We start from the raw sequence: 57,671 nt of genomic DNA on the forward strand, positions 1-57,671 counted from the left end.
GGGGTCGCGGTAGTATCCGCCGAAAAACGGGCGGATATGGCTCCGGTAGGCTTCTGAGCTGGGAATTTGTCGGCTTGGTGGAGGTCGTTCTTGGCTACTCAGGTGTTCTCGGATGAAGAGCTGGATCGGCTTCGGGGGTTCCCGGAGATCGGCAGGGACGAGCTGTACCGGTTCTTCACCCTGACTCCGGCGGATGTGGCGTTCGTGGATCCCGGCCGCGGGCGTGGCCCGGCCGACCGGCTCGGCCTGGCAGTAGCGCTATGCACATTGCCGTGGCTGGGGTTCGTTCCGGACAGGGTGGCTTCCGCGCCGCCGGTTGCGGTGGCGCGGCTGGCTGAGCAGCTCGGTGTCGACCCGGACGAATTGCGGCTCTATGGGCGGCGGGCGAAGACCCGGACCGAGCATTTGCGGTTGGTGGCAAAGTATCTTGGCTGGCGGTTGCCGACGACGATGGAGCTCAAGGAACTGGACGAGTTCTTGCTGGCTCGGGCGTTGGAGCATGACTCGCCCACGTTGTTGTTCCGGCTGGCGTGCGAGTACCTGATCTCGGCCCGGGTGCTCCGGCCCGGGCCGGTGGCCGTGGTCGAGCGGGTCGGGCATGCTCGCGCGGAGGCGCAGCGGGAGACGTTCGACCGGCTGGCGCGCGAGTTTACGGACGCCCGGTGCGCCGCGTTGGACGCGCTACTGGTCACCGACCCTGCGATCGGCATGACCCGGTTGCGCTGGCTCTCGACAGGCCCTGTCGAGGCGTCCCCGGCAGCGGTGAAAGCTGAGGTCGCCAAGCTGGAATTCTTGCGCGACTTGGGCGCAGACACCTTGGACTTGTCGGTGCTGCCCGCCGAGCGGCGCCGGTTCCTGGCCACGGTCGGGCGCCGGCTGACCGCGCAGGCGTTGGAGCGACGCGATCCGCAGCGCCGCTACCCGATCCTGCTTACGGTGCTGGCACAGTCAGCGACCGATGTACTCGATGAGGTCGTGCAACTGTTTGACCAGGCGATCTCGGCCAGAGAGAGCAAGGCCGGGCGCACGATGCGCGACGCGCTTGCCGAACGGGGCAAGGCCGGGGAAGACCGGCAGGCGCTGCTGGATGACCTTCTGGCCATCATCACCGACCCGGCGGTGCCCGACGAGCATGTCGGAGGGTTGATTCGTGGTGACCGGATCGGATGGGCACGCCTGCGGTCCGCGGTGGCGCAGGCTGGCCCGCGGTTGCCGCGTGATCACGGGCACCTCGCGGCCTTGGACGGCTCCTACGGGTACCTGCGGCAATTCACCCCGCAGGTCCTCGCCGCGGTGACGTTCGCCGGCGGCACCGCCGCTGCCGGGCTGCTGGACGCTGTGGAGATCCTGCGCGGTCTCAACGCCACCGGTGCCCGCCGCGTCCCGGCCGGTGCGCCGACCGGGTTCGTGCCGGCGCGGTGGCGCGGCTATCTGGAGACAGCGGCGACGTCCGGCAACACCAGCGCCTACCGGCACTACTGGGAGTTGTGCACCCTGTTGGCCCTGCGGGACGGGCTGCGCACCGGGGATGTGTTCGTGCCGGGCTCACGTCGCTATTCCGACCCGGCCGCCTACCTGCTCACCCCGGAGAAGTGGGGATTGCAGCGCGCAGAGTTCTGCCAGCTGGTCGGTAAGCCCGCGGACCCCGACCGTGTGCTGGCCGCCGCGGAGGACGAACTGGGCGAGGCGCTCGGGGAGCTCGAGGCGGTCCTGGCCGCCGGCGACGGACCCGTGCGCCTGGACCAGGACGGTGATCTGGTGATCTCACCGCTGTCAGCCGAGGACGTGCCGGCCGAGGCGTCGGCGTTGAAGGCGGAGCTGACCGAGATGCTGCCGTTCGCGCCGATCGTGTCGTTGCTGATCGAGTTGGACAAGCGCACGGGCTACCTGGACTGCTTCACCCATGCAGGGGGCAAGCAGGCACGCAGTCCGGAACTGAAGCGGAACCTGATCGCGGTGCTGATCAGCCACTCCACCAACCTTGGACTGACCCGGATGGCTGATGCGTGTGGGATCTCCTACGACGTGTTGGCTTGGACTGCAGAGTGGTACGTGCGGGAGGAGACGCTGCGTGCGGCGAACCTGGCGCTCATTGACTACCATCAACGGCTGCCGCTGGCTCCGGTGTTCGGCACGGGCACCTTGTCCTCCTCGGACGGCCAGCGCTTCCCGACCCGCGGCAAGTCCATCACGGCCAGGGCCCTGAGCAGGTATTTCGCGGACGAAGGGCTCTCGACCTACACGCACGTGACCGACCAGCACACCACCTACGGCACGAAAGTCATCGTTGCCACGAAACGCGAAGCCCATTACGTCCTCGACGAAATTCTGGGGAACGCGACCGACATTCCCATCACCGAGCACGCGACGGACACGCATGGGGTGACGCTGGTCAACTTCGCCCTGTTCGACCTGCTTGGACTCCAGCTCTCGCCGCGCATTAGGGACCTGGGCAAGATCACCCTGAACCGCACGGGGTCCCGCGCGCAGGTCGAGGCCGACTACCCAAACGCCGGGCCGCTACTGACACGGAAGCTGAACAGCGGCCTGATCGCCGAGCACTACGACGACCTGCTCCGGCTGGCCGGATCGCTGAAATTCGGGCACGCCACCGCGTCCCTGCTGGTCGGAAAACTCTCCGCCTCGGGCAGGCAGAACGCACTCGCGGCGGCCCTGAAGGAGTACGGGGCCCTGCGCCGCACCATCTACGCCGCCCGCTACCTGGCCAACCCCGCCTACCGGCGCAAGATCTCCCGGCAGTTGAACAAAGGAGAGTCCCTGCACGCACTCAAACGGGACCTGCTCTACGCACACGAGGGCGCCGTCCGCACCCGGCATCTGGAGCAACAGACCGAGCAGGCGTGGTGTCTGACCCTGGTTACCAACGCCGTGGTCGCGTGGACCACGGAGTACTACGGACTGGCCGTCGAATCGATGCGCACCACCGGGCGGCGCATCGACGACGAAGTGCTGGCCCACATCTCCCCGGCGCACAGCGAGAACATCAACTTCTTCGGATCCATCGACGTCGACATCGAAGGTGAGCTGGCGCAACTCGGACCCACCGGTTACCGGCCTTTGCGGGTGCGCGACACGCTGTTCTGAAACAAGCTCTGAATTCTGTTTTCCCGGCCAGTAAGCCACTTACTGCACCAGTGACGGCAACTGTGGCGACGGCGAAGACCCACTGGCCGGACACTCCTCGTTCCAGCTCGCCGGTCCCCGGGGCGGCGCTACGGAATCCGTTTCCGACAATGGGTTTTGCGGGTTTCTGCGTCGAAGACAAGTTTTGTTGGGCGACTTTACGTTTTTGTCATGAATGAAAAGCTTGCATCTGTTTGGCTAACTACCTAGCCTCAACCCATCATTGGTCTCGAGGTTCCGGGCTTTCGTTGATGAAACGCCTCGCGCCTGTTTCGTAGAAAGTCTTGTGGGGATGACTATTGTCCGGAGCCGGCGCGAGCCTGCCTTTTTCCAGCCGGTTTCGAGCTTGTCAAGATGTTTGTGTAAGAGGCCGGTGGTTTGTTTAGGCCAGGTATGGTGCTAGTCGTTCGGGGTAGGTCAGGGCGAGCACGCCGAGGGCTTCGTTCCAGCCTTGGCTTTGGGATCCTTCGATGAGGATGTGGATGGATTTGTGCCGGCTGTCGCGGGTCTTGCCGTGGAGCTTTGCGCGTTCGCTGGCGCGTTTGTCCTCGATGTTGCAGATGGCCAGCCAGAGTAGTTTGACGGCAGCGGTGTCGTTGGGGAAATGCCCGCGGTTCTTGATGATTTTGCGCAGCTGGTAGTTCAGGGACTCGATCGCGTTGGTGGTGTAGATGATCCGGCGCAGCGGTGGCGGGAAGGCCAGGAACGGGATGAACTTTTCCCAGCTGTTGCGCCAGGTGTTGACCGTGGCCCGGTATTTGAGGCCCAGCGGCGAGGCGGCGAACTCCTCCATCGCGGTCTCGGCCGCTTCCGCGGAGGATGCGGTGTAGATCGGTTTGAGGGCTGCTGCGACCGTTTTGCGGTCCTGGTAGCCGATGAAGCGCAGCGAGGCCCGGATCAGGTGCACCACGCAGGTTTGCACGGTTGCCAGGGGCCAGGTCGCTCCCACCGCTTCGGGGAAGCCTGTCAGGCCGTCGCAGCAGACGATGAGCACGTCTTTGACTCCGCGGTTGGCCAGTTCGGCGCAGACGCCGGCCCAGAATTTCGCTCCTTCGGTGGCCTCGACCCAGATGCCGAGCACGTGCTTGATGCCTTCCATGTCAACGCCCACGGCGATGTGCGCGGCCTTGTTGCGCACTTGCGCCCCGTCGCGGATTTTGACCACGATCGCGTCCAGATAGAGGATCGGATAGATCGGGTCAAGGGGTCGGCGCTGCCAGAGCAGTACTTCATCGAGCACGTCGTCGGTGATTTTGGAGATCGTCTCGTGCGAGAGTTCGGTCCCGATCGTGGACTCCAGATGGTGCTGGATGTCGCGGATGGTCATGCCCCCGGCGTAGAGGCTGACGATCATCTCATCCAGGCCTCCGGTGCGGCGGGAACCCTTGGGCACCAGCTGCGGGGTGAACGTTCCGTTCCGGTCCCGCGGGACGGCCAGCTCGACATCTCCGACCTGGCTGGCCAGCGTCTTGGGATAGGAGCCATTGCGTGAATTCGGCAGCACCCGGGAAGCCGAATCCCCTTTCTCGTAGCCCAGGTGCCCGGAAAGCTCGGCCTTGAGCCCTCGTTCCAGAACGGCCTTGATCATCTGGTTCAGGAAACCGTTCTTGCCATCGATTTGCAGTTCACCGGAGTCGATCTGCTCCATCAGCTCCTCGAACGCGCCCGACTCCCGTAGCTGTTCCATGCCGCCCGCAGCGGCGACCTTGGCGGCGAGCTCGGCGCTGAGCTCTTCATTGGCATCAGTCATGGTCACAGTGTTCTCCAATCAACCGGGGACCGGAACTCCTACACAAACCATCTGACACCCAGCCGGTTTCCGCCGTTTTCCTGACCTTCAGGATCCTTATTGCCGCACTGGTCGCTGCCGCTGTTTCCCTCTACGGGCTCAGCGCCCCCGCCTTCGCCGCACCGTCCTCGGCCGCTCCGGCCGCAGCACCCACCAAGGTAGTGGCGGCACCGGCATCGGTGCCGATGACCGATCCCGGTCCGACCCAGGCCGGCGTGTTCGTGCCGATGCAGGGACGCCTGGTCGACACCCGGGACGGCACGGGCGGGGTGACCGGGCCCCTGCCGGTGAACACCTGGACGGCGATCCAGGTCACCGGCAGGGTCGGGATCCCCAACACGGGCGTCGGATCGGTCGTGGTGTCGCTGACCGTCGTGTCGGCTCCGGCGGACAGCTGGTCGCAGCTGGCTTCCAACACCGAACGGCCGGACACGCAGACCACCAACCTGTTCGCCGGCACCGGCGACACCGTCTCGAACACCTCGATCGTTCCGGTCGGCACGGACGGGATGATCGCCCTGCGCTCCTCGGTGTCCCAGCAGTACGTCATCGAAGTCCAGGGTTACTTCACCTCGGGGTCCACGCCGGCGCCGGGCGGGTATGTGCCGATCCCCACGGCACGTCTGGTGGACACGCGCAACGGCACGGGCATCGCGGCCGGGACCTGGGCCACCGGGGACGTGAAGACCGTGACCTTGAAGAACATTGCGGGGATCCCGGACACCGCCGGGGCGGTGTTCGCCAATGTCATCCTGATCAGCACCGACCCGGAAACCGGCAACCCGGCCCTGTACCCCTTCCCGGCAGGTGGCACCGACCCGGGGACACCACTGCACTACCGGGGCAAGCAGACCACCGGGGTAGGGGCGACCCTTGACCTGAACGCGGCCGGACAGGTCAGCTTCCGCCTGGCGTGGAACACGTATCCGGTCAATGTCGTCATCGACGTGGAAGGTTACTTCGACGGGCAGGTCAGCGACAGTTCCTACCATTCCCTGGCCACCCGTCTGCTGGACACCCGCACGAGCGCGAGGATCCCGGCCGGCGGGACCCTTTCGGTGACCGTGGCCGGGGTCAACGGTTTGCCCGCCGCCTCGACGGATCTGGCCGGGGTGGTCATGAATGTCACCCCGATCAACTACAGCAACACACCCTCCGGGTACCTGCGGGTCTGGCCCTCGGACGAGCCGGAACCTGCCCAAAGCATGGTCAACTACACCGTCGGGCCGGACATCATCTCCAATGTCATCGTGGTCAGACCCGGCACGGTGGACGGGAAAATCAACGTCAAAAACCTCGGCTCGGACCCGGTGGATGCGGTGATCGACGCCCAGGGCTGGTTCACCAACGCCCATCTGTTGCCGCCCGCGACCGGGAGCAACGGCGCCGCGTCCGGGTCCCGCGGATCCGCTTCGATGGTGACCCACCAGCTCAGCGACGGCAGCAGCCTGGCGTGGAACCCCACGACGGGCAACGCCAGCCTCACCGGCCGGCTTTTGAACATCCGCGGGATCGGCCAGGACCTGAACCTGGCTTGGCGGTACAACAGCCTCAACGACGCCCGCCCCACCCTGAGCCTGGGCCGGATCGAAGCCGCGCTGCGCGTGGACGGCGGGACCGGCAAGGTCACCTACACCGCTCCCGATGGCGGCTGGTACACCTTCACCCCCTCCGGCAGCACCTGGACCATCCCGGCGGGCCTGAATGCATCCCTGACACACCCCACGGCCAACGAATACCGGCTCAGGTTCAACGACACCGGCATCACCGACGTCTATGACGACGACGGCGCCAACTACGCCCTGACCCGGTCCTTTGACGCGAACACCACCAACCCGAACACCATCACCTACACCCACACCGGCGGGCTGCTGACCTCCAGCACCGACACCCAGGGCAGGACCATCACCTACGCCTACACCGATGCCCGCAACCTCAACCAGCCCTCCACCATCACCGACACCTCCCTGAACCGGACCATCACCCTCGAATACGCCGGAGCCCATGGCCAGCTAAGCAAAATCACCGACGCCACCGGCGCGGTCACCACCTTCGCCTACAACACGGCAGGGAAACTGACCTCCCTCACCGACGGGCGCTCCGGGATCACGAGCCTGGAATACGACACCAGCACCCGAGTCTCGAAAATCACCTACGGCACAGGCTCGGCAGCGCAAAGCATCTTCACCCCCGCCTACCCCTCCGGCACCACCTCGACACTGACCGACCCCAACGGCAAAACCGCCACCTACACCTACAACACGGCCAAGCAGGTCACCGCCGTCACCGACCCGAACGGCAACGCCGTCACCGGAACCTTCGATGGCCACGACAACCGCCTCACCACCGTCGACGCGGCCGGCAACTCCACCACCTCGACCTACAACGCCAACAACTCCCTGACCAAAATCACCTCCCCACTCGGCGGAGCCACCGGAACCGGCGGGGACGTGTCCTTCACCTACCCCTCCGCGACCGGAGACCCGCTGCTGAACTACCGGCCAAGCACAGCCAGCAACAGCGAAGGCAACGCCACCACCATCAGCTACGACGCCAACACCGCGGCCCCCAGTATTGCCGCCACCCCGTCCAACCTCGGCGGGTCCCCGCAGAACTTCTACCAAGGCGATGCCCTTGGCACGAACTGCGGGGCGAAACCGGGATCCGTGTGCCGGTCCATGGACGGCAACGGCAACAGCACCAGCTACGGATACGACACCACAGGCAACCCCGTCACCGTCACCAGGCCTTCGCCGCTGGGCGTCATCGCCAGAACCTTTGACGCAGCCGGGAGGATCGCCACCATGACCGACGGCAACAACCAGACCGCCACCTACAGCTACGACGGAAACGACCGGCTCACCCAGATCCGCTACGGCGCCATCTGCGTCACAGCCACCTGCGTGAGCTACACCTACGACGCGAACGGGAACCTCACCAGCCGTGTCGACGCCGCCGGCACCACCACCTACACCTGGGACGCCCAGAACCGGCCTMCCGCCAAGACCATCGGCGGGACCACCACCACTCTCACCTACGACGGCGCCTCGAACGTTCTCACCTACACCGACCCGACCGGCACCGTCACCTACGCATACGATCCCGCGAACCGGCTGATCAGCCTGGCCGAGCCCGGCGGATCCTGTCCCGCAACCCCGGCCTTCCCGAACACCACCAAGTGCACCGGCTTCGGCTACGACAAACAAAACCGCCGCACCAGCACGACCTACCCGACCGGGGTGAAAAACAGCACCAGCTACGACAAGGCCGGACGCCTCACCAACATCACCGCCACCACCAGCACCGGCACCGTCCTGGCCAAACGGGATTACACTTACACCACCAGGCCCGACGGCAAGGACGGTTCACTGCGCGCCAGCGTCACCACCGAAACCGGCGCCACCACCACCTACGGCTACGACGCCATGAACCGCCTCACCTCCGCCGTCACCGGCGCCACCACCGAAACCTGGAGCTACGACAAGAACGGCAACCGGACCATCGACACCAAAACCGGCACCCCCACCGTCTACTCCGCGTTCAACGCCGCCGACCAGCTCTGCTGGACCGGCCCCGCCACGGGAAGCTGCCCCGCACCACCTGCCGGCGCCGCGGTCTATGCGTACGACGCCAACGGCAACACCACCACCGCAGGGACCGCGACCAGCACGTACAACGTCTTTGACCAGTTCACCGCCAACACCAACTCCGGCACGACCACCAACTTCACCTACGCCGGACCACGCAACGACGAACGCACCGCCGCAGGAGCCACCAGCCTCCTCAACGGGACACTCGGGATCACCCAACAAACCACCAGCGGCGCAACCACGTCGTTCATCCGCGACCCGCAAGGAAACCTGATCAGCATGCGGGACAGCACCGGGGCAAGCTTCTACTACACCACCGACGCGCTCGGCTCCACCATCCTGCTCACAGACAACACCCAGGCCTCCGCGGCCGGCTATTCGTACGACTCTTGGGGAAACACCACGAGCACAGGCGCGCCGGCAGCCAACAACCCCTGGCAATACGCCGGAGGCTATTACGACCCATCAACCCAACGCATCAAATTCGACGCCCGCTACTACAACCCCTTTCGCGGTCGCTTCACCCAAACCGATCCTTCATGGCAAGAAACCAACATTTACGCCTATGGTGGGTCCAATCCGGTCAACTCCACGGATCCGATGGGCTTGCTCGCCGCCGGCTGTTACTACACCGATTACGGAGTTCAATGTCAGGATTCGTATCAGGGCAATTTCTCATCCGTTAACTCATGGGTCGCGAACAACCCGAGCAATACTATCGCTTGCCGGGGCAGTGCGATGTCATGGTTTCTGTACCCATTGGGCTTCGCGTCGAGAGTATTCAGCGTCGTTAACGGCTTGTTCGGATTCGTGAGTAGCGGTGCTTGCCGCAGCGGGTTTTGACGAGACTTCCCAATGAACGAAGTGCTACGAATGGAAAGGGCAGCCCATAATGGGTCCCACTGAAGCTGCATCCAGCATTAGCGGCAACCGCACGCTGCGCGTTACCTTTGCCATAACAATGGTGGTCTTGGCGTTAGCGGGAATCGCCACCAACTTGGTGTCCGCACGGACTGATCCGCTGGGCGACTATGTAGTGGTCATGGTGCTATTCCCCGGGATCATCACGTGTGTGAACGCGTGGCAACTCGTGCGACCTCGCAGCGAAGAACGCCCGTATGCTCTGACAAGACGACCGTGGCGGTATCTCGTCTTTGTAGTTGCCGCTCTTGCCGCGAGCGTCTACGCAGTCTACTTTCTCATCTCGCGCTCGTCCGCAACAATGCTAGGAATATTCCTGTCTGCTCTCGGGTTTTGGACGTTCCTGGTTCTCTTCGATCGTCCCGACAAACCTGGCGAGTCAGCTCCAGGAGAGTCCTAAACCACCTAAACGAGTAGCCACCTTCACGCCGCATGTTTCCCGGCAAACGACACAGTCGCAACTCGTTTGACGCACATCTGCGGCATGACGGGGCGAGGCGGTTCAGTCTTGGCTGGTCGCATGCTGGGTCGTGCCACGGCGACTATCGAACCGATCGATTGCCGCCGTCTTGTTGAGTTGACCCATGCAGTGGCGGTTCGCCCTCCCGGGCGGCACCTAGTTCTTCCTCTTGATCTTGCAGCTTGTCCGGGCAGTTCTTGGATCTCGTTCTGCTCCTCGAGGGCGGCGTGGTTGCGGGGTGCACCCAGTCCGGTTCGGGAGTAAGCCTGCTCGCCGAGGAGCTCCGACAACCGCTTTTCCATGTCGGCGATGTGGTGGGCGGCGGACGGTGGCCCGCCAAAGTATGGTCAACTACACCGGCTCCTAGACTGTCATTAGGTGACAAGTAGCGGATCAGATGTCTAAAGAGGCGCGTTTCTGCTCCATTGATCCGGCATTTTACTCCAAGCAAAAGCATCGCGGCCCGGCGAAGCGGACCGCGGACAGCTTCCATAAACGCCCGATTTTGAGAAAGCGGGGAATGGTCGGCCCGGCTGACCGGCGAAGGCCGGAAGTCTTCTCAGAACCCGTTCTCACTCAAAGAATGCGTGACTGACTTCTGAGAAATGTTTATGAGAGAATTTCGGGATGTCGAGCGAAACCGAACCCGCCGCCGCCTCCGACGCCGATGAGGTCGAGCAACACTCGTGCCCCCGCTGCGAAGTCCAGCCCGGATCGCCGTGCCGGTCCCGCTCCGGAGCCGTCGCCTCGACCTACCACACCGGCCGGTTCACCAAAGTCCCCAGACTGGCCAAGGAACTGCGCGTGCCGACCCCGGCCGACCGCGGACCCGGCCAGCCGTGGCGGCCGGGCACCCCACCGCCGGCACCAATCCCCGCAGACACCCAGAGCGCGGACATCCGCGTCGGCTACGCCCGCTGCTCCCACCTGACCCAGGAACTCCAGTCCCAGCTGGATGCGCTGGCCGCCCACGGCATCCCGCGCGAAAAGATCTTCGCCGAGAAAATCTCCACCCGCGTGAGGGTCCGCCCGAAGTTCGAAGCCGCGCTGGAAGCAGCCCGCCAGATCAAGGCCCACGCCCCGCACTGCCGGGTCATCTTCACGGTCTACGAGATGAAACGCCTCGGGCGCGATTCCGCCGAACTGACCGCCCTGGCTGACCACCTCACCGCCCACGGCATCGCCCTGGAAATGCTCGCCGGGCCGCTCACCGGGATCTACGACCCGACCGGCACCGGGAGAGTCCTGTTCGCATTCTTCGCCGCGATGGCCGAAACAGAACGCGAGAACATCCGCGAAGCCACCCTCGAAGGCCTCAACGCAGCCGCCCGCAAGGGGAACCACGGCGGACGCCCACCGGTCATCACCGACGACATGCTGCACACCGTGCTGCGCCGCCGCGAGAAGGGCGAGTCCGTCCAGGATATCCGCCCCGACCTGATCATCCCCACCGGCAAACGCAAAGGCCGCAACCCCAGCCTGGCCAGCATCTACCGGGCGCTCACCGAACACGAAAAACGCCAGGCCTACCCCGACGCCGTCGACCAGGCCCACGCCGACTTCGCCACGCTACAGCCGAACAACCGACACGACTGAACTGCCGGGTTACCGCAACCAGCCATATCCGCCCGATTTTCGGCGGATGCTACGGGAACCCCTGTGCCCATGTGGGCGAGAGGCTAGCTAAGATTCCCCCGCCGGAGGGCCGATCCCGTCGCGGACAATAATCTATCAACACTGCGGGCGGCCGCTCTCGGCCGTCCGCCGTGTGGCCCAGCGCATGGCTGAGGACTGTCACATGGCTAGTCCTGGCCAGCGGCCCCCGACTGCCATTCGTAGGCCTGCCTTATTAATCCCATGGCGTAGTGGAAGTCCGCCGGGTCCTTGTATCGGTAGCGGATGTTTCCGGTTCCCCAGTGTCCACGGTCGCTGATGTCCTCGCAGAGGCCGGAAGGGTCTTCGACTTCCGCCATGGGCATCTTGGCTTGAATCGTTAATTCACGATCCAGAGGAATGATGTCGACGAATGATTCGAGTGAGCTGAAGCTGACGTAGTGCTTCTTGAAGTCCTCGGTGACGGATTCATCGAGCGCGAGGATCTCCTTACGCAGGTCGGCGTACATTTGGCTGCGGGGACCACTCAGCAGCCCGGGAAAGTCGTCGATGGAGTATTCAGCCCTGACTCGGGGGACCTCATACTGGGCGGCGGTTTCCTCATCTAATTGGGGGCGCGGCCAAATGAGAAGGGCTGTCTTTGTTAGCTCTTCGCCTCTGGTTTTTATGGCGTCTGCGTCCCAGACGGCAACGGATTTAACGGACTGATTGAGTCGGAGCGGGCTGTCCCTGAATCCGCCTTTGATGGTCAGTTTGTCCTGAAACGATCTGTCGCTGTATTCGGAGTTGTAGCCTGTGAGCGTCAGGTTGCCGAGGGTATGCAGCCACAGAGCATGCGTATCTTCCCAGTTATCTCCAAGCTCGGCTCGCCACTCCTGGGAGAGGTTCGGGTTCTGCGGCATGACATGTTCGATGGTGAAGTTCGAGACGGATGCCGGTTCTTTAGTGTCGAAATTCTCCAGACGTCGAAGCAAGTAGCTTCGACGTCGGAAGTGGTAAGCATCTCCATGGACCAAGGCGTCTTCGAACTCGTCGTTGGTAGGGAACCTTTTGTAGGTTTTAAGGCTCACCAAGTGAGCCGTCAGGCTTTCCAAGTAGCGGGATTTGTCAATGAATTTACTCACAGTTGCGAATGTCTTGTTGAGCGAGTTAGTGGGGACGTTGCAGACTGCGCGCCTGAAGACATAGGACTCGATCAGCCTCACGCCACGGACAAGGTCGGACAGGGTCAGGATCCCCGTAGCGTAGTCGTCGTACATCTCTAGGAAAAGCGGGTACGCCGTGTCGGATTTGAGCTCGTTGACGTCCCTGAAAGCGGCATTCAGGGCCGGATTCTCGTCCTGGTTCAGTGCAATGCTGCGATAGTAGTGGGAATAATTCTTCAGATCTACGAGGAGTAACTCCAGATTCTCCTCGCCTGTCGCTGCGACATCGGGACCTGCCAGCTGCCGGGTGTATTCCTTGAAGGCGGAATATATATCTGACTCTTTGGGGATGCTCCCGGTTTTGACCGTGAGATAGTGCCGCACGAACGGATCGAAGTGGTCAACGTAAGCAGCCTGTCCGAACTCGATCTCCATGGGTCGCCAGTAGGTGTTGTAAAGACGCGTCTGACTCCTGGCGGGAAGTCCCATGAGTACGTAGTTCCTGATGAGGTCTGCCTGGCTTAGTTCCTTGCCGGTGGAGTTCATCGACTCAAAGATTAGCTGCGGGTTTTCTTGGTCTCGACTAAGTGCGATGTCCACGACCATGAGTTTGGCCAGCCCCTTGCATACTGAGGCAAGGTCCCCGCCTTTAGCATTGAAACCGGCCACGGCCTGGGTGAACCATTCGTAATTTTCACGGATCCGAACCGAATGGTCACGGGGCACGTCGATTCCGTCGACAATCGAAATGAGGGTGTCTTTATCTGTCTGCGTGAGAAGGAGCTTATATCGACGGGTGTCATCTTCGTCGGTGTTAATCAGATATCTGTTGGTGATCTTATTTGGGGAGAACCCGTCAAGGGGCTCCCGGTCTTCAAGTGATCGGGTTGTCAGGGCCACAGCCAAAGCCTTGAGTATCAAGATGACTGATGTGAGGCGTTGCTGACCGTCGATGACGAGCAACGGTTCCTGCTTGGTCAGATTCGACTGTCCTTTGCTGATGTGTACGACCGAGCCTACGAAGTGGACGTTTGTCGCATCGTTCTGTCCCGCCCGGATGACGTCGTCCCAAAGGGTCCGGCACTCATCTAACGTCCACGAATAGGTTCGTTGGTAGATGGGGATTTCGAACTGGTGCGCCTTCCACAAAAGGTCCAGGAGTGGGGCTTCGGATGCTTTCATTCAGGATCTCCATTGACTGTGGCTGCGTTGCGGCCAAATATACTCCTGACCCGAAGTGGCCCAGGGGCTGGCTAGAGGTTATCTACCCCATCCTGGGTGTGCGCCCGACCCGGTTGTTCTGCCGCGCGGCGGCCCGAGCGCTGCCGTTTGCCAGTGTCGAACATGGCGCGGATCTGCGCGAGAGCGGTGACCTTGGCGGGGGAGTCGCCGGAGTCCAGCCGGGCCGCGCGCTCGGCCTGGCGCTCCATCATCCGCCGGCGCTCCGCCTCCTGCTCGCGACGGAGAGCGGCAATGCGGGCGGCTTCTTGCTGGTCGCGGGAGCGGAGTGTTTCGCCTGTTTCGGTGCGCCAGGCGCTGAGGCGGTGTCTGAGCCAGCCGCGCATCCGCCAGGGGTCTTTGGTGTCGGGTGCGCCGCTGTGCGGCCACTGGGTGCCGTCAGGCCGCCAGTCGAGTGCGTGAATGACGTCCGCGACGGTCCAGCCGGCCAGGAAGAAATCTCGGCATGAGCTGGCGACGTCCTTGGGCGTCATGGAACGCAGGGGAAAGCTCCGGTAGCGGATCTCGGACGCGGCGGCCACACGCTGGTCTCGGCGTTTTGGCGTCCGGTGAGCTGGCCACAGCAGTTCTGGGCGCCATGGCATCTGGGCGGGAGGTGCGCCGCTTGCGGCGCCTGCGGGAATGAGTCGTGGCGGAGCCACGTCGTTTTGGGAGTTTTTTCCTTGCGCGCGTGTATGGGTTAATTTTCTTTCTTTAAGGTGAGAACCGCCTAGGGCGGGAGGGGTGCCAACTTTGTTCACAAGCGCCAGCGGCGACGGCGCGCAGAGAACGTAGACGGCGGCTTCGTTGATGCGTTCGCCGTCAGGGCCAACGGCAGCGTACTTGGCCTGCCGGCCGGACGCTACGCGGCCGATAATGCCCCAGGCGGCTAGGAGGCGAAGGACGCGCGCCACGGTTGTTCTGGAGGTTCCTGTGGCCTCGATGAGGGCTTCCCAGCCTGGGCGGGAAGTCATGCTCTCGTAGTCGGCGCGCTCGATCAGGGCGCGCAGCACGGCCACAATGGTGGCCTGGCCATTGCGGTTGCGCACGGCGAAGTTCTCGTGCCGAAGCAGGGCTGCCATGGTCTGGCGTCCGTGTGCGGCCCTCACGCTGCCTTTGGGGACGGCTGACAAAACTACATCCGAGGACGTCTCTCGGGCGCGGTTGACACGACGCAGCCGCGGATGGGTCCGCGATTCACTGTCGTTTAAAGCGCGCGCATGTACACTAGAGCCCATGCAGTACCTTTCTGAAAAGAGGGTGTGACTGTGGGAGCCCTACGCCGGGAAACTTGCCGGAGACGCGGTGTAGAGCTTGAACAACTTGATACGAAGGCCCGCCGTTAGGCGGGCCTTCTTCGTTTAAGAGGCGATACGCCCGATAGGCAGTTCCCCCTGGCCGGTAACGGTCGCGATATCAATGGAGGCGAGCTTTTCAGCAACGGCATGAGCAATGAACTCACTAGCTGACTGCCCTTGGTGATCTGCGACAGCGAACAATTTTTCTGCGTCTGCAACGGGGAGCCGGGTAGTCAGAACGTGACGGTCCCCTTTGGAAGGTCGCCCTCCGCGTGCGCGTTTCTGAAATGCCATAGCCCTCACGTTAGTTTCTGAAACGCCGAGGGTTCGGCATACGGCGCGGTGTGTCGTTTCTGGCCACATCTAAAATCCTTTGGCGACGGCGGCCGCTGCGGCGAGCCAGGCGCGTCGGGTGGCTGGCTGGAGGGCGTCATAGCGGATTGGGCCGTTGACCAGGGCGGGGTCGTAGGGGATGCGGACGACGGCGCGCACGTGCGGGGCGAAGCCGTCAGCGATCCTGCGGGCCTCGTCCTTCGCTCGCTTGAGCGAGTCTCCGCTCATGCTGCGTTTGGCGTCGGTGGATTCGGAGACGATCACGACGGCGTTGCGGGCCAGCTCGGCGTCGTGTCCGCCTCGGGATTCGAGCGTCTGGAGGGTCAGGCGTGCGGCCTCGGCGCGGTCTTCAATGGCGGTCACGGGGACCACGAGCTGGTTGGTGTGGGTGATCATCTGGCGCCAGTTCGCGGAGCGGGCGGTGTTACCGGAATCCATGACGATCAGCCGGTAGTAGCGGGTGAGCACTTGGTGGGCAATGTCCACTTCCTCGGCGGTGACTTCGTGGTCGCCCTCGTCGTTCTCGTCCGAGCGCAGGACGTCGAACTTATCCGAGGTCTGGTGGTGGACGAACCGGGCGATCTCGGCGGCGTTCGTGCTGGGGGAGAGTAGCGTCTGGGATGAGTCGATGAGGTCAAGGACGCTGTTGTCATGGCTGCCCTGTTCGGTGCGCCAGCCCAGGGTTCCCTGGCTCTCGTTGTTGTCCCAGGCGACGGTTGCGGCGCCGCTGTAGCGGGCCAGGATTGCGCTGAGCATGACGACCGTGGGCGTCTTGTTCGCCCCGCCCTTGCGGTTGACGACGGCCACGGTGCGCGGCCCGGGCCAGTGTTGACTCACCGTGCGGATATCCTCGCGCTCAGCCAGTTCTTCGGGGGAGGGTTCCATGCGGAAGCCCAGTCTGGTGAGAGCGCCGCGCCAGCCGCGCGTCGCCGGCTCCAGCACGGGCGCGCTGACCAGGAACGAAGTCTCCTTGAGGCTGCGGCGAGTGACAGGCTCCGGGGCGGCGTCCCCGGGTTCTTGGACGCGGGACACGGCAGCTCCGAATGTGACCGGCGCTGCCGGAGCCTGGACGGGCGCTGGGTCAGACACAGCCGGCTCTGGGTTCTTCTGGCGCCGGGGGCTGGGTTTGGCCTGGGAGGCTTCGCTGACGAGGCCCTCGGGGGAGACCACGATGAGGCCCTGGCCGTCCGGGTCAGTAGTGCTCACCTTGACGGGCCGGCCGAGCTGGGCGGCGGTGTCGGTGATGAGGCGCAGCGCCTCGCGGAGGACGGCGGCCTCGTCGTCGGCCTGGATCGCGTGGGAGGTGCCGTTGATCGTAACCTCACCGGTTCCGTTGGCGCGCAGAACGGCGTCGATCTTGGGGAAGTCGAGTGCTTGGGTTTCCATCATCTGTCCTTACTTGGTGCCGTTCGGGGGTGTGAAGCGGTTGACCTGCCAGGGCTTGTCGGCCGCGCTGCGGAGGAGCTGCACGTCGTAGTCGCCGGCATCGGTCGGGAAAACTACATGACAGCCGAAGCCGTTGCTTTCATCGATCTTCAACTGGCCTGGGCCGGTGATCTTCTTGACCGGGATGTTGGCCGGGTCAACGTACTGATAGTCGGCAACGGCTTGGGCGGTTAGGAGCTGGCCCAGCTCCTGGATCCATACCTTTTCCGGGATCGTGGGCCTTGCATAGAGCGTCATGGCTTTGGTTGCGGTGTCCAGTGCTGCCTTCTTGCTCGGCTCGTCCCAGGCGATGCCCAGGGTGGGAGGGGCGGTGCCGCCGGGGGCCTGGGACTTGCCGCCTGCGCTGAGCGAGGGCGGTGCAGATACTGCCGGGGAAGTGGATACCTGCTGGTTTTCCGGGCCTCCTCCTGTGTTTGCCATGGGCGCGCAGGCCGTGCACACGAGTACGGCGGCAAGGGCTGTCAGGGTGCGTTTCATGATTCCTCCGGTTACTGGCTGCCAGGCAGGTACAGGAAGGCACTGGGCGTGCCGTTCTGGACCGTGCGCGTGTAGTAGCTGTGGTCGTCCGGGGCCGGGTTGCCGTTGTAGCCCTCTTCCAGATAACTGCCGTCGCCGTTGACGGCCTTGACGATTCCGACGTGGCCGTAGGTGCCGTCTGCGCCGCCCGTGCCGGGGGCGTACCAGACGACTGCGCCGACGCGCGGTGTCTTACCGGTGGGCCAGCCCTTGGCGTCCCAGCCGTCCTTCCAGGTCAGGGCCGAGCCCAGCAGAGCGCCGTCGGGCCGGAAGGTGCCGTTGAGGACCTTGTAGGGGGCGCTGGTGCTGCCCAGTTGCTGGTTGACGCGCCAGAGGGCGAAGTCGACGCATTCGCGGTTGTACATGCCCAGGGGAGAGGGCTGGTAGATCGGGGCCGTGCGCCACGGCAGGTCATCGCCCTTGCCGGATTCCCCGGGGATGCCGCAGGAGCTTGTCCCCCCGGCGTCGGTGCTCTTGACGTCGCCCAGCGCGGCCACGACGTCGACGGCCGCCGGCCAGTAGTCCTGGTAGTGGTAGGGGTCGGCGTTCCGCTGGACCCTGTGCGCGGCCATGGTGGGTTCGAGCTGTTCCCAGCCGCTGACCTTCTCCAAGGCCTTGAAGAAGGTCGTGGCGGAGATGGTGGGGTTCATGCGGTCCGGGTAGGCCCCCCACGCGCCGTTGTCGCGCTGCTGGAACAGGCCCCGGGAATCGGGGCCTGGGCCATCGCCGTGGTCCAGGACGCGCAGGCCGGACTCTCCCATGGCGGTCATCACGCCGATGGTCTGGCCTCTGGCGGACAGGCCCAGGGCCTTGCCGGCATTGATGACCAGGGCGGCGTTCTTTAACTGCTCGCCCGCGTAGCCGGCCACGGGCACCTTGGGCAGCTTGCTCTCGTCGACGCTGACGCTGCTGCCGGCCGGTGCGCAGATGTCGGCGGCGGCTTGGGAGCCGCCGCCGAACAAGATGATCGAGAGCACCAAAACGACAGGGGCCGTCAGTGCCCCCGCCACCAGCAACGGTGCGCCCTTAGCGGGCTGCAAAATGTGTCCCCCTCACATTTGTCGGGCTTAGCCCGGCTCGTCGGTCAGCTCAGGCTCTTCGTGTGGTTCGGGCGTGTGCCCTGCACGAAGCGAGTTCCGGTTCTCCCAGACCCAATCGGCGACTTCATCCCGTGAGATCAGCCACGTCTTGTCCAGCTGGTAGGCGGGGATAATGCCGGCCTGGAGCCATTTGTAGGTCGTCTGCTTTGACTGGTTCAGCGCCTCGGAGAGCTGTGTGACTGTCAATCGCTCGGGAAATCCGCTAAACAGGGCCTCGACGTATCTTCGGTCCATCAGCGCGTCTCCCCACCACATGTGAAGATAATACAGCATGATTGCGTATTATTGCGTATGATCGAATACATTCGGTGTCCTTCGGTGACGGTGGCTATGGATACGATCATTGCGGACATGACAGGGGGATGTTAAATGTCGATCTCAAGAAACAGGTGGGTAAGCTTCGCCGCCCCGCTCGTTGCCGAACCAACCGCACTGGCCGATGAGCCGCAATCAACCGCTCCCACCGGAGCAACCAGGCCACAGCTCAGCGTTCCGCAGCCGGACCACGCCGACCGGCTTCCTCGATGGAACGTCTCGGGAATCACCCCGGACTACTGGTGGCTCGGCGTCCACGGCGGCGCGGGCGAAACCTCGCTCGCACGCCTGGACAAACGCACCAGGGCAGCCGAGCATCACTGGCCGCTGACCGCCCATGGTTCCACCGTCGTCCTCGTGGCCCGTTCCAACGTGGCGGGCCTGCGAGCTGCGCAGCTGGCCGCCACCGAATGGGCCTCGGGCACCGTGCCCGGGATCCGGGTCGCAGGCCTGGTAGTCCTGGCCGACGCTCCCGGCCGGCTCCCGAAAGAGATCCGCGAGTTCGCCAAAGTCGTCGGCGGGGGAGTGCCTCATTTGTGGCACGCCCCCTGGATCGAGGCGTGGCGCTTCGGCCACGACGTGCCACCCGAAGAGCTTCCCAAGGAAGCCCTCACCGTGCTTGATCAGGTGCGCATCGCAGCAACCCCAACACCTAACTCGACCAAGTAGAAAGAGGAAAACCAATGCTGTTCTCCAAGGCCATGGAATGGTCCAGCTTCGTCATCACCGAGATCCCGAACCCGGGAACCGGCACAGCTCCTCCGGGCTCCGAAGGTCTTCTGACGATCCTCAAGTGGGTTGCCTGGCTCGTGTTCGGCCTAGCCGTCGCAGGCATCCTGATCACGGCAGGAACGATGATGATCAACAACCGTCGCGGCGAGGGCGGCGAGCACGCCGGCCGCCTCGCCTGGGTCCTGGGCGGTTGCATCCTCGCAGCCTCCGCAGGCGGCATCGTCGGTGCCCTGGTCTAAGGAGGGGGCGAGCCATGACAGAACCGACCGTGAACGAAGACCAGAATCCGCTGACCAAACCTAAGTTCATCATCTCGGCCGTTGTCGTGGCGATCATCGTCGCGCTTGGCATCATCCTCGCCCTCGTGCCAAAAGGCAGCGGAACCGCGGCACCGGAACCAAGCACCGCCACAGCGGGCACCGCCAGTCCCCAGCCCAGCGAGACAGCTGCTGCAAGTGTGTGTGGCCTCCCGGCCGGTGACCAGTCCAAACCGGCCACCGCGCCGGCCGACACCCAGTGGGAACTGGTCGGAAAGATCGCCGCCCCGACATCACCCAAACAGTTCGGCCCCGGAAAAACGGAACCGAACGGCCTTCGGTCGTGCTTTGCGCACTCACCAACAGGTGCGCTGTACGCAGCCGCCAACGTCACGGTTCTATCTGGTGCGGGCAAAGCTCGCCTTGTTTTCGAGCAGTTAGCCGTTCCTAGCGCAGACCGGGATGCCTTGCTAAGCCAGCCTGAACCGCAGCAAACGTCGGGACCGACGGCTCAGATCGCTGGATACCAGATCCGTTCCTATAGCGCTGACCGGACTGTGATTGTTATTGCGGCCAAGGGCAGCAACGGCGCGCTCGTCTCCATTCCCGTGCCGCTTGAGTGGTACGGCGGTGACTGGAAAGTTGTTGTCCCCGCTACGGGCAGTACCGGCGGCGAACAGATCTCGGATCTGTCCGGCTTCGTCCCGTGGTCCGGTGTCTGATGGCCTGCGAAGGATGGGATGCTTTCAGCCTTACCTGCCACGCTGGTCAAGCTTTTCAGGACGTCGCGAATGACGCAATCAAGAACATGGCCGAGGCGATTGCCGATGCCGTGGGACAGACGGTCAAGACGCTCGGAACGTTCTGGGTGAACGTTGGCACTCCGAACCTGACAGCGACGCCTGGGGGGAGCGCTCCGAGTGATCCGGTGCTGTTCCTGCAGAACAGCCTTTACTTCTGGACGGCGGCTTTAGCCGTCCTGTCCGTGCTCGTGGGCGCGGCCAAGATGATCATCGAACGCAGGGGCGCGCCGCTACGGGATCTGGGACGGTCGTTGGCGACCCTCGTTGTCGTTTCCGGTGCCGGCGTGGCCGCAGTCGGACTCCTGACTGTCGCTGCGGATCAGTTTTCTGCGTGGATCATCAACAATTCCACGAACGGGACATCGTTCAACGACAACATCACGGCCATGCTGCAGCTCTCGGCCACCAGCCCGGTCGGGGCGATCATGATCATCCTCCTGGGACTGATTGCGATTCTCGCTTCCGTTCTGCAGATCGTGCTCATGATCGTCCGTGGTGGCCTGCTCGTCGTCCTGACGGGGATCTTCCCCACGGCCGCAGCCTTCACCAACACTGAGGCCGGCAAGGGCTGGTTCCAGAAGTGCATGGCCTGGCTCATTGCATTCATCCTGTACAAGCCGGCTGCCGCCATTATCTACGCGACGGCCTTCCGGCTTACCGGGACCAAAATCTTCGGAAACGGTGGCGACGGCAAGGACTTCGGCTCTGCACTCCTGACAACGGTCACGGGACTGGCGCTGATGGTCATTGCCCTGTTCGCGATGCCTGCACTCATGCGGTTCGTGACACCGATGGTCGGGGCGGTCGTTGGCGGTGGCGGCGGACTGGCGGCAGGCGCTGTCGGCGCGCTTGCTTCGGGCGCTATCCATATGGGCAGCGCGGGCAGGGGCGGCGGCGGATCGGCCAGCACGACTCCGGGCAGCACATCGAATCAGTCTCCTGGATCTCAAGGGCCTTCGGGGACCGGGAGCCAGGGCACCGCCGGAACGTCCGGTACGGCAGGCAAGACGGCCGGCCAGGGATCCGCAGCAACCGCACCTGCCGCGACAGGGGCGGGAACCGGAGCAGCGGCCACGGCCGGAGGCGGCGGAGCCGCAGCTGGTGGTGCAGCGGCGGCGGCCGGCCCGGTTGGCGTCGGCGTCCTCGCTGCACAGAAGGGCCTTGAGGGCGGCCAGGCGGCCGCCGGGGCGGTCAAGACCATGAGTGAAGAATCAACGGGGGGTGCCTGACATGGCTGCTATCGAGAACACGTACCGGGAACCGACTTACGGCAACTGGCGGCGGCCACGTAAGGCCGGCATCGGCACTCTGGGCGGTCTCGCGACGGCAGGTCTGTTCGTCGGTCTGATCGCCACGGTGATCTGCTTCTTCGCCGGCGGCTGGCTCGCCGGCCTGGTTGCCCTGCTCGTCCTTGGGCTGGCGCTGGCCGTCGTCTCGGTGACGGACAAGCACAACAAGTCCGTGGGCGAACGGGTCTTCGCCCGGCTGGCGTTCCGCTCGGCATGGCGCAAACGCGCGAACATCTACCGTTCCGGCCCGCTGGGGCTGACCCCCTGGGGCGAGTACCAACTGCCCGGGATCGCGGCCGGCTCGAAACTCTACGAGTTCGCGGACTCCTATGGCCGGCCGTTCGCGCTGATCCACCTTCCGTCCACCGCTCACTACACGGTCGTTTTCGGCACGCAGCCTGACGGCGCGTCCCTGGTTGATCCGGAGCAGGTCGACGCCTGGGTGGCCAACTGGGGCGGCTGGCTGGCCTCCCTGGGCAATGAGCCGGCCGTCGTGGCCGCATCGGTCACGGTGGAAACCGCGCCGGACTCCGGGGCGCGTCTGCGCCGGGAAGTCGAGTCAAACATCCATGAGGATGCCCCGGCCATCGCCAAGGCCATGCTCCGGGAGGCCCTTCAGACCTACCCGCAAGGATCGGCCACAATCCGCGCCTGGGTCGCACTGACGTTCAGCGCCGCCGCCAGGGCCGGCGGCAAGCGCCGCACCGCCGAAGAGATCGCCCGGGATCTGGCCTCCCGGCTTCCCGGGCTGACGGAGCGCCTGGAATCCACCGGGGCCGGCGCGTGCGCGCCGCTGAACGCCCAGGAGCTGTGCGAAGTCGTGCGCGTCGCCTACGATCCCGCCGCCGCGCGCCTCATCGATGAAGCCCACTACCAGGGCACGCCCGTTGACCTGACCTGGGGCGAGGTCGGGCCGTCCGCGCATCAGGCCGGCTGGGATGCCTACCGCCACGATTCCGGGCACTCGGTGTCCTGGACGATGACCGGAGCGCCGCGCGGCCACGTGCTGGCATCCGTGCTCGCCCGCCTCGTGGCCCCGCACGGGGAGATCGACCGCAAACGCGTCACACTGCTGTACCGGCCCATCGAGTCCGGCCGCGCGGCCGCCATTGTGGAATCGGACCAGACCAACGCCCTTACCCGGGCCTCATCGACCAACCGGCCCACGGCGCGCGCCCTGGTGGACGCCCGCGCAGCGCAGGCCACGGCAGCGGAGGAAGCTAAAGGGGCGGGCTTGGTGAACTTCGGCATGGTCGTCACGGCCACGGTGCTTTCCTCCCGCGCCCTCGATGACGCGGTGGCCGTCGTGGAGGGCAACCTCGGCCCCTCAGCCCGCCTGCTGCTGCGGCGGGCTCACGGCTCCCAGGATTCGGCCTTCGCCGCGTCCCTGCCGCTCGGGCTGGTCCTGCCCAAGCACTTGAAGGTGCCCGAAGAGATCCGCGAGGCCATGTGATGTTCGCCAGCCTGATCAACTACACGAACAAGCACAAGCACACGCCCGCCGGCACCCGCACGCTGCCGGCCGCCGTCGTCCGCCGTCCAGGCCTCCGGGGCTGGCGCGGACGCGGCCAGGGCGAGGCCGTCTACGTCACGGCCGCCGATGAGTGGCGCGGCACATCCGTCCAGGTATGCGGCCTGTGGCCCTTCGTGGGCGGGTCCGGCACCCCGATCGTCGGTGTGCCGATCGGAGTTCACACCGACACCGGAGCGCCCTTCGGGGGAGATCCGATCAGCTGGTTCATGCACGGGATGATCAACAACCCCTCGATGTTCGTCCTCGGCCTGCCGCACTACGGCAAGTCCACACTGGTCCGGCACATCGTCCTGGGCCTCTCCGGCCGGGGGATCAATCCACTGATCCTTGGCGACTTGAAGCCCGACTACGTTGACCTCATCCGCGCCCTGGGCGGCCAGGTCATCAGCCTGGGGCCCGGCCGCGGCCACTTGAACGTCCTGGACCCGGGCGAAGCCACCGGCGCGGCCGCCCGGCTCCTCGCCTCGGCCGAAGAACACCGGGCCAAGGCGAACCTTGCCACGGACCAGGAGGCGGCCGCGCGGCTGCTCGCCGCAGCTGTGAAGGCGGAGAAGCTGGCCGAACAGCTCATGGCGGACTCGCACAACCGGCGCCTGAACATGATCACGGCATTGATCACGATCGTGCGGAACGCCAAGCCCAGCGCCCACGAGGAATCGCTGGTCGACCGCGCGCTGCACATCCTGGACGAGCACCTGGACCGGGTTCCCCTGATCGGGGATCTGATCGAGGTCATCAAGGACGCGCCCGACGAGCTGCGGGCCATTGCACTGGACCGTGGCGACATGAGCCGCTACCTGGACGCAACGGACCAGCTACGCCAGTCGCTCTACTCACTCGATGGTTCGGGACGGTTCTCGGACATGTTCTCCAAGCCCACCGATCAGCCGATGGACCTCACCAAGCCGGTCGTCTTCGACCTCTCGGGGATCTCCGACACCCAGCGGGACATTCAAGCGGCCTCGCTGCTGGCTTGCTGGTCCACTGGGTTCGCCACCGTCCAGGTGGCCCACACCCTGGCAGACGCAGGCCTGGAGCCGCGCCGCAACTACTTCGTCGTCATGGATGAACTGTGGCGGGCGCTGCGCTCCGGGGAAGGCATGGTGGACCGCGTCGACTCGCTGACGCGACTCAACCGCACCGAGGGCGTCGGCCAGGCCATGATCACCCACACCATGAGTGACCTGGAGGCCCTGCCCACCGAGTCCGAGCGGATGAAGGCCCGCGGCTTCGTGGAACGCTCGGGCATGGTCGTCTGCGGGGCACTGCCCAGCGGCGAGATGGAGAAACTGAACAAGGCCGTCACGCTCTCACGCGCCGAGCAGTCCCGTCTCATCTCCTGGGCAGATCCGGGGTCATGGACCGACGTCGGCGGCTCCCGCAAGCGCGTCCGCCCGGGCCTGGGCAAGTTCCTCTTCAAAGTCGGCGGCCGCCCGGGAGTCCCCGTCGCACTCAAACTGACGAGCGTAGAGGAATCGCTGCACGACACGAACAAACGCTGGCACGACGAAGGGGAAAGCTGATGGGTGCACCAAACAGCGGCAAGCGATCCCGGCTCGACGGCGAGACGATCCTGCTCTGGATCTTCATCGCGGCCGTGGTGCTGGGGGTCGGCTCCGTGACCGGGGCCGTTCACCTGGGGTCGCTGCTGGCCGGCGACGGCCAGAAGCTGCCGGCCAACCCGTTCGAGCTGGTGATCGGCCTGTTCACGCACAAGGTCACCTGGCCGGCGGCCGCCACGTGGGTGCTGATCGGCTTCGGCGTCGTGGTCGTGGCCCTGGCGGTCCTCATCGTACGGTCCGTGCTGCACCGCCGTTCCAAGCGTTCCCGCGTGGACGTCGCCGCCCAGCACATGGCCAAGGGCCGGGATCTGAGGGCGCTGAGCCTGCGCGGGGCAACGGCCACGGCCGAACGTCTCGGCGTAAAGGGCTCACCTGGTGTTCCTGTCGGCAAGACGGTGTTGGGCGGTCAGATGGTCTTTGGCTCCTGGGAAGACATGCACATCGACGTCTGGGGTCCCCGGACGGGCAAGACAACTTCCCGGGCAATCCCGGCGATCCTCGCCGCCCCGGGCGCTGCCCTGGTGACCTCGAACAAGCGGGACATCGTTGACGGCACGCGCGACGTCCGGGCCGCCGACGGCCCGGTGTGGGTCTTCGATCCCCAGGCGGTCGCGCTCGAGGAACCCAGCTGGTGGTGGAACCCACTCAGTTATGTCACGGACGAAGTGCGGGCGGCACGGCTGGCTGACCACTTCGCCGCCGGCTCCCGTGGCCCCGACGCCAAGACAGATGCCTACTTCGATCCTGCCGGGCAGGATCTCCTTGCCGGCCTCCTGCTCGCCGCGGCGCTGGACGGCCGGCCGATCACACAGGTCCACACCTGGCTGACCCGGCCGGCGGACGACGAGGCAGTGGACATCCTCAAGGCCCACGGCTACATCCAGACCTCCAACGCAGTCGGCGGTGTCGTCAACGCACCCGAGAAGCAACGCGGCGGCGTCTACGGCACCGCGCTGCAAATGGCGTCCTGCCTCACCAACCGCCAAGTGGCCCGGTGGGTCACTCCGCAGGGCGAGACGGACGAGCGGCCGCAGTTCGACCCGGCCGCCTTCGTCCGGTCCAAAGGCACGCTGTACAGCCTCTCCAAGGAAGGCAAGGGCACCGCCGGCCCGTTGGTGACGGCCCTGACCGTGGCCACGGTCGAAGCCGCCGAAGAGCTCGCCGTTCATTCACCCGGTGGCCGGCTGGCCACGCCCATGATCGGCGTCCTGGACGAAGCGGCCAACGTCTGCCGCTGGCGCGAGCTGCCGAACCTCTACAGCCATTACGGTTCCCGGGGAATCGTCCTGATGACCATCCTCCAGTCCTGGTCCCAGGGCGTGGAGGTTTGGGGCCGTGACGGGATGCGAAAGCTCTGGTCGGCCGCGAACATCAAGGTCTACGGCGGCGGCGTGGCCGAAGCCGAGTTCCTGAACGAGCTCGCGCAGCTGGTGGGGGAGTACCGCTACTCCAACATGACCAAAAACCGGTCCCGGCAGGGCACCTCCTACAACCACGACGATGATCGCAAAGAACGCACCTTGGACGTCTCCGACCTGGCCGCGTTCCCCCGTGGACGCGCAATCATGTTCGCCTCCGGTGCCCCTGCCGCATTGCTGGAGACGGTGCCCTGGATGAGCGGCCCGCACGCCGAGGCAGTCCGGGCCTCCATCGCAGCACATGACCCGGCCAACCGGCCGGCGACCGCCGGCAGCCGGTGGATCGCTGCGGGAGCTTCCGATGACTGAAAGCCTGGGGGAGTGGGGCGACGAACTGGCCGGCTCCGCAGCAGACGCCATGGAGCCAGTCGAGGACGAGCCTGAGCTGTTCTACCCGAACGTTGCCGAGTTCGTCAGCGGCAAGCTGGCCACCACCTACCGCCGCCAGCTCAACGTCGGCGGCGGGGTGACCTGGTGCCCGCAGTGGTGGAAGCACGCAGAGGCGATCAGCCGCCTGGAAGCGCTCTGGCGCTCCTGGGAATTCCTGCGCCTGGACGGGACCACCGGCATGAGCGTGTGGTGGCGCGACCATGCCGACCACCACATGCCCGCGCTTCTCTCAGCCGATGGGCCATTCAAGGGATGCAGCCCCGACGACGGTCATCGTTCAAAGCTGGCACCGCTGCCGTGCGAGGAACCACCGGAAGGCCTGTTCGGATGAGGGGCGCCGCCCACCCCAAACATGGGTGGGCGGCGTCGAAGACGAAGAGAAGGGCTGGTAACGCGCGGCACGCCCGCAATCCTGGCTGAGCAGGATTAGCCGCACGCGGAATGAAACACAAAAGCGAGGGCTGTGGCAGGGAGCGTTTTTAGTCAGGCTTGGACCCTAAGCTGCGGATAGTCGGCTACCTCCAAGCCCCATCTCTCAGCAAAGCAACTGTCGAGCTCCCTTTTTAGGGCAACCAGCGCCTCATCGTGCTGGCGTTTGTCACGTAGCGCTGGCTGAACCTGCGACTTTTCACGCAACTGTGCCATGGTGGCTGAGACACGATCGTGAAAGCGTCTATCTTGCTCTTTACTAAAGTCAACGTGAGGGACGGGGACTTCCTCTATGACGTCAGTTCCCCTGGAAACATAACCACCCCGGAAAGGGCTGCCTCTTTTACGGAGGTAGAACTCGATTGGTATCTGATCTAAAAGAGCGAGCACGAAGTCCAGGGAGTATCCCGAGGCAGTGGGGTATCCCGAGCCGGTGGGGTACAAGGCGGCCTCTCCGGCGGTACCGCCGGATGAGAAAACGATCCCTGTCTCGTCAAGTCCATACTTCTTACCTGTTTGGTTGACCGAGTACAGAATCTTTGGAAAGGCAGCCGCATAGCCGATGGCCTGCACCCGCCCATACGCATAGAACGGCGCCCCGGCCGTGCTTGCCATGGCCCGATCACTCATCCCGGCTTCATGCTCGATGAGGTAGGCATATGCCTTGGGGTAACTCCTTCTCATTTCTTCCACTGGGATGATCTCGAAACCCGATGGATTCTTATCAACGTCGGCTTCCTTATACGGGTATATCACCCGGGCGTCAGGCGTGACGGTGTGGTACGACCTTACGGTTCGCGAATCCTCCAAATAGGGCCGAGTGACCGCTTCTTCGATTTCCCATTCCTTACCCGCTTTGGAGAAGGCGACTTTCCCATCCTGAACGGAGCAACCAGTCAGGATGTAAGTTCGATTCTTTGATGTCTGGATGCCGTTTCTGATTTCCACTACAGATTTCAAGGGAAGCGAGGCCCGGGTGAGAGCGCTGAGTACCGTAGCCTCATAGTCATTGGCCGGTAGCACCCAGGCGCCACCGCTAGATAGCAGCGTGTTGTAGGAGATCTGCCGCTGCGACGACTGGCCGGAGGCTTGCGCAAGGATGGAAGCTGGCTCGGAGTAGAGGAAGGACTCCTTTTTACTCTTTTTGAGCGTGAGGGCGCAGACGTAGATGGTTTTTCCCTCGAATAGCTGGTTGTGACGGAAGTTGACCAGACTCGTCACCAGCGTTTCGGATGAGAGGCGCTGGCGCAGCTTCTGTCCTGCGACGTTTGTCATCCATTTGTTGGGGATCACTATGCTGATGACTCCGCCATCAGCGATGTGCTCCAGCGCGAATTCCAAGAACGCGAAGTACTTATCAAACTGTTGGTGCAGCAACTGGTAGTTGGCCTTGATGTAGTTGAACTCCGCCGAATTGAAGCTCTTCATTTCCTTCGTCTGCATGTAAGGAGGGTTGCCAATAACAAGGTCGAACTTTTTCGGAAGTGCCGTTTGTTCAAGGTCAAGAGGAACAGCCAGGTCACGCTCCGGGTCGCTGGCTTCGGTCAGTCGGCGTACCAGCGTGTTGCCATGGACGATATTCGCATCCAGATCGGGAAGTATCTTAGTTCCTCTGGGAAGTGTGGTCCTTGTCTCGCCTTCTAGTAGCCTGACCAAGAGACTGAATCGCGCAACTTCGACAGCGTTGTAGTCAACGTCTATGCCAAAGAAATTTTCTCTGAGGATCCGACACTTCTCTTCGAATGGAACTCGCCATTCGGAGGGTCCCGTCTTTATAAGGCGGGATGTATCCGCCTCAATTAGGTGTCGTGTCCAGATTGCAAGGTACTGGTCGAAGGCACTAAGAAGGAACCGGCCCGACCCCACTGCGAAGTCTAAGACTTTGGGATTCTTTGAGAGCTCGGTCTCCAGTGATCTCCAAGCCTCTTGGACAGTCGATATGACGAGCTCCTGTGGGGTGGTAACGACGTCACGCTTCGCGTACTCCAGTTTCGGGGTAAGCCGAACCGTCGTGGTGTACCCGCCGGACACAACCTCCAGTTGTTCAGATAGCGAAGACTCGTAGACCAATCCAAGGAAGTCCGCGTCTAGAACGGCAAAACTGAAGGGCGATCGCGGAGAATAGAGGCTATCGATAATTCCCGTGAGAACGCTGGTGTCCACCATCGGCACCGGTTCAGTCCGTGCGTTCGACTGGTCGAACAACCCCGAGTTATATCGACGATTTAGCCGTTTGAACAATTCCTCGATGTCAGTCGAAGAACTGGCGGCTGCCTCACGGAGCGTCGACTCGCCTTCGATTCCTCGGTCCTCGCACATGCGAACGAATATCAGGCGGTTGATGAGTCGCTGGACGACATCGTTGAGCATCGAGGCGGTCGTCTCGGGATGGTTAGCAACAATGTTTGCGCCGAGATCCCTTCGCCAAACGTTGATCTGCCTCACGAATGCCTGATCTGCGGGAACAGCTTGAGCCGGGCGGGTGGAAGCGAATTGGGCGCCCCATTGTGGATGAGTAACTTGCGGCTGACCGATTACGGTGGCGATTTCGTCGTGTTTTGCTTCATAGTCGGTGTAATGCCAGGTGAAGATCCTGCAAGTTTCGGGTAGGTCGTCCTCGAGCGACGGGGACGACGTGTCGTACACGCTGAGGTCCCGGAAGTTCGTCAAAATGACGATCGGATGGCCATCCGTGTAGCCGTACGCACGCGCTTGCCGGATCGACTCCATGTCGCTAAGGATGTTGACCGATGGCTTTTTAGCCTCAACATACAACAGTCCATTTGTTCCAGACCTCAGCGTGTAGTCCGGCTTTTTCGCATGGGAATCTTCGCGCTGTTGTGTTTCCTCCCTGAGGACTGGCCGGTATTCGGCACCGACTCCTGCGCGATTAGCTGTGTCCCATCCGAAGGCTTCGAGCAATGGGTCTATGAACTCGCTTCGTGCCTCAGCCTCTTGATATCTGCCCGATGAACTGCAGTAGTCGCGTTCGGAAGCTCTGAAGTTATCGGCAAGTTGCCTGATCGCGCTGAGGTTGGGAATCTGGCTGTTGTTGACTTGGGTCACGGTCAAGATTCTCACGTAAACGTCGGGCCCTTAGACGTCGGCGCGCGCGTTGAATAATTCCAATTTCCGTCTCGGACATACCGACGGCTCCCAGCACACGGCCGTCCTGCTGCGCGAGAATGGTTTCCATCGCAATGCCGGCGCGTAAGTCTTGATCCAGCTTGTCCAGATCTTCTCTGCACGACTCAGTCAGAGGCACGACCAATGTTCTGATTTCCGAAGGCACCAGCTCCAGCACACCGCCGCCATAGCCGCGGCCGGCCATCTCCGCGCTGAGTGCCGTCAGGCTGTTAACAAAGCAGGCCGCAAGATCGACGTCCGCTCGTTTTGAAGTGACTCTGTAGGCGGTATCAGTGGTGAATGCCGCGTGCTCGTTCAAAATGAGGCGCGGCATCTCGTGGCTTCTTTTCAGCAAGCTCATCGGCGCGGCCCAAACGGACGGAACGTTGTACCAAGGGCTTCGAATGCGGCATTTATACCTGAGATGGTAGCCCGCAGCTTCCCCTTCCCGTACGTACCGTTGCGCTCCTTCGGGCAGCTCACCGAAGGGAGTACTACCAAACTGAACGAAGTTCACGGGCAAACCGGTCGCAGCGTTGTGTACATGATTTTCCGCGGAATACGCAACTCCCGCACAGTGTGAGCTACGACCAAACATGGGGCTGACGAACGATTCCAGCCCGTATTCATCAACCACGGAATCTGAAACTAGAAAGAATTTGTTCGCCCCAGTGACGATTCCAACCTCAACGCTGGCGACGTCCGAGAACTTATGGACGGAAGCTAGGGCGATCGCCTTTTGGTAGACCTCTTCCTCCTCCAACGTAAGCAGAGCTTCCATCCACTTCCCTGGGGATGGACACCGATGGTGGAAAGAGGCACTGCGGAACATCTCCTCCGGATCCAGGTGCAGGAAAGCATTGTCGGGCTCATAGCGAATCGAAAGTAGCGCTTCCTCTGTACCCTGCTCTACCCTCTTTTCAGCCAGCAGCAGCACCGTGCCCTGCAAGGCATCGGTGAACATCAGTTCCAGAGGGTCTATAACAAGCACCTTGGAACATTCTCGGAGCAGAAACTCCCTGAGGGCTCCTGCGTGAATCACATTGAGCAATTCAGCAGGAATGATCATAGCCAGACGACCGCCCTTCGTCAGACGGTCGATTCCATCAATGACAAATGGCACCCAAGCGTTCATATGCTTGGTGAAGGGCAGCCCGTGGCGGTTGTACATCGCCTGGGCGCGCTCCTGCATCATGGGCTCAAGAAACTGATACCTGACGTACGGGGGGTTCCCGGTAACGGCTTCATACTTCACAGAAGGATCCAGCTCGACAGCAAACTGTAGATAGTCCATGGAAAAGACACGCCGCTTTTCCGTACTCTGCCCCAAGACTTCTTGCGCCCGGGCGGCTTCCTTCGGATCAAGTTCAACACCATGGATAAGAGCGGGTGGAAATGCGTTTTCCAACGCACATTCAAGGAATACGCCGTCGCCGCAGCTCGGCTCAAGGAGAGATGTGGCACCCGCGGCAAGGGCCCAACGCGTCAAGAATGCCGCGACAGGCTTGGGTGTGTAGTAGCCTCCCCGAAGCTTGTCATAGGTCTGATCACTTTTGAACTTCACGGGCCTGACCCTCCTTTTGATATGTCGCTGCACCACTTGATGAGCCATGAATTTCCGGTTCGCTCGTAAGTGGCGTAAGCACCCGCAGGAGGTCATCCCGCTCCAACATTTGAAGCAAATGGAACATGACGCCTAAACCTTTGGGTCTGTTCGTCCCCCGAAGGTATTCGACATAGGTTCGCTTCGATATCCCAAGGCGGTTGGCCATCTCCTCGTGGGTGATCCGCTTTTTTTCGGCGGCCTCGATCCGATGGTGGATCTCATGGAGAAGCGCCGGAACATCCAACTCCTTGGTGTCATAGGTCGTTCCAAGCATGTATGTAAGTTACAGGAACATGTACCGTAAACGCACAATCTGTCACCGTGTCGGAGGTGTGCTCAATTCCCGAATCGGTCGTTTGGCGAAGCTCCGCGTCTGGCTCCTAGCGGCTCATGCCCTTGTGAAGCAGCTTTGACTGGCCGTTGATTCCGTGTATCTTGCGAGTCTTCGGGCTGCGCCCTGGCGCCTTGGTCCTGGTCGGCGCTGAGTCGGGCCTGGACGGCCTCAGCGCCTCGGGACATGCCCTCGATAACAGTTGGGGTGAACCATGGATCTCGGGATTGTGTCTTCCTTCAAGTCCGTCGTATCTCCCCAATGGCCTAGACTCCACTTACGGTCGAGCGACACGAGAGTTGGGGGAGAAACATGTCGAGAAATGTCATCGCTTTCCAGGGGTCGAATAAGACAAGCAAACCCTCACACATCCTTCTGGTTTTCGTGTGGGCTCTTGGTCTGACACTCGCGGGATGCTCCTCGAGCCCCCCAGCGCCGTCCTCCTCGAGCCCCCCAGCGCCGTCCTCCTCGAGCCCCCCAGCGCCGTCCTCCTCGAGCCCCAGCGGGGCGGCTCTCGTACAAGGGGACACATTTTCCTATCCAGGAAAGGACGGCAAGACAGCGCTGGAACTACTCAAGGTCGCGGCAAACAACGGACTAGAAATGCAAGGCGACGGGCAGTCGGCCTTCGTCGTTGCGATTAATGGTCGTAAAGCCTCTAAGGATAATCATGAGTTCTGGGAACTTTCCCTGAACGGCACCCCGGCTAGCGTCGGCGCTGGATCGCTCGTTACACACGACGGCGACTTGGTCGAGTGGAAGATCAAGAAGTTCTGATGCCTGCAGAGGTAAAGAAGCGTTTTAGCCCCGTGGCCTGGAAAGTGCTGGTCGCGGTGGCAGTCGCAGCGGCAGCAACCGTTTGGCGGGTCGTGAACGCTGAATATTCCATCGCACCGAATGTTGAGTTCGTGACAGCTGCGGCCGTCATCGTTGCTTATCTCTGGCACCATCCGCTAACGGTGCTTGCGCCAGTTGTGTTAGTCGCGACAACGGATCTCGCTCTCGGGATCTCGCCGATCACGGCCTTCACCTGGACTGCATGGTTCGGCGCCGGAGCGCTCTACCTCGTGATCCAAAGGATGTCAGGCCGTCTCGGTGCCCGTATTGCCGTCGGGTCCATGCTCGGAGTGAGTTCATCAGTGGGCTTCTACCTCTGGACAAACTTCGGAGTATGGCAGCTCGGGCGCGGGACCTACTACCCGCCCGGTATCGACGGACTCATCGAGTCTTACGTAGCAGGGCTCCCTTTTCTTCGCAACATGGTTCTCGGAAACTTGATTTTCGTGCCGATGGCGCTTCTAGTCGTCGTCGCCGTCGAACGCGCGCATCGGTCAGCCATGGTGACGCGTAGCGACCAACGCTCCAATTCCCAGCCCCAGGTTCGAATTCCGTTGCGTGTTCGGAATGGCATTAGGGAGGCAGTATCTACGACATAGGCATTGTTGGACTCGGATATATCGGAACGGCGCTCGGGTCAGCAGCCCGCTCCGCCGGGCTGTCAGTGTTTGGATACGACCGGGACCCGTATCGTTGCGTCGAATTCGAGAGTGAGAAAACTGCGTGCCGTGAGAATGCCGCGTGGGCAGCCTCTGAGAGATCCAACGCTCTCGCCGACTGTGCCTCCGTCTTTATTTGCGTTGAGACGCCCGTTAGCTCGGGCAAACCTGACCTCGGGCCCCTTCGAGACGCTCTTAGGACCGTGTCGGACCATCTCCAGCAGGACCAGCTTGTTGTGGTCGAGTCGACAGTCGTGCCAGGAACCATTCGCCACACGGTTCTCCCAGAGCTAACACGCAGTACGAGGTGCGTAGGACGCGACTTCCATCTCGCCTATTCTCCGGAGCGTGTGTCGCCCGGCATCGAAAACGCCAGTTTGAGGAACATTCCGAAACTCGTCGGCGGAATAACCGACGCATGTAGGCGGCGTGCTGTTGCGCTCTATGGGAAATTCGTGGACCAGATCGTCGAGGTCGATACTGTGGAGATTGCTGAGGCAGCGAAAGTCTTCGAGAACTCATATCGAGCAATTAATATTGCCCTCGTTAACGACTTCGCCAAAATGTGCCATGCCGCAGATATCGACGTGTGGGACACCCTTCGGGCGGCTTCCACGAAGCCATTTGGCTTCCAAGCCTTCGCGCCGGGACCAGGAGTCGGTGGGGCCTGCATCCCAAAGGATCTCGAGTACCTCTCCTACTTCGCGCACGGCGCGACCGGCTCCGAGTCGGATCTGCTTGTAGCGGCTGCGGCGGTCAATCGCGATATGCCGCGCTACGTCGCCGCCCGCATCCGACATTTGCTGGTCGAGAGAGGCTCGCCGAATGGACGGGTACTGCTCCTGGGTATGACTTACAAGGCGAATGTTCCCGATTTCCGTGGTTCGCCCGGGTTTGCCATCGCCTCTCTATTAGAAGCTCAGGGGACGGAGGTTGCGTGGCATGATCCGTATTATGAGGGCCCGGTCAACAATACTGAAGGAAGAATAGCCTCGATCAGTGAGCAGCTGCTCGGCACCTACGATGTAGTTGTCTTGGTTCAACCCCATGCTGGCTACGATCTCGAACTTATCGTTCAAAGTGCACGGTGCGTTTTTGACGCTAACGGCGTGGTTTCTGTGAGCGAAAAGGTTATCCGGTTGTGACCGGCCCAGCCGATGACATCGCACTGGATTCGCGATCCGCGCCGGCGGCCGTTGCACCCGATCCTATCGTCGTGTATTTCCACCACGTGGGGCGGCTGAAGGAAGCACACTATACGTCGCTCTCAGCCGGGCAGTTCGAGAAGGCACTTGAGCTGATCGGGAGGGCTGGCGACATAGTGTCGCTGCTCGATTCATATCCGCTTATTCCCGACTCAAGGCCGCGCTTCGCGCTGACCTTCGATGACGGTTACGAGGACACATTTGTTACGGCTAGGCCCATCCTCAACCAATGGGGCGCCAGTGCGACTCACTTTGTGATCACTAACCGCGTCGGACGACGGCTCGAAGCTCCGTGGGGCTCGTCCACTTGCTTTGCTGACTTCGACGTGCTGCGCGACGTGGCCAGCGCAGGGGATCTTGTCGCTTCGCATACCCACACACACCGACGGCTCGGCTCGCTCTCTAGGGCGGAGGCCATGGACGATCTGGCGACCGCCGATGCAATCCTTGAGCGGGAGCTGGGCGAACGGCATGTGAGCGGTCTACTCGCTTATCCCTACGGCGAGACAAGGACAAACCTGGGATTGGTCCGGTGGGGATTCGGGACTTGCTCCGTGCCGGCGCGTCCGTGGCGGTACGACAAGGCCGCGATTAGGCGAGTATATCTGGACGCAAACAACGATCGCAGCTGGCAAGAAACGATCGACAACTGGGTAAGGATGTGGCGTGGCAGCACCTAAGTTCTCCGTGATTATCCCAACGATAGGCCGAACCCAGAGTCTCTCGCGCATAGTCAGTGATCTCATATCGAGCGAGAGCCCGTCGATCGAACTCGAAATCATCGTTGTGCAGGACGGTCCTCCAGTAGCGCCACGGTTCACCGAAACAATAAGGGAACTTCCCGTCCTATTCTTGTCATCATCTCGCGGCCGCCGCGAGGGTGCCGCACAAGCTCGCAACTTGGGTGCTCTTCAGGCATCCGGCGACTACCTTGTCTTCATGGACGACGATATCGAGTTATCGGACAGCTGGCACGAGGAATTGGTCGACTCGGCACGTCAAGGTCTGCAAGCCTGGACGGGACCCATTACCGGATCAACAAGCACCCTCTTGGCAGCGGGCCGCGAAGCGAGGTACGCGGCACGATACTCGGGGTTGCGCCCCGGTCAATCCGTGGACTTCCTTCCTGGAGGAAATTCCGTCGTGCGAAGTGATCTCTTTATCAATGCTGGGGGTTTTCCCAACCTGCGGACGGGTTCGGACAACGCCCTAGCGAAGCGGCTAAGGCTGCAGGGCGTCCATGTGCGTTACGTTCCCAGATTTTTGGTCAGTCATCATCACGACCGTGGCTGGCGCGTCGCAAGTCGCGCGGCATATGAGAGCGGATTGATGAGCACCCCGGAGGAGCTTCGCAGGGACCTGCTTGTCTCAGTACGGATGGGACCGTTTGCCGCCCGCCTGGTGAATTGCGTGCTCGCCACGGTTAAAATCGTGGGTTTCCTCGTCGCCCAGGCGGGACGATGAAGGTTGTGATGATGCAGCCAGGGCTCTTCCCTTGGTATGGAACCTTTGCAAAAGCGAATTGCGCCGACGTCGTCGTCCACCTCGACCATGTAAGGTGGCAGCGCGGCGGGTTCCTGAACAGATTCGCTCTTGAACGCGCTGCCCACAGGATTTGGGCAACGTTCCCTCAAGTGAGAACTCGCTACGGGGCGCCAATCACCGATGTAGCCCTGATTACGGATTCAGGTGCGATTCGCAGCAACGTTGATCGGATCCGATTCGCGTGCCGCTCCGAACCATACGTATCCCGGAGCGTCGATCTGCTTACAACTGTGATGGCAAGTGGGTCGACCAACGCAGCGGAGTTAGCGATCAGCTCGACGGAGCTGATCTGTCACGAGCTGGGGATCACACCCCGGTTCGTGCGAAGCTCCGACTTAGGGCCCCTCGGGCACAAGTCGGAGATGATCGCTGACATCATGGATCGCGTAGGCGGCAAGTTTTACATCTTCGGTCCGACCCGACGTGGGCTCCAGCAGCACTACCTCGACGTCTCACTGCTCAAGGCAAGAGGCATCATCCCTCTCGCCTGCTCCTATCCTTCGGCGAGGCAGCGCGTTTCGATTCTGCAGGACATCGCATCAGGAGAACTTGACCAAACTCGTTCGCTCGACCTACTGGAGTTCTGATGCCCATGCAGTCTCACTCGACAGTGAAAACAACCTTGGATGGAGAACCACTTCTGATCACTGGTGTCGAACACGCGCGTCTCCTCCGATACGGCGCTGATCTGGCGAATAAAACCTGGGAGCCTACCGTCATTGCTTCAGTCCGCGATGCCCTTCGCCCGGGTGATCTTTTTCTCGACGTTGGAGCCTACCTTGGCATCTATAGCATCCTCGCCTCGCGTGTCCTCGGTGAAGATGGGCAAATCGTTGCGCTAGAGCCCGACGCGACAGTACGAAGGGGCCTCATCCAAACCCTCGGGCTCAACGGCGTCGCCAATGTCGAAGTGCTGCCGGTCGCGATCGCGGGTGCGAAAGAGCAGGCGCCGTTCCTTCGCACCGAAGACTCAATGAGCCGCCTCGCGATGAGTGGGCAGGACATGGTTCCTACGGAAACCCTTGAATCGCTTTTCGATTTCCTCGGTCGGATGCCTGACGTGATCAAAATCGACATCGAGGGTGGAGAGGTCGCTCTCGCCCCTATGGCAAGGCTCCTACGCGAAGTTAGGTTTGGCGTGCTCGAAGTGCATGTGCCCGCCTTCGAGGCCGCCGGCGTCGATCTCGAGGAGTTCCTCGAGGGGCTCGGTCCCACGCGCGTTCTTCAGAGAAAGAACCATCGAAACTTCCATGTCGCTTTCGGCTACGCGGAAAGGTAAGAATTTTGCGACTTCTGCTCATTCATGTCGGCGCACGTGATTTTTCGCCGACGGAGCCGCTGGGGATCGCGGCGCTCAGTGGACACCTGTCGGCGGCTCTCGAGGGCTGGGACATTACCTTGATCGATGAGGTCTCGCTTCGGTCGGAGATATCCCTTCGTGCAGCTCTGCAGCGCACGTCCGCGACATTTGATGTAGTCGGGCTCTCAAGCATGTGGCCGAAGCTTGAACATTTCCGCACGTGTGTCGATCTCGTGATGGAGTTCTTCCCAGGTGCTCGCCTGATCGCCGGAGGTAGTATCGTCGCCGCATTTGGGGCGCGGGTCCTGGAATGGTGTCCAGGCGTCGAGGTCGCAGTGCAGGGAGAGGGGGAAGACGCGTTAGTCGACCTCTTGCGCGATCAATCCCCTGCCAAGGTGCCGAACACATGGTTCAGGTCAGAGGAGGGGCTCGTGCAATTCAGCTTCGCCCGTCAAGTGCATCCATATGGACTTGCCGCCCCGGACAGAAGCCTTTGGGTGGACGACTCCACGCGCGTTCCGTATGTAGCCGCCAACATGGAGGTAAGTCGTGGGTGCGACTATGGAGCCTGCACCTTCTGTCATTTGACGGCTGAGGCCGGGTTTCACCGTGCCCTCGGTATCGACCGGTATCGTGTATACCGGCCAGCTCCGCTTGAGAACGCCTGGAAAGACTATGAGAACCTCATCGGCCTCGGTGTTCCGCGAATCAACTTCGTTGACGAGGAGCTCTTTGGGGGGCGCGGCGACCCCATGGCTAGTAGAGGAGCGGAGTTTCTCACGCGCGTCGCACGTGAGAAACTCGGAACCGACGTGCCAAAGAGTATGTTTGCTCGATCTCCGGACATAACCCGAGAATCCGTCGACCTCCTGCAGGCCGCAGGCGTAACATCAGTTTTCGTTGGCATTGAGTCGGGCAGTCAATCGCAGCTACGCCTGTTTGGCAAGGGTGCCGAAATTCAGCACTCGGTAAGAGCGGTCGGTCTACTACGTAGTGCGGGTATCAGACTCAAGGCCGGATTCATCATGCTTCACCCCCTGAGCACATGCGCGGAGATAATCGAGAACATTGAGTTCATCGAAGAACTGGATCTCTATCCATACCTTAAAACGCCGCTCAGCCTGATGGATGTGGTTCCGGGGACGTCGTATCAACGAATCGTCTCCAACCGTGCTCCAGAGTGTCTCGACGAGATGCCCCAGGAAGGCTGGAAGCTCCCGTGGCGGCCGAAAGATCCGACGCTCCTTCGCCATTGGCTTCTCATTCAAGAGATAGCGAAGGTCTACGAGCGGGCGACTGACGCTCTACGCGCCTTCGACCCAGTCGGGCGCGATGGTCGGCTTTCGGAGGGCGGCCTCGACACTTTGCAGCAGGGACACCGCATGCTGTGCCGTTGGCTCGAAGTGATTGCTCGGTCGACAGACCAGAGCAACGACTCTGCCGCACGAATCGATGCTCTCACAACCGGGATCACCGAGTGGTGCTCGGAATGGACGGACCGCGTTGGCCAGTCGTGACCACGATCCGACTGGACCCTTGTTACCTGCTAAGACCTTTCTGCAAGGAGCTTTGCAGGCCGTTGGTTCCGCGCGCCTTGCGGGCCTTTAAACTGCGCCTTGGCGCCTCGGCGACGGCCGCGCCGGGTGGCGTGCCCTGGTCCTGGTCGGCGCTGAGCCGTGCCTGAACGGCCTCACGGTCGGCCACCCTTTCCAGGCTGGCCGCCAGCTCCTGCCGGCGCTCGGCCGAGTCGTACTTGAGGCCGGCTTCTTCGCGCAGCGTCTCGGGAAGCTGGTTCTCTTCGGTCACGTCCTGTTCGCGGTCCTGGTCTTCCCGGGCGGCCTCAGCCAGCAGCTGCGCGGCCTGGGCGTTCTCGTCACGGCCGGCGCTACGCTCCTTCTCTGCCTGCTCTCCGTCCCGTTCGTCCTTCGCCAGGGCAGCAGCCACTGACGCATCGTCGGCGCCCAGGTTGTCTACGTCCAGGCCGTAGCGGCGTTGCACCTGGTCGCGGATCACCTCGGCCGCGCTGCGCGCCGCCGGGTCGTGGTCCTTCCACGCGGTGGCCACCTCGTGCACCCTCTCGACGTCGCGGCTGCCGGCCGTATCCCACCACCGGTTGTCCATCACTGGGGCGAGCTGTGCACGGGCTGCTGCCCGCTCTGCGTCGAACCGGGCCTGCAACTCCCGGGCCTGCTGTTCCTCGGCCGCCTGGGCGCGGCGCAAGGCCTGCTCGCGTGCCCTGGCCACCTGCTCACCAAGCCGGCCGGCAACGGTCAGCCCGACGCGTGACACTCCCTCGATAGCCTCGTCGATGCCGTCAGATTCACCCATGGTTCCCCTCCTGGTGTTATCTCTCAATGTCCGGGCGAGTGGTCCCGCCTCGGGTGGTTGCGTGCGTGCGTGCCTGCTCGTACTTCGGCGGCAGCACCGAGCCGGCGGAGCGCGCAGGAGTCTGGCCGGCCGCGCTCGTCCGCACAGCTTCGGCCGCCTCACCGTCTACCGCCAACACCGACGCGGGAACGCTCGGCAGCGCGGCGGCAACCTGGCTCAGCTGGTGCTTCACCAGGTCACTGATCTGGCGTGCCCGGCGCAGGTCGTTGGACGCCTTATGCATGTCATGGACGGCCTTCGCGACGTTCAGCAGTTGGCGCAACATGACCGCTTGGGCGGCCGTTCCGGTGGCTCCCATGCTGGCCGCCATGAGGACCAGGGACGCGCCCCGGGCAGACGGACCGACACTGCGGACCGGCCGGACCGGGTATCGCCGCAGCTGGGCCGTCTTGGACAATTCGTCGGCCGCAGCTGCCAACGGTCCCGGCGTCGATTCCGTGGCCGTTGACCAGGCTGCGAACGCACCTGAAGTCTCCCGGGCGACGTGCGCCCAGGTCGCGTGATCGTCCATCGGGACAGCACGCAAACTCTCCCGCAGCCGGGCAACTTCGTTGCTGTACTGCTCCCACATCTGGGGATCTGGTACGTGCGCCTCACGGCCGACGTTGACGGGCCGCCGGCCCCGTGCGGCTGCTCCCCATTCGACTACGGCTCCGTCCGAGAGTTCGGGACTGTCGGCCCACGCTCCCCGTAGTCGCGGAAGGGTCAAGTCCTTGGCCAGATGGCCACCGCCGAACCATACGGGCCGGCCTCCCTTGGGCGGGCGCTCGGCAACAGAGTAGCCAACCACAACGTCATCCCGGCCAGCTGCGTAGCGCGGTTTGATCATGGCACCCGTACGCCGGAAGCGACGCACAAACTCGGCCTCGTCCTGGGCGGCAGTTGCGCAAGCCCGGACCTTGCGGGCAAGTGAACGGCGTTCCGGTTCTTCCACTCCGCGGCGCTCGGCTGCTTCGCGCTCACCGGGTCGCAGTCCACGCATTGCGTAGACGGGAGAAAGTTCTTCCAGACCGTGCTTCTTTTCAAGCGTACGGGCCGCTTCCTGGGCACGCTTGTAGTCCAGGTGGCTGCTCCATTTAGTGCCGTCCTCACGCACCATTGAAGCCGCAATGTGAATGTGGTCATTGCCGGCCTTGCTGTGTCCGTGGCGGATCGCCACCCATGACACAGGGGCCTTGCCGCTGGCCTCAGTGAAGCCCATTTCGTCCATGAACTCATTGGCGATCTCCGCCCACCTCTGGTCAGTGAGGTCGCCTTCCTCGGCGCGAAGGCTCAGGGAGCAATGCCATACGTGACCGCCCTTGACGTCCACTCCGAGAACGTTCTTCGCCTGGTCGAGCTGGTGCGCGATCGACAGGGCGGCATCGCGGTTCAGATGGTCGTCGTTATGCCACGCCATGATCGGAGCGGAACCTGTCACCAGGTGCGGGTCGGTGTGTTCGTTGGCACGACCAGGCCCTGCCAAGTAGACGAGCAGTCCGGCCATGCGGTCACCCTTGGTGACGTTCGGAATCATCAGTCGGCCAAACCGTCAATGATGCCGTTCACGCGGTCTGCAATTGCGCGGACGCGGCCCAAGGCCACGCGGGCTTCCTCGGGAAACTCGTCGGTGGCGTTGGCATGCTTCGCGAGCTGGTTCACGTTGTTGGACAGTGCCGCTAGGTAGCGGCGGGCTGCCATGAACTCGGTAGCCAGGGCGCGACGCTCCGCCAGTGAATCGGCGGACTGCGCATAAAGTGCGGCGCTGACCAGAATCTCTGAGGGGCTGCGCCCGGTCTGTTCTTCCAGTACGTAAAGGCGGGTCCGTTCCTGCTCCGACATGGAGACGCGCACGTACTGGGTTTCACCGTCGATGTTCGCACGGCGACGACGGTTCAAGCGACGGCTGGAACCCTGTTCCTCAGCCATTGCAGTACCGCCTTCCATGCCCAGCGCAGCGCCCCGGATATTCCGGGATCACACGTCCAGTGTGACGCATCCTCGGCACGAAGTCGAGAATCAAGCCCACTTATGGCACATAAGTGTATAGCTTGCTCCGTTTGATGACTCTGTGTTGGAAGAATAAAAGTCCTGAAAGCGAATGTACCGCTACGACGTTGCTGGGGATTTCGGCAGCCCTTGGGGCTAAATGACCCTTCCTTTAGACTGAGTGCCATGGCTACCCACATTGATGCAGAGAAGATTGAAAACGAGTTGCAGCAGCGGCTCAGCAACCGGATGGACTCTGTGCGTGAGCTGGTCAAGTCGAGGCAAAAAGTGGCCGACGCACGCGACGCTCTTGGCGCAGCTGAAGACGAGGATGCACGCCGCTACCAGGCGGCGCTCACGGCGGGCTGGACCGCCGACGAACTGCGCTCTGCCGGCCTCAACGAGCCGGAGAAGAAGCTGCGCGTTCGCAAGCGTGCGGCACGTCGGAGCAGACCGACGCCGAAGGCATCGGAACAGACTGAACAGACGCAGCACCACGGGTAGCCTCTCGCCCACATRKGCACAGCAAAAGCTTCATCCTTCGGGCTTTTCCTGCACACAGGATGGACGACAGGAACCASCTGACCGCCTGCACACAACCGCCAGGTCACCACACGCRGGAACCACACCAAACGCAGCCGGCGGATGTGCGCAGCCTCCCGAAACTCCCCCCATCCCGGCGACTGATTGTCGCTGCTCCTGCCGCACTGTCAAGAGCGGTGCGCGTCACTTCGTGATGGGCCGCCGGCCCACCCTTGACCGCGTACAATACGCAGGCTGCTCGCGGCCTCTATCGGGATTGGGGAAACCGTGGACTCGGGACACCTGCGCCGAGGGTTAGTGCTTTGATCTCCTGAGCCACGGCCAGAGTAGCGTCCAGGTCGTCCCGGTTATAGGCCAGAAGCCGTTGCTTCACAGCGGGTTCCAATTCGGCTGGTTGATCGGCCCGGAAGTAGAGCATCTGAGCTTGCATCCCATCAGCTATGTCTGAATTGTGCGGGACGGCGAAGTATTCGGCGACTTCTTTGAGGCCGAGGCTTGGCGCAGGTAGGCGGAAGCTGCGCTGGGCCCAAAGGTACAGATCAATGTGCTCCCGGCCGAGAAAGGGATCCGTCTCCTGGAGTCTCCGGGCAGCCTTGCCCATCGCAGGCAGGTCAGCACCGCGACCCGCCCACGTCACGATCGGCAGCTGTAAGTGTTCGCCAAGAAGACCTCGGAGATCATCGAGGAGCACTCGTTCGTTCTCGTCAGTGTCGTCGGCCCAGAACTGATGGAATTGTGTGGGACCGGCCCCTGTGACCACTGCGGCCCCTGCCAGCCAGATCCGCTCACCCCATGGGGGTGTGAGGTATTCGAGATCGACTACGATGAACGCGTCGCCAAGAGGCGGCGGATCTCCGAAGACCCGTGCTGCGCCTTCTTGGAAGGCACGAGCGTGCTCTTGCCAGCGTCGGATCATCGAGGCGGAGCATCGTGGCCCGCCATGGTGGCGGATCGCCGCCGCGAGCTTGTCAGGGTCCCATTCCAACAAGCCGAGGTAGTCACGCACTTTAAGCCCTGACAGGGCGCGTTCGAATTCGAAGCCGACGCCGTGCAGAAGGCTCACGTGCCTTCGGGCGATCGTGCTTCGTCGCACCTCGTCGCGGCGCACGTTGGTACAGACATGGCATTTGCACAAACGAGGCTCCGCCGGTGTAATCCGGGCTTGGCGGACCTCGGCGAGGTAGTTCGTCACTTGAGCGATGCGGTGCGATGGGATGACAACCTCGACGGGCCACGGTTCGTCGTCACGGCGCAGGATGATGACGCCCTTGGGGTTGTCGGTTCCAGTGGTGCGGCGGGGCGTGAGGAGAAGCCAGTAGAAGGCTAGCTCGAGTTCGTCGGAGGGACGGACGTCCTTGTGCGATTTGTACTCGATAGGCCAGAACGCTCCGTTCCGCGGGTCGATGCCATCGGGCTGACCGTAGATCTTGAGTTCTTCGTTGAAGAGAAGAGGCGGATGCAGGCAGACCGTGCCCTGCTCGAGCAACTCGTCAAGCTGTTCGAGGGATGTGAGCTCGACGCTGGGCGCCATGGCATCAACCCGGTCATGGAACTCCTGGCCCTGAGCAATGAGGTCCAGGATGAAATCGTCAAACAGGTCAGCGGGGTCGATCTCGCCCCGATGCAGGAGCGAGTAGGTGTACGGGCAGCGGACGTAGGTCATCAGCTCGGTCTTGGTCACCCATTCCTGGGAAAGCTCCGACACGGCCGGGATGGCTGGCGCGGTCATCCGTGGCTCCTCACGGTCTGCGCGAGCCAATGGTCCCGGCTCCGGAAGACTGCGGTGATGACGGCGCCGGTGGAGAGATCGACAACGGCGCTAATGCGACCGCGTTGGCGCATCTGGCGGTTCGGTCCATAGTCGCTCTGGTCGTAGGTCACCTCGGGCTGATTCACGGCTCCGAACAACTCGGCGTAGGTGATGCCCCGTTCTGCGGCCCGCCGGCGCGCGTGGTAGGTCAGATGCCAGCTGGGTGCGGTTTCGTGGGTCCGATCGAACATCATTTGGCTCTCTCTGTCTTTGGCGCTCGTGCGCCGGTGGGTGGGTGAGAGCCAGGTCCGTCCCTTACGCTTGGGAGTGGTGGGACCGCGCACGTGCGGATCCTGGCGCGAAGGGCCCGTTGCAGCGGGCCCTTCGTTGCATTTTCGGTCAGTCCGACGCGTCCCCAGGAGCGTCGGGTTCAGCCGCCGGCCAGCCATCAGCGGAGGCGGCTGAGGTGGTGCTGTCGCGGACGACCATGGCGCGCTCCACGTCGTGGAGAAGTTCGATGCGCCTGCGGAGGATAGCTTCGTCCTCTTCTATCAATGGCTTCAGCTCGCGCCACGTGTTCTGTGCTGCGTCTATGAATCCCGCAAGATACTCGTCGGCGTCAATCTCAAGGTCATCTGGTTCCACGGAGGAGAGAACGCAGGAACCGTGTTTCCGCAGCCACGGGCCCAGGGTTTCGAAGTCCGAGCGCTGACCGATTTTGAGAAAGTTTTGGCTGCCCTCAGATACGGCGTCGGCCCTCCCAAGCATGAATTCTCGATCCTCGTCGTCTTCCTCTCCAATCGGCTCTACGATCAGCTCATTGATGTCGCGGAGCTCCCTTACGGTCGCAGCTTCCTTCGCCCATCGAGCACCGTCGGCCGCACCGATCGCCCGGCGGCCTTGCGGAGTAGTGCGTTGAAGCCGCAATGCGGCGGTCAACGCCTCGATCTGCCCGCCCACCCCCTGCTCTCTAGCTTGTACGGCCTCTCGAAGTGCCTTCTGGCAAATTGCAGAAGCCTCAATTTCGGCTCTCTTGACCGAAGCCGCCAAGTCATCCTGCAGGTATATGTTCAGCCGGGCCATTTGCCCCTCCATTCTCTCTATGCACACTATGCACAACGTAGTGTGCATATGTCAAGGCATAGGCAAATCTGAACCTTCAATGAATGGAGTGATCAACGGACGAAAGCTTGGGCGACCTTTGGAGTCAGTCAACGCGATCTCTTCCACCGACAGAGTCCGGAGCGTACTGTGACCTATTGACCGTGGAAGAAGAACTGACGGAGTGAGCTGGGGCGCTCTCCTCGTGCAATGAAAGCCATGTTCGGGGAGTCATTGGCCGCTGCGAGCTATGCAGCCCACGAACGGAGGCCCCAAATGCCGGTATGCCAGCGCTGTTACGTTGAAACTGAGGATTGTTCAGTCTGTGATGGATCCGGAGAGGTCAGAAACCTAGGGATGTGGGAGCCGAGTCCGTGCAGCGAATGCGGAGGAACGGGACAGCTCTGCGTCGCGAACGACCACGGCAAGTATTGGAATTCATAGGGCTTGCAGCCCGGGAAGTATGACTTCGGCAACCGGCGCCTCTCGGCGAAATAGCCTGCAAGCGTGGACGAACCGCGGTCGATGGATGAGACGTCTTCTCCCTTGACGACGATTATCGTCCTCGTGTCCATTGAGGGATTCCAGGACGAAGCTGCCAACGCCAGGTAGGTCAGACGCTCCGCCTAGAGTGTCTTGTCAATGTACAGCTTTACAACACACCGCACGCCCTGCCTCCCGAATGATCGATACCCCGGAATCACGCGGATCCCACCAGACGGCGGGCGTCTTGTAAAGTCGCCTCACCGCCCATCGTGTCTCGCGGCGTGTTTTAGGTGTTTCCGAGACAGCACGGTGCGGTGAGACAACTCGGGTACACGTCTGCACCCGGGGCGGGCCGGCTTGGACTACAGAGCTAGATGAAGCGAAACAGTGATTCCTGGTGGTAGAAAATGAGTACCTGATCGGTGGTGCTTGAGGATACTGATCACGCATGCGCTGTTATCAGCGTGTGGCTTCACTTAATCCGGATTGCTAGGAGATGAGCCGTACGGTCATGTCGTAGCGATCCTGAATGTGGTCATCCTTGACCTTTCCTTTTAGTGCCTGACGTGCAAAGACAGCAAGATCCTTATCGTTCAGCAGCAATACAATGCCTTCTTTGTCGGAGAAGATCCGCTTCACGTGATCGTAATAGTGTTTCTTCTGCGTATCGCCACGGAATACTATGATAACGAGCTTCCCTGCCGCTCCAGACATGTAATATGCCGCTTGGTGAAAATCGGCGGCCTTGAGTTCCTCGTAGTTTTTGCATTCGAAGATCACCTGCGTGGCTTTGTGGCGTTGGCGCATCATCTCCCAGAACCCAAATTGTGCCCTGTTGGATGCGACCCAGTCCCGGCGAATGGTGCCATCGACATCGCGTTCCTGTGCCTTAACGTTGTACAGACTCCGAAAGAGACAGAGCTCCAGGGTTTCACCCACGACGGTCTCGAAGGCAGCGGCATGATCTCTGCCTACTTCTACCGTCCTAATCTGTTCGTGTAGGCCTTCGACATATTCCTGATATTCATCGAGGGAAAATTGACCGGGAAGGTCCAGTATGATTCCCGTACGACGGATCTCCTGGTTTTGATCCAAGCTTCCTACTAGCACGTCCTGGAGGTCCAGGGCCGGGTGGTAAGAGGGATGCAGCACAATTTCTGTGCTCTCTGAGATTGGAGGAGGAGTTGTGTCCCTCGGACCAAGTGATCGGAATCGAGCCTTGGAATTGCCTTTACGCGATTCCTTGAGGCCTACAAATCCAATGTCGTAGAGCAGTCGTACAAACTTCTCTACGGTCGAATATTCGTACAACCACTTCCCGCAGTGAGTTATGGCTTGTCTGTCGGCCAAAAGTCGATCCAGAAGATCCTGCATTCCGGAAGTGGTGTAGCGCTGTCCGAGTCCATAAAAGGTCTCTAGGACAACGGCGATTTGAGGGTAATTTTCCTGGTACTCGTCGCTTAGATCTTTCAGTCGGCTATCGGAGAAGCGGCGGCGGGCGTCATGTAGGTCGTCCAGAAGAATCTGATCGTGCTTGTGTGCTTGGGCGGTGTCCAGCGCAAGACTGCAGTAAGTGAGGACGTCGCGCGGTCGATGCTGGCAAAAATCTAGGACCATACGTCGGGCTTCGCCTCCGTCCTCAAACAAAGCGTCCCAAGTCTGTCCGCCAAGGGGGAGCTTCGAGGGAAGAGGTGCGTTGGTCCTCCGCTCGATCATCTCTATGAGTTGTTCTTGAGTCCAGTCCAACCCGACGACGCAGGTTTCCAGACGGGCGAACTCGGTATCGACAAGGCGAACTCGTTCAAATATGTTTTCCCTGAGAAACACAAGCACTCGGACCCCTGGAACTCGGCTATTCACCTCCACGGCCGCATGCATGAGTGCAGTCAGGTAGAGGACTGCTTGCTGGGAACCGTCCCAGAAGTCATCAATCGCATCGAGCAGAACGATGTAGGGAGCGTTCCGTTCGAGAATGAGAGATCCCATAGCCTTCGAGAGACTATTCGTGACCTTAAGTTCCTCAAGCCACTTCAGGTCATCTTTTTCAGCCAGAGGTTCGGTGAAGCCCTTGATGAAGTGGAGGACTCGCAGGTCGAAGTCCATGGGGCCATAGATGTCACGCTCTCGTTGGAGCAGAACCTGGGTACTTCGATCGAGGCGCTTAGATTTCGTTTCTACCTGGAACAAAACTTCATCCTGCAGGCTGCGCTTGAATGCAGCGAGTAGGGAGCGAAAAGGTTTTTGGTTGGCCTGCTCGAACTCGGAGATCGGGATTTGGAGACTGCTTGGTGAGAAGATTTCAGGACGAATGACCGTCACCCGCTCGCTGTTCTGTGACAAGAACTTCGCGGTGGCTGTTTTTCCGGTCCCCCGTCTGCCTACGAAGAAGCAATGAGGGTTAGTCGGATCCGATGCCGCCTGGAGAGCTGGGGTGTGGACATAGACTGAAGGGCTTTCCAGTGAAGTGTCGTATTCGGCGAAGGATTGCCCAAGGTGTATTCGTTCCAAGGCCTTCTTCGGAAGCGGCCTAGGCGCAGGGCTCTGCGCTGCAGTTGGCTCAGCGTTGGCGTTTTTCGAGCTCGACGACTTCATGGGCTAAACCTATGTCGGAAAATCCGTTTCGGCTGCGTTTTACTTCCGCGTCGTCCCTTAAGAGCAGGTCAGCTCAGTGGCCGCGACATACGAGTGCTGGCCTCCGCTAGTCGGGGGCCGTTGGTAGGGTCTCTTCTGCGCGTTGACGGTCCCCTGTGCCCGGGCGTAGTCTCGGCGCCAGGCTGACGCGGATTGGTTCACTGTACGCGTAGCCGACCGGGACGAGGAATTTGCCATGCATCAGGCGTATCGGGTTATCTGCCACATCATTGCTGTTTGTGTCGTCGTTCAGGCGGCCGCCATTGCGTGGGCGACGTTCGCGATGGGCCAATACGTACAAGATGGCAAACCCATCACTGACAACACGGACTTCGCGGGTTTCGACGTGCACCAGGTCGTGGGACAGTTCATCATCCCTCCGCTGGCCATCGTGCTGCTACTTATCGCGTTGATCGCGAGACTTGGCGTCAAGTGGTCGGCGTGGCTGCTACTGGCCGTCGTGATTCAGGTCGCTCTTGCCTTTGCGTCCTTCGCCGTACCCGGTCTGGGTATCCTGCACGGCATCGTCGCATTCGCGGTTCTGGGGCTGGCCGAAATTGCAGCCCGTGCCGTCGGCGCCCGATCCGCTCCCGCCCGTGCAGCACAGGCTGGCCCCGTGGCGTAGGTTCACCTGATGCTGCGGCGCCGAGGGATGACCCCTCGGCGCGCCATGGGTCCTCACGGGAAGTCGCCCGGGTCGTGGGCCCCGCGGTTATGAACTGGTTTCAGTAGCTTTTCGCCGTCGGGGCGCAGTTCCCCGGTAGGTGAGACGTGCCGGTAGAGGGTCTGGCGGGTGATGCCGAGTTCGGTGCAGAGGTCGCTGACTTTCGTGCCTGGCTTGCCCATGGAGGCCATGGCGAGCCGCAGTTTGGCCGGGGTCATCTTGTAGGGGCGGCCTCCGTTCCGGCCGCGGGCCCGGGCGGAGGCGAGACCGGCAAGGGTGCGCTCGGAAATGAGTTCGCGTTCGAACTCGGCCAGGGCCGCGAAGATCCCGAAGACGAGCTTCCCGGAGGCAGTGGTGGTGTCGATCGCTGCGCCCTGTCCGGTGAGGACCTTGAGTCCGATGCCGCGCTCGGTCAGGTCGTGGACGATGTTGACCAGGTGCCGCAAGTCCCGGCCCAGCCGGTCCAGCTTCCACACGACCAGGGTGTCGCCGTGACGCAGGGCCTTGAGGCAGGCTACCAACTGGGGCCGGTCCTCCTTCTTCCCGGAGGCCCTGTCCTCATAGAAGGACTTCGGACCGATCCCGGCGGCGAGGAGCGCATCTCGCTGCAGGTCCGTGGTCTGGGACCCGTCGGCCTTGGAGACGCGCATGTATCCGACCCACACAGCAGTTCCCCTTCGTCATTTATACGTTCGTTTAAGTGACGGCGTAATTCCAAATCGGATTGGAATCGAAATATGTCACTTAACCCGTTACTTATTCTAAGTCATGCAAAGGGTAGGCATCTTTCAATATATGACATCTTCTTCCAGAAGAGGTCAGGGATGGATGTCCCGGACTGATCGTCAGGCTGGAAAAATGCCGCCGGCTTCGGACCCTCCGTGCGGAAGAGTCCGAAAAACCGGGAACCGGCCCATAGGCTCGTCATGTGGGTCGCAGGGACGGCATTCCGATGAGCGGAACCGACCAGCGGCCCGTGAAGGAAACGGCAATGGCAACAGGTACTGTCAAGTGGTTCAACTCGGAAAAGGGCTTCGGCTTCATCGCCCCGGACGGCGGAGGCGAGGACGTGTTCGCACACTATTCGGCAATCGCGTCCGGCGGGTACCGCTCTCTGGAGGATAACCAGAAGGTTCAGTTCGACATCACCCAAGGACCCAAGGGACCCCAGGCGGAGAACATCCAGCCGCTCTAACGGCTGCATCAAGAGCCCGCCCGGCCCATCCGCCGGCCGGGCTCCTGCCATGTCCGGACCCGTTTGAGGACTGCCACCGGTTTACGTCAGCGGGCTTCTGCGTCCGTTCCACCGCTCATCGGGGTGCTGCTTGAGTGCCCTTGGGATCAGCCCTCGCACTCGATGCAGTACGCGTGGCCGTCGTGTTCGCGGGCCATCTGGGAACGGTGGCGGACCAGGAAACAGGAGTAGCAGGTGAATTCGTCCTCGCGTTGCGGAACGACCTGGACGACGAGTTCCTCGGCGATGATTTCTCCGCCAGGGACCCCTGTACTGTCCATATCGTCGGTGGCGTCCAGTTCGCGGACCACGCTTTGCGCGTCGGGTGCGTTGGCCGACTTGAGGGCCTCGAGGGAATCGTTCTGCGATTCCTTGACCTCAGTGCGCAGCTCGTCATAATCAGTTGCCACTAGGATGCATCCCTTTCCTTACTCGGGTGGTCGGACATGCAACGTACGGCGCGCCGGCATAATTCCCAGCACGCTGGGTTCCTGGGCCAGCAGCTCCACGATGTGTTGGCATCGGTGTCGCCGACGCGCTTTTCATCACCATGCGGCTTCGTGGAGTGCGTTGGCTGCGTAGCCGACGGCGCGACGGAAGTCGTGCCAGATCAGCCACATCAGCCCTTCGGGGTTTTCGGAGAGGCCGCGGCGCATGTAGAGGACGGCGAGGTTGGGTTGCCCGGTGCGGAGCGCGTGTTCGGCGGCTTTGAGGTAACGGTCCATGAGTGTGGCTCCTCCAGTTCATCCAGCAGGCTCATTTGGCCGGGGATCGGGTCCTCAGGCTGGGTTTCGGGCACGGGCCTGCCCCTTTCCTGGTGTGGGTGCCATCCGTCCGACGTGGCCCGCGCGCCGGGTGCGGCACCGGCCAGGGCCGCTATGGAGAGTAGAGGTGTCATCACCATTGCGGCTAGCGTTTTCATCCTGGGAGCCTTCCGTCGCGTGATGCCGGCATGTGATCACTGTGGACGGTGCAGCAACGGACGGCGATCAGTCCCATCGCTTTTCGCCGATGGGCTGTCCGAAGCCTATGAACGGTGATCGGAGCCGATAAGAGTGTGCGCTACCTATCTTTGCGGGCGAGCCCTTGCAATAACGGAATTCGGCAACATAGGGGCCGCAGGGGCATCTTGGAGGACGGGGGAGCGCGACTGGCGACGCTCCACGCAGTCGCGGGGCCGGCCTGTCGCGTTCAGTTGCCATCGTCCATAACTCGACGCTCGAAGACCTATACAAGATTGGTCCCTTCCATCGACCGCCACACCAATGTTCAGGCTCATGGGCGAGATCCAGTCGGCAGAGCTTGCCGTCCTTCCACCGCTTCGATGAGCTCCTGCGGGACCTCACGCCTTCCCTGGTCCGAGTGTGGCGTGTCTCGCCAGGAAGGCCGGCGTATTAGGCGAGGTAGTGTCGCGCATGGTCCGTCCTAGTTCCTAGGACGGACCATGCGCTCGTGTCTTTGGTAGATCTTGACCGATCGGCAGGAGGTTGCAATGTTTGCCTTGGAGTTGAGGAGTGCAGTTCGCTCGGGGAGCGGTCGGGCGCGGATCCGAAGGAAGCGGAAGCATGGGTGCAAGACCGTTTCGGACTGCGTCGTGCTTTTGAGCCCTTCGATGAGGAAGGCATTTGGGCCTCTCTGGAGGTCGGACCAGTTGAAACTCGTGAAGCGCACCAGAAGACAGGTCGCCGACACTCTTGCGAAGGCTGACGCAGGATATGTTTGCTCTTACGGGGCACCTTTGATGCTGGGGAGGGAATCGGGATGGACAATGGAGTGCCGTCACGGGAGGCGCCGCTGACGTTGCGGCAGGCAGCCCAGCGGGCAGGTCAGGACGTGCTGGCCTTCAAGGCCTTGGCCGACGGGCTTAACGGCGCGGCAGAGGATCTGCGCGTGCCAGGGAACCGCGGCGCGGCCCGGTATGACCCGGAACGGCTCCGTCGATGGCTCAGGGACAGGGAGGGGTCCGAGGAATCCACAAGCACTAAGACGGTGCAGATCACGGCGTCCTGGGACGGTGTGCAGTGGACGGTACGCCATGGGGAGACGTCTGTGAGTGCCACAGGACCTCGCCTGATGGCCGCTCAGCGGTCCCTGGCGGATCGGCTTGCCCGGGTCCTCCCGGTTGGTGGGGGCCGGATATTGTTCGACGTCGTTTATGAAGCGGATCGTCCTGCCACGCTCGCATGGGCGGAGGCGGAGTTCCTGAAGGTCCAGGCGGACGAGCTGTTGAATAAAGCCGGGCGGCTACGGGTGGAAGCGATCGTGGGGCTCATGAAAGAAGGCATGACCCCGCCCGAAATTGCCGAGGTGTTCGGGGTGTCTTACCAGCGCATCCAGCAGATCTTGGCCAACGCAAAACATAAATGAAAGTTCGGGGACCGCCGCTTTTACTCAGAGCGGCCGATGGGTCAGCACACGACTGTGCCTTGGAAGGGTTGGCCCGTCCACACGTTGCTGGAAGACACCGTGTACAGCCCGCGGATCTGGTACGTCCAGGTGCCCGCGGCGGCCGGGTGCTGCGAATATGACCCACCGGATGTTGTCACGACGGTACCGTTGGGGTCCGTCACCGTGAACTCGTAGCCCGTCGCGCGGGGAACTGTTCCGTAGCTGTTCACGGTGATGCTCAGCTTGCGCCCTGGAGGGCAGCTCGCCGTGACGCTGGCGCCGGTCGGGGCGGGCAGCGACATCGTCCCGACGGTCGTTTGTCCGCTCACTGAGGAGTTGAATGCGGCCCGGGCGATGCCGGGGGCGAAGACCAGTACCGCTGCCGCCGCCAGGACTGCGGCGACGCGCCCGGACGCAGGCGTCCGCCCGGCGTCTGCGGTGCTCCGGCTTCTACGCAAGGTCAGCGGCTTTCTGTCAGGCCTGGTGGTCCGTTCCATTCTTACCGCTTTCATGCGGTAAGGGCAGGGCACCCGGTTTGGTTCTGTGAAGTCATTTTCATGCGGCGCGGCGGGTGGTGTGACCGCCCAGGGCCTCTTCAAGCTGTGGTTGGTGCTGGCGGACGAGTTCCCCGGCTTGAATCGCCGCAGTGTGGTCGGTCATGACCAGGGCGTGTTCGAGGCGGACGCAGTGCTGTTCCATCCGGAGCGCACCGACCATCGAGGAGCTGGTTTTCAGGCTGAGCACCGCATCCATCGCGAGGTCGCTGTTGCCGGTGCTCAGGGCGTGGCTGATCTTGTCCACCCGCTGGGGCAGCAGCCTGGCGTAGGCGGCCGCGAACTTCTCGGCGGCCTCTTTGCTCTTCATCTCCCTGGCCAGGCGCTTGAGGGGGCGGCGATCAAAGGCCGGCAGGGCCCGCCTTTGACCGGCATCCCCAGCGGTGCCGGCGTCCACGGCGTCGTCGCCTTCGGGCTTTTTCCGCCAGATGGAGACGAGAACCATTACCACCAAGGCGGCCGGAGCTCCATACATCAGGACCTTCAGGACCACGGGATCACGAAGAGCGCGGATCGCGTTGCCCAGGTACGGGACGGTGAACACCTGGCGGTCAACCTGGCCACCAGCCAACGTTGCTGTCCAGGGGTCGGCGCCGTTGTTCGCGTCGCCCTTGGTGCGGACGGTGGCAGTGCCTTGGCTGTTCACCGCCAGGTCGATGATCCGGTGGGTCTCCACCCGCTGGTCCTCCACCGGAATGTGGTAGGTGATGATGTCCCCGACCTTCAGGTTCTGGACCGCGACGGGAACGGTGACAACCACGTCTCCCGGGTTGATCAGCGGCGACATCGAGCCAGTGAGCATGGTGCTGGTCTGGTAGCCCAGGACGCGGGGCCCGACGGCGAGAAACAAGAACGCAGCGACCGCAGCGACCATGACCGTGGTCGTGATGACGCTGACGATGGCCCGGGCAAACCTGGACCCGGCTCCCGGGTTTTTACCGGCACCGGGCTTGTCGGTGCCGGGGGTCGCCGTCGTGGTGGCTGTCAGGGAGACCCGCTGCAGGGGGCGGACCAGTGTTGCGGTCATGGCTGGGTCTCCGTTCCTTTAGGTGACCCTCCGCCGTCGCGCCCTTGTTCGGGGTGCGACGGCGGAGGGCCGGCGGCATGTGATCGCTTGTTTACTTATTGGTTGCGGTGCGCTGAGTGCCCGTGAAGTTGAAGGCGACGGTGCTGCTGAGCCCCTGGAAGGTGTTGTCAGCCGCTGCCGGGAGCGTGAGGGTGACCCGGAGGTTATCGGTCTGTCCCGCGTTGACCGAGGTGAGGTTGTTCAGCGCGATGTTGGATCCGGTGACGGCGTGGGACGCCAGCACCGAGGTGGTGGTGCCGGAGCAGGTGTAGGTGTACGCAGGGGCGGTGCCGGCCTCGGTCCACGCCACGGAGCAGGCATCGACGACCATCTGGAGGCCGTTGGTCGCATCGGTGTCCAGCTTGGAGGTCGGGGAGGCCGCGGTGGTCAGGGTGATTGCTGAGAGTGCCTGGTTTCCGGTGGCGTTGCTCAGGGTGGCTACGCGCTGGACGGTGTCGCCGGGGACGAGGCCGGAAGCGGCGACGCTGAGCCGGTTCGTGGTGCCGGAGGCGCCCAGGGCGATGTTGACGATGCCGGAGGCAACGGTGTTGCTGGCGGAGGTGCTGGAGGTGAAGGCACCGTAGGTTCCGAGTCCTGCCACGCCGGCAGCCGTGCCGACCAAGGCCAGGGAAGCAATGACTTTACCGGTGGTGGTTTTCAGGTTGAGACCCATGATGATTTTCCGTTTCTTGAAGCCCGTGAGACCGGGACTGTGCTGTCCGTTGGCTTCTACTTTCCGGCAGGAAGTTTAGGTAGCTGCAAGGATCCCTCAAGCTTTTGTTCAAGGTTAGTTAAATATCTGCTTAAGGCTATTGCGAGTGTTGAGCAGCTCGTCCTGCCGGTTCCAGCGACGGCGACGGGGTCGTATCGCTGGGTACTTCTTCAGTTCCCCGAGGCGACCCCAAAGACGTCCAAAGGCCCGTTCAGGCGCAACGTTACGATCAGCAGGGTCCCTGCGGCTTCGGTGAGCACCCGGCCGGATGTGTTGACTTTTGGTCCGCGCTCCACCGTGACAGTGTTCTCGGAAGAGTTCAGGGAGACCCATCCGGGTTGGCGGCATGACGGAGACTTCGGGACTTCCGGACATGTCCCCTCAGCATCTTCGAGGGGAACGGGAGCGCGACTGGTCCTCGCGATTTGACAGGGTCCAGTGGCTATCCAGCACTCCAAAGAAGCGATGGTCACCGGATGCAGGCACTGTCTTCGGGTCCTTCTTTGGACCGTCCAAGCCCCGCGGAACCGCTGTTCAGCTCCGGACTTCGCTCCTGTGAGCAGCTGCCGGCGGCGTCATTTCGTTCCTCGGGTACCTGATTCTTGGATAAATTTTCTCCGGACGGCCTCGGAGTGGGCGATGTGAAGCTCGCAGCGCCACTCGGAATGTACTTGGGCTACTTGGGCTGGAGTGCCGCATGTTCTACGTGGGTCTGCTGGGATTCGTGATGGGCGGGCTGACGACGGTGCCGTTGTTGCGCCTGAAACGCCGGAATCAAGCCCGCGGAAGTCGCCCCCGGCCTGCCATGTTCGCTGCAGCCAATGGGGTTGTCCCTTCTTCCCCCTTGAGGCACTGGCCATCCTTTCAGGCTCCATTTCAAGAGCAGGAGTCCCCACCCGTGCCCGCGTTTAGGTAGTACCTAGCCAGAAAAACCAAGTACCCGGGCGACTCCATTCGAGTAGTTCACGCAGCACCCGGCCGAAAAGACGAGTACACCTACGCATTGCCAGTTAACCATCCAAGAGGCAATTCTTGTCCTATCGAAATCCGAACGCCAAACGGGATATGCAGGCAACTGGAATTCGTAGACAAATCCACTTATCTGGGAAGGTTTTTCCAATGTCAACTCTCATGATCTCCACCCTCGCATTCATCGCCGGCATCAAAGACAAGCTCACCCCCGAAAAGGGCGCAACGGCAACTGAATATTCGCTGCTGGTCGCCTTCATTGCTTTGGTCATCATCGTCGGCGTCACCGCTTTCGGCGGCGCACTCAACACCTGGTTCAACAGCCTGGCCACCACTGTAGGTGGATGGCACTCCTAGTAGGCACGTTCAGCTTCAAACTGACTCTTGGTGGAGTGCCGCGTCCGCTCAACGCGGACGCGGCACCTCCATTTCCGGGAAGTTTCTTCCCAAACTTTGTTGAATCCTGAAGCTGCTTAATCCTCTGGGGGATAACATGATCCGCAGCAAAGAAAGACCAAAAGGAGAACGCGGAGCCGTCGCTGTGGAATTTGCGCTCATTGCGCCAATTCTCTTGCTTTTGATTGTGGCGATCGTTGAATTCTCCTATTTCTACAACCTTCAAATCTCGGTCACCCAGGCAGCCCGCGAAGCCGCCCGCACCATGGCAATCACAAATAACACCGGGAAGGCGCAGGCCGCGGCTGTGGCCGGTGCACCGAGCATCAGTCTTTCGCCCAGCAACGTCGGCCTCTCGGGCTCTTGTACTCCGGGAGCCACAGTGAAAGCCACCGTGACTTTCAGTGCTCCTTCGCTGACCGGCTTTTTCACGCCATCGATCACCGTCACCGGGCAGGGGGCCATGCAATGCAATGGCTGACACGCAACATCAAGAACGATGACCATGAGCGCGGTGTCGCCGGCGTCATCGTGGCACTCATGATGCTCGTCCTGATCGGCGTCGGAGCCATGGCTGTGGACGTCGGTCAAATCTATGAAGAACGGGCCCAACTGCAGAACGGCGCAGATGCCGGCGCCCTCGCCGTCGCGAACAGCTGCGCTAAAGGAACCTGCAACACGTCGCTGGCCGGCCCCCTGGCCAACGCCAACGCCAACGACGGTGCAAGCACCGTGAAGTCCGTGGATCTGAGCGTTGCCGGCCAGGTGACCGTCACCACATCCACCAAGGACGGCACCTCCGGTGCCGGCTATCTAAGCAAGATGTTCTCCAGCGCCCTCAACACGCCAGCCGTCACTGTCGGTGCCAGCGCCACGGCGAGCTGGACCACGGTTCCTGCGCCAGGAGAC

Annotated in this window: 49 protein-coding genes (1 of these 49 running past the window's edge); 26 read left to right on the forward strand and 23 right to left on the reverse strand. The window is 62.2% G+C overall.

Features of this window, described 5'->3' with window-relative positions; genetic code table 11:
* Positions 1–90: 90 nt before the first annotated feature.
* Positions 91–3,105, forward strand: coding sequence for a Tn3 family transposase (locus AC1DJW_RS16985; RefSeq protein WP_476901913.1), 3,015 nt, complete (start codon positions 91–93; stop codon positions 3,103–3,105).
* 421 nt (positions 3,106–3,526) lie between these two features.
* Here the strand turns inward: AC1DJW_RS16985 and AC1DJW_RS16990 are convergent, their stop codons facing one another.
* Entirely contained in the window at positions 3,527–4,831 is a 1,305-nt protein-coding gene (locus AC1DJW_RS16990; RefSeq protein ID WP_476901991.1) for an IS256 family transposase, read from the reverse strand.
* Positions 4,832–5,118: 287 nt separating this feature from the next.
* Here AC1DJW_RS16990 and AC1DJW_RS16995 point away from each other — a divergent pair, with 287 nt between their 5' ends.
* Together AC1DJW_RS16995 and AC1DJW_RS17000 are read left to right on the forward strand one after the other, a co-directional pair.
* Positions 5,119–9,366, forward strand: a complete 4,248-nt coding sequence (locus AC1DJW_RS16995) for an RHS repeat domain-containing protein (protein WP_476901914.1) — start codon at positions 5,119–5,121, stop codon at positions 9,364–9,366.
* 1,165 nt (positions 9,367–10,531) lie between these two features.
* Positions 10,532–11,500, forward strand: coding sequence for a recombinase family protein (locus AC1DJW_RS17000; protein ID WP_476901915.1), 969 nt, complete (start codon positions 10,532–10,534; stop codon positions 11,498–11,500).
* A gap of 206 nt (positions 11,501–11,706) precedes the next feature.
* Here the strand turns inward: AC1DJW_RS17000 and AC1DJW_RS17005 are convergent, their stop codons facing one another.
* From AC1DJW_RS17005 to AC1DJW_RS17030, 6 genes are all read right to left on the reverse strand, one after another.
* A complete protein-coding gene (locus AC1DJW_RS17005; RefSeq protein WP_476901916.1) occupies positions 11,707–13,845 on the reverse strand; it encodes a GmrSD restriction endonuclease domain-containing protein in 2,139 nt (712 codons plus the stop codon).
* 71 nt (positions 13,846–13,916) lie between these two features.
* Positions 13,917–14,990, reverse strand: coding sequence for a hypothetical protein (locus AC1DJW_RS17010; protein WP_476901917.1), 1,074 nt, complete (start codon positions 14,988–14,990; stop codon positions 13,917–13,919).
* Positions 14,991–15,542: 552 nt separating this feature from the next.
* Positions 15,543–16,901, reverse strand: a complete 1,359-nt coding sequence (locus AC1DJW_RS17015; protein ID WP_476901918.1) for a MinD/ParA family ATP-binding protein — start codon at positions 16,899–16,901, stop codon at positions 15,543–15,545.
* 6 nt (positions 16,902–16,907) lie between these two features.
* The gene (locus tag AC1DJW_RS17020) at positions 16,908–17,435 is read right to left on the reverse strand and encodes a hypothetical protein (protein ID WP_476901919.1); all 528 of its coding nucleotides are present in this window, start codon (positions 17,433–17,435) and stop codon (positions 16,908–16,910) included.
* A gap of 11 nt (positions 17,436–17,446) precedes the next feature.
* On the reverse strand, positions 17,447–18,514 hold the full coding sequence (locus AC1DJW_RS17025) for a CHAP domain-containing protein (RefSeq protein WP_476901920.1): 1,068 nt from the start codon (positions 18,512–18,514) through the stop codon (positions 17,447–17,449).
* A 27-nt stretch (positions 18,515–18,541) separates the two neighbouring features.
* The gene (locus tag AC1DJW_RS17030; protein WP_476901921.1) at positions 18,542–18,847 is read right to left on the reverse strand and encodes a helix-turn-helix domain-containing protein; all 306 of its coding nucleotides are present in this window, start codon (positions 18,845–18,847) and stop codon (positions 18,542–18,544) included.
* A gap of 96 nt (positions 18,848–18,943) precedes the next feature.
* Here AC1DJW_RS17030 and AC1DJW_RS17035 point away from each other — a divergent pair, with 96 nt between their 5' ends.
* The 8 genes from AC1DJW_RS17035 to AC1DJW_RS17070 are packed head-to-tail and all read left to right on the forward strand — an operon-like array spanning position 18,944 to position 27,205.
* The gene (locus AC1DJW_RS17035) at positions 18,944–19,558 is read left to right on the forward strand and encodes a DUF6668 family protein (RefSeq protein WP_476901922.1); all 615 of its coding nucleotides are present in this window, start codon (positions 18,944–18,946) and stop codon (positions 19,556–19,558) included.
* Between the two features lie 14 nt (positions 19,559–19,572).
* Positions 19,573–19,860: a hypothetical protein gene (locus AC1DJW_RS17040; protein ID WP_476901923.1), complete on the forward strand. Its 288-nt coding sequence runs from the start codon at positions 19,573–19,575 to the stop codon at positions 19,858–19,860.
* A 14-nt stretch (positions 19,861–19,874) separates the two neighbouring features.
* The gene (locus AC1DJW_RS17045; RefSeq protein WP_476901924.1) at positions 19,875–20,600 is read left to right on the forward strand and encodes a DUF8175 domain-containg protein; all 726 of its coding nucleotides are present in this window, start codon (positions 19,875–19,877) and stop codon (positions 20,598–20,600) included.
* Positions 20,600–21,910 carry a TrbL/VirB6 family protein gene (locus tag AC1DJW_RS17050; protein WP_476901925.1) on the forward strand — a complete coding sequence of 437 codons (1,311 nt, stop codon included), beginning with the start codon at positions 20,600–20,602 and terminating at the stop codon, positions 21,908–21,910. Before AC1DJW_RS17045 ends, AC1DJW_RS17050 begins: the two co-directional genes overlap by 1 nt.
* Before the next feature lies 1 nt (position 21,911).
* Positions 21,912–23,423 carry an SCO6880 family protein gene (locus AC1DJW_RS17055; protein WP_476901926.1) on the forward strand — a complete coding sequence of 504 codons (1,512 nt, stop codon included), beginning with the start codon at positions 21,912–21,914 and terminating at the stop codon, positions 23,421–23,423.
* Positions 23,423–25,027: an ATP/GTP-binding protein gene (locus AC1DJW_RS17060; protein WP_476901927.1), complete on the forward strand. Its 1,605-nt coding sequence runs from the start codon at positions 23,423–23,425 to the stop codon at positions 25,025–25,027. The genes AC1DJW_RS17055 and AC1DJW_RS17060 overlap by 1 nt, the downstream gene beginning before the upstream one ends.
* Complete coding sequence (locus AC1DJW_RS17065; protein ID WP_476901928.1) at positions 25,027–26,793, forward strand: type IV secretory system conjugative DNA transfer family protein; 1,767 nt, start codon at positions 25,027–25,029, stop codon at positions 26,791–26,793. The genes AC1DJW_RS17060 and AC1DJW_RS17065 overlap by 1 nt, the downstream gene beginning before the upstream one ends.
* Entirely contained in the window at positions 26,786–27,205 is a 420-nt protein-coding gene (locus AC1DJW_RS17070) for a DUF4913 domain-containing protein (RefSeq protein WP_476901929.1), read from the forward strand. Before AC1DJW_RS17065 ends, AC1DJW_RS17070 begins: the two co-directional genes overlap by 8 nt.
* 152 nt (positions 27,206–27,357) lie before the next feature.
* Here the strand turns inward: AC1DJW_RS17070 and AC1DJW_RS17075 are convergent, their stop codons facing one another.
* The 3 genes from AC1DJW_RS17075 to AC1DJW_RS17085 are packed head-to-tail and all read right to left on the reverse strand — an operon-like array spanning position 27,358 to position 32,309.
* Complete coding sequence (locus AC1DJW_RS17075; protein ID WP_476901930.1) at positions 27,358–30,369, reverse strand: Eco57I restriction-modification methylase domain-containing protein; 3,012 nt, start codon at positions 30,367–30,369, stop codon at positions 27,358–27,360.
* Positions 30,308–31,993, reverse strand: coding sequence for an Eco57I restriction-modification methylase domain-containing protein (locus tag AC1DJW_RS17080; protein ID WP_476901931.1), 1,686 nt, complete (start codon positions 31,991–31,993; stop codon positions 30,308–30,310). The genes AC1DJW_RS17075 and AC1DJW_RS17080 overlap by 62 nt, the downstream gene beginning before the upstream one ends.
* Positions 31,977–32,309, reverse strand: a complete 333-nt coding sequence (locus tag AC1DJW_RS17085; RefSeq protein ID WP_476901932.1) for a helix-turn-helix domain-containing protein — start codon at positions 32,307–32,309, stop codon at positions 31,977–31,979. The genes AC1DJW_RS17080 and AC1DJW_RS17085 overlap by 17 nt, the downstream gene beginning before the upstream one ends.
* 369 nt (positions 32,310–32,678) lie before the next feature.
* Here AC1DJW_RS17085 and AC1DJW_RS17090 point away from each other — a divergent pair, with 369 nt between their 5' ends.
* Genes AC1DJW_RS17090 through AC1DJW_RS17125 form a run of 8 tightly spaced genes read left to right on the forward strand, consistent with a single transcriptional unit; the run spans position 32,679 to position 39,429 of the window.
* Positions 32,679–33,143, forward strand: a complete 465-nt coding sequence (locus AC1DJW_RS17090) for a DUF4430 domain-containing protein (protein ID WP_476901933.1) — start codon at positions 32,679–32,681, stop codon at positions 33,141–33,143.
* Positions 33,143–33,802: a DUF6580 family putative transport protein gene (locus AC1DJW_RS17095; protein ID WP_476901934.1), complete on the forward strand. Its 660-nt coding sequence runs from the start codon at positions 33,143–33,145 to the stop codon at positions 33,800–33,802. The genes AC1DJW_RS17090 and AC1DJW_RS17095 overlap by 1 nt, the downstream gene beginning before the upstream one ends.
* A gap of 20 nt (positions 33,803–33,822) precedes the next feature.
* Positions 33,823–35,007, forward strand: a complete 1,185-nt coding sequence (locus tag AC1DJW_RS17100; protein WP_476901992.1) for a nucleotide sugar dehydrogenase — start codon at positions 33,823–33,825, stop codon at positions 35,005–35,007.
* A complete protein-coding gene (locus AC1DJW_RS17105; protein WP_476901935.1) occupies positions 35,004–35,747 on the forward strand; it encodes a polysaccharide deacetylase family protein in 744 nt (247 codons plus the stop codon). The genes AC1DJW_RS17100 and AC1DJW_RS17105 overlap by 4 nt, the downstream gene beginning before the upstream one ends.
* The gene (locus tag AC1DJW_RS17110) at positions 35,734–36,531 is read left to right on the forward strand and encodes a glycosyltransferase family 2 protein (protein ID WP_476901936.1); all 798 of its coding nucleotides are present in this window, start codon (positions 35,734–35,736) and stop codon (positions 36,529–36,531) included. Before AC1DJW_RS17105 ends, AC1DJW_RS17110 begins: the two co-directional genes overlap by 14 nt.
* Positions 36,528–37,199: a WbqC family protein gene (locus AC1DJW_RS17115; protein ID WP_476901937.1), complete on the forward strand. Its 672-nt coding sequence runs from the start codon at positions 36,528–36,530 to the stop codon at positions 37,197–37,199. Before AC1DJW_RS17110 ends, AC1DJW_RS17115 begins: the two co-directional genes overlap by 4 nt.
* The gene (locus AC1DJW_RS17120; protein WP_476901938.1) at positions 37,199–37,891 is read left to right on the forward strand and encodes an FkbM family methyltransferase; all 693 of its coding nucleotides are present in this window, start codon (positions 37,199–37,201) and stop codon (positions 37,889–37,891) included. The genes AC1DJW_RS17115 and AC1DJW_RS17120 overlap by 1 nt, the downstream gene beginning before the upstream one ends.
* 5 nt (positions 37,892–37,896) lie before the next feature.
* Positions 37,897–39,429, forward strand: coding sequence for a B12-binding domain-containing radical SAM protein (locus AC1DJW_RS17125; protein ID WP_476901939.1), 1,533 nt, complete (start codon positions 37,897–37,899; stop codon positions 39,427–39,429).
* Between the two features lie 22 nt (positions 39,430–39,451).
* Here AC1DJW_RS17125 and AC1DJW_RS17130 read toward each other — a convergent pair whose 3' ends face one another.
* Genes AC1DJW_RS17130 through AC1DJW_RS17140 form a run of 3 tightly spaced genes read right to left on the reverse strand, consistent with a single transcriptional unit; the run spans position 39,452 to position 42,208 of the window.
* Entirely contained in the window at positions 39,452–40,267 is an 816-nt protein-coding gene (locus AC1DJW_RS17130; protein WP_476901940.1) for a hypothetical protein, read from the reverse strand.
* Entirely contained in the window at positions 40,257–41,816 is a 1,560-nt protein-coding gene (locus AC1DJW_RS17135; protein WP_476901941.1) for a relaxase/mobilization nuclease domain-containing protein, read from the reverse strand. Before AC1DJW_RS17135 ends, AC1DJW_RS17130 begins: the two co-directional genes overlap by 11 nt.
* Positions 41,816–42,208 carry a MobC domain-containing protein gene (locus AC1DJW_RS17140; protein ID WP_476901942.1) on the reverse strand — a complete coding sequence of 131 codons (393 nt, stop codon included), beginning with the start codon at positions 42,206–42,208 and terminating at the stop codon, positions 41,816–41,818. The genes AC1DJW_RS17135 and AC1DJW_RS17140 overlap by 1 nt, the downstream gene beginning before the upstream one ends.
* 246 nt (positions 42,209–42,454) lie before the next feature.
* Here AC1DJW_RS17140 and AC1DJW_RS17145 point away from each other — a divergent pair, with 246 nt between their 5' ends.
* Positions 42,455–42,772 carry a hypothetical protein gene (locus tag AC1DJW_RS17145; RefSeq protein ID WP_476901943.1) on the forward strand — a complete coding sequence of 106 codons (318 nt, stop codon included), beginning with the start codon at positions 42,455–42,457 and terminating at the stop codon, positions 42,770–42,772.
* Between the two features lie 286 nt (positions 42,773–43,058).
* On the opposite strand, the gene AC1DJW_RS17150 is transcribed toward AC1DJW_RS17145, so the two are convergent.
* The 4 genes from AC1DJW_RS17150 to AC1DJW_RS17165 form a co-directional block, all read right to left on the reverse strand.
* Entirely contained in the window at positions 43,059–44,540 is a 1,482-nt protein-coding gene (locus tag AC1DJW_RS17150; RefSeq protein ID WP_476901944.1) for a TM0106 family RecB-like putative nuclease, read from the reverse strand.
* On the reverse strand, positions 44,537–44,815 hold the full coding sequence (locus AC1DJW_RS17155) for a DUF4258 domain-containing protein (RefSeq protein ID WP_476901945.1): 279 nt from the start codon (positions 44,813–44,815) through the stop codon (positions 44,537–44,539). The genes AC1DJW_RS17150 and AC1DJW_RS17155 overlap by 4 nt, the downstream gene beginning before the upstream one ends.
* A 145-nt stretch (positions 44,816–44,960) precedes the next feature.
* Entirely contained in the window at positions 44,961–45,644 is a 684-nt protein-coding gene (locus AC1DJW_RS17160) for a hypothetical protein (protein WP_476901946.1), read from the reverse strand.
* A 993-nt stretch (positions 45,645–46,637) separates the two neighbouring features.
* On the reverse strand, positions 46,638–48,740 hold the full coding sequence (locus AC1DJW_RS17165; RefSeq protein WP_476901947.1) for a P-loop ATPase, Sll1717 family: 2,103 nt from the start codon (positions 48,738–48,740) through the stop codon (positions 46,638–46,640).
* Between the two features lie 235 nt (positions 48,741–48,975).
* Here AC1DJW_RS17165 and AC1DJW_RS17170 point away from each other — a divergent pair, with 235 nt between their 5' ends.
* Complete coding sequence (locus tag AC1DJW_RS17170; protein WP_476901948.1) at positions 48,976–49,404, forward strand: hypothetical protein; 429 nt, start codon at positions 48,976–48,978, stop codon at positions 49,402–49,404.
* A 53-nt stretch (positions 49,405–49,457) separates the two neighbouring features.
* Here AC1DJW_RS17170 and AC1DJW_RS17175 read toward each other — a convergent pair whose 3' ends face one another.
* Positions 49,458–50,108, reverse strand: coding sequence for a recombinase family protein (locus tag AC1DJW_RS17175; protein WP_476901949.1), 651 nt, complete (start codon positions 50,106–50,108; stop codon positions 49,458–49,460).
* A 326-nt stretch (positions 50,109–50,434) separates the two neighbouring features.
* Between AC1DJW_RS17175 and AC1DJW_RS17180 the strand changes: the two genes are divergently transcribed.
* The gene (locus AC1DJW_RS17180; protein WP_476901950.1) at positions 50,435–50,638 is read left to right on the forward strand and encodes a cold-shock protein; all 204 of its coding nucleotides are present in this window, start codon (positions 50,435–50,437) and stop codon (positions 50,636–50,638) included.
* A 146-nt stretch (positions 50,639–50,784) separates the two neighbouring features.
* On the opposite strand, the gene AC1DJW_RS17185 is transcribed toward AC1DJW_RS17180, so the two are convergent.
* Together AC1DJW_RS17185 and AC1DJW_RS17190 are read right to left on the reverse strand one after the other, a co-directional pair.
* Positions 50,785–51,087 carry a DUF4193 domain-containing protein gene (locus tag AC1DJW_RS17185; protein WP_476901951.1) on the reverse strand — a complete coding sequence of 101 codons (303 nt, stop codon included), beginning with the start codon at positions 51,085–51,087 and terminating at the stop codon, positions 50,785–50,787.
* Between the two features lie 135 nt (positions 51,088–51,222).
* The gene (locus AC1DJW_RS17190) at positions 51,223–51,402 is read right to left on the reverse strand and encodes a hypothetical protein (RefSeq protein ID WP_476901952.1); all 180 of its coding nucleotides are present in this window, start codon (positions 51,400–51,402) and stop codon (positions 51,223–51,225) included.
* 1,036 nt (positions 51,403–52,438) lie between these two features.
* Between AC1DJW_RS17190 and AC1DJW_RS17195 the strand changes: the two genes are divergently transcribed.
* Positions 52,439–53,044: a hypothetical protein gene (locus AC1DJW_RS17195; protein ID WP_476901953.1), complete on the forward strand. Its 606-nt coding sequence runs from the start codon at positions 52,439–52,441 to the stop codon at positions 53,042–53,044.
* 41 nt (positions 53,045–53,085) lie between these two features.
* Here the strand turns inward: AC1DJW_RS17195 and AC1DJW_RS17200 are convergent, their stop codons facing one another.
* The 3 genes from AC1DJW_RS17200 to AC1DJW_RS17210 form a co-directional block, all read right to left on the reverse strand.
* On the reverse strand, positions 53,086–53,577 hold the full coding sequence (locus AC1DJW_RS17200; protein ID WP_476901954.1) for a SipW-dependent-type signal peptide-containing protein: 492 nt from the start codon (positions 53,575–53,577) through the stop codon (positions 53,086–53,088).
* Positions 53,578–53,620: 43 nt separating this feature from the next.
* Positions 53,621–54,646 carry a signal peptidase I gene (locus AC1DJW_RS17205; protein WP_476901955.1) on the reverse strand — a complete coding sequence of 342 codons (1,026 nt, stop codon included), beginning with the start codon at positions 54,644–54,646 and terminating at the stop codon, positions 53,621–53,623.
* A gap of 91 nt (positions 54,647–54,737) precedes the next feature.
* Positions 54,738–55,358 (reverse strand): TasA family protein, encoded by a 621-nt coding sequence (locus tag AC1DJW_RS17210; protein ID WP_476901956.1) that lies wholly within the window; start codon positions 55,356–55,358, stop codon positions 54,738–54,740.
* 1,158 nt (positions 55,359–56,516) lie between these two features.
* Here AC1DJW_RS17210 and AC1DJW_RS17215 point away from each other — a divergent pair.
* The 3 genes from AC1DJW_RS17215 to AC1DJW_RS17225 form a co-directional block, all read left to right on the forward strand.
* Positions 56,517–56,723 (forward strand): Flp family type IVb pilin, encoded by a 207-nt coding sequence (locus tag AC1DJW_RS17215; protein WP_476901957.1) that lies wholly within the window; start codon positions 56,517–56,519, stop codon positions 56,721–56,723.
* Between the two features lie 136 nt (positions 56,724–56,859).
* Positions 56,860–57,243: a TadE/TadG family type IV pilus assembly protein gene (locus tag AC1DJW_RS17220; protein WP_476901958.1), complete on the forward strand. Its 384-nt coding sequence runs from the start codon at positions 56,860–56,862 to the stop codon at positions 57,241–57,243.
* On the forward strand, positions 57,231–57,671 hold the start of the coding sequence (locus tag AC1DJW_RS17225) for a TadE/TadG family type IV pilus assembly protein (RefSeq protein ID WP_476901959.1). It continues 558 nt past the right edge of the window; the window shows 441 of its 999 coding nt (coding positions 1–441); it begins with the start codon at positions 57,231–57,233; its stop codon lies off the right edge, out of view. The genes AC1DJW_RS17220 and AC1DJW_RS17225 overlap by 13 nt, the downstream gene beginning before the upstream one ends.

It is taken from the genome of Arthrobacter sp. 05L417 (assembly GCF_056397865.1).

Coding starts and splice junctions, on each gene's coding strand:
- AC1DJW_RS16990 (WP_476901991.1), bottom strand. CDS start 4,831: ATGGAACAGCTACGGGAGTCGGGCGCGTTCGAGGAGCTGATGGAGCAG.
- AC1DJW_RS17000 (WP_476901915.1), top strand. CDS start 10,532: ATGTCGAGCGAAACCGAACCCGCCGCCGCCTCCGACGCCGATGAGGTC.
- AC1DJW_RS17005 (WP_476901916.1), bottom strand. CDS start 13,845: ATGAAAGCATCCGAAGCCCCACTCCTGGACCTTTTGTGGAAGGCGCAC.
- AC1DJW_RS17015 (WP_476901918.1), bottom strand. CDS start 16,901: ATGATGGAAACCCAAGCACTCGACTTCCCCAAGATCGACGCCGTTCTG.
- AC1DJW_RS17020 (WP_476901919.1), bottom strand. CDS start 17,435: ATGAAACGCACCCTGACAGCCCTTGCCGCCGTACTCGTGTGCACGGCC.
- AC1DJW_RS17030 (WP_476901921.1), bottom strand. CDS start 18,847: ATGCTGTATTATCTTCACATGTGGTGGGGAGACGCGCTGATGGACCGA.
- AC1DJW_RS17035 (WP_476901922.1), top strand. CDS start 18,944: ATGTCGATCTCAAGAAACAGGTGGGTAAGCTTCGCCGCCCCGCTCGTT.
- AC1DJW_RS17040 (WP_476901923.1), top strand. CDS start 19,573: ATGCTGTTCTCCAAGGCCATGGAATGGTCCAGCTTCGTCATCACCGAG.
- AC1DJW_RS17045 (WP_476901924.1), top strand. CDS start 19,875: ATGACAGAACCGACCGTGAACGAAGACCAGAATCCGCTGACCAAACCT.
- AC1DJW_RS17050 (WP_476901925.1), top strand. CDS start 20,600: ATGGCCTGCGAAGGATGGGATGCTTTCAGCCTTACCTGCCACGCTGGT.
- AC1DJW_RS17055 (WP_476901926.1), top strand. CDS start 21,912: ATGGCTGCTATCGAGAACACGTACCGGGAACCGACTTACGGCAACTGG.
- AC1DJW_RS17060 (WP_476901927.1), top strand. CDS start 23,423: ATGTTCGCCAGCCTGATCAACTACACGAACAAGCACAAGCACACGCCC.
- AC1DJW_RS17065 (WP_476901928.1), top strand. CDS start 25,027: ATGGGTGCACCAAACAGCGGCAAGCGATCCCGGCTCGACGGCGAGACG.
- AC1DJW_RS17070 (WP_476901929.1), top strand. CDS start 26,786: ATGACTGAAAGCCTGGGGGAGTGGGGCGACGAACTGGCCGGCTCCGCA.
- AC1DJW_RS17085 (WP_476901932.1), bottom strand. CDS start 32,309: ATGCTTGGAACGACCTATGACACCAAGGAGTTGGATGTTCCGGCGCTT.
- AC1DJW_RS17090 (WP_476901933.1), top strand. CDS start 32,679: ATGTCGAGAAATGTCATCGCTTTCCAGGGGTCGAATAAGACAAGCAAA.
- AC1DJW_RS17095 (WP_476901934.1), top strand. CDS start 33,143: ATGCCTGCAGAGGTAAAGAAGCGTTTTAGCCCCGTGGCCTGGAAAGTG.
- AC1DJW_RS17115 (WP_476901937.1), top strand. CDS start 36,528: ATGAAGGTTGTGATGATGCAGCCAGGGCTCTTCCCTTGGTATGGAACC.
- AC1DJW_RS17120 (WP_476901938.1), top strand. CDS start 37,199: ATGCCCATGCAGTCTCACTCGACAGTGAAAACAACCTTGGATGGAGAA.
- AC1DJW_RS17135 (WP_476901941.1), bottom strand. CDS start 41,816: ATGATTCCGAACGTCACCAAGGGTGACCGCATGGCCGGACTGCTCGTC.
- AC1DJW_RS17140 (WP_476901942.1), bottom strand. CDS start 42,208: ATGGCTGAGGAACAGGGTTCCAGCCGTCGCTTGAACCGTCGTCGCCGT.
- AC1DJW_RS17145 (WP_476901943.1), top strand. CDS start 42,455: ATGGCTACCCACATTGATGCAGAGAAGATTGAAAACGAGTTGCAGCAG.
- AC1DJW_RS17150 (WP_476901944.1), bottom strand. CDS start 44,540: ATGACCGCGCCAGCCATCCCGGCCGTGTCGGAGCTTTCCCAGGAATGG.
- AC1DJW_RS17155 (WP_476901945.1), bottom strand. CDS start 44,815: ATGATGTTCGATCGGACCCACGAAACCGCACCCAGCTGGCATCTGACC.
- AC1DJW_RS17160 (WP_476901946.1), bottom strand. CDS start 45,644: ATGGCCCGGCTGAACATATACCTGCAGGATGACTTGGCGGCTTCGGTC.
- AC1DJW_RS17165 (WP_476901947.1), bottom strand. CDS start 48,740: ATGAAGTCGTCGAGCTCGAAAAACGCCAACGCTGAGCCAACTGCAGCG.
- AC1DJW_RS17170 (WP_476901948.1), top strand. CDS start 48,976: ATGCATCAGGCGTATCGGGTTATCTGCCACATCATTGCTGTTTGTGTC.
- AC1DJW_RS17180 (WP_476901950.1), top strand. CDS start 50,435: ATGGCAACAGGTACTGTCAAGTGGTTCAACTCGGAAAAGGGCTTCGGC.
- AC1DJW_RS17190 (WP_476901952.1), bottom strand. CDS start 51,402: ATGGACCGTTACCTCAAAGCCGCCGAACACGCGCTCCGCACCGGGCAA.
- AC1DJW_RS17195 (WP_476901953.1), top strand. CDS start 52,439: ATGGACAATGGAGTGCCGTCACGGGAGGCGCCGCTGACGTTGCGGCAG.
- AC1DJW_RS17200 (WP_476901954.1), bottom strand. CDS start 53,577: ATGAAAGCGGTAAGAATGGAACGGACCACCAGGCCTGACAGAAAGCCG.
- AC1DJW_RS17205 (WP_476901955.1), bottom strand. CDS start 54,646: ATGACCGCAACACTGGTCCGCCCCCTGCAGCGGGTCTCCCTGACAGCC.
- AC1DJW_RS17210 (WP_476901956.1), bottom strand. CDS start 55,358: ATGGGTCTCAACCTGAAAACCACCACCGGTAAAGTCATTGCTTCCCTG.
- AC1DJW_RS17215 (WP_476901957.1), top strand. CDS start 56,517: ATGTCAACTCTCATGATCTCCACCCTCGCATTCATCGCCGGCATCAAA.
- AC1DJW_RS17220 (WP_476901958.1), top strand. CDS start 56,860: ATGATCCGCAGCAAAGAAAGACCAAAAGGAGAACGCGGAGCCGTCGCT.